Raw genomic sequence first — 57,671 nt, forward strand, 5'->3', positions numbered from 1 at the left:
AAACAATTAGCCAAAGGTCAAGTTTTGACAAAGGCAACAAAACCCTGATTTGGGTTGTTTTTACAACAGAATTGACTGGGTTTGAAACCCAAAGCGACACGACTTTAAGCCGCTGGCACAGCGGCTATCATAGCTTCCAGCTAAAAGTTCCTAAGTCGAGCTTCCGGCCACGGTGTAGCTAATCACCTGCGGTGCGCCTTTCGCACAGGCGATCCTGTGACTCGTTATAAACCCATCCATGGGCGCTCGACGAAAACGTCCCTGTTTTCGACGGTCACAGTTCCGCCTGTGCCTGGAAATGAGGTGTATGTCTGCAGACATTTCAGATGTTTCAAGCTACTCCATTTTTTACAGAATTACACCAACTCCCGCTCGAAGCGGCCGCAGGGCGTTGATGACAATCGCGTAGCGAGGCATGGATGCCGAAGCAGCGCCAGTCGAATCAGGGGCGAGTGTCGCTTAGCGACGAGCTAACGAGCGCGAAACAGGATGTTGAGCTGGATAAGAGTCACATGGATGTGACTCTGAGCGTCTGAAGCGGTAGTTATTTGCGCCATTAGGCCGAGGGGCTTTCGACACCGTGTGGGGCGGCAAGGGAGATCCAAGAGGGGGTTGCTGTTGATCCCCTCTTGGTCGGGTGTGGGGCGGCGAGTGTCGTCTAGCGACGAGCTTACGAGCGAGAGCCAGGGATGGCGAACTGGCCGTTGTGCATGGATGCATTTGCTCCACGACTTTAACCCGCTGGCACAGCGGCTAACATAGCTTCCAGCTAAAAGTCGCTAATTGGGCCTCCGGCGGCGGATGTTTCCCATTGCCTGCCAACACAGGTATAAAAAAGGATGACCTTGGGTCATCCTTTTTAGCAACTTACTGAGTTGATATTAGATCAGAGTCTATCCAGCACCGCTTGGGTGAAATCTGTGGTGCCATGGGTACCACCGAGATCGCGGGTAGTGCGGTCGCCTTCTTCGATAACCGCAGAAACTGCAGCGCGAATGGCGGCGGCTTTATCTGACATACCCAAGTATTCCAGCATTTGGATAGATGCCAGGATCACTGAAGTTGGGTTCGCCAGGTTTTTGCCGGCAATATCCGGGGCACTGCCGTGAACCGCTTCAAAGATAGCGGCGTTGCGGCCGATGTTGGCGCCCGGGGCCATGCCCAGACCACCCACCAGACCGGCGCAGAGATCAGACAGAATGTCACCGAACAGGTTGGTGGTGACTATCACGTCGAAGTTTTCCGGGTTCATCACCAGCTTCATACAGGTGGCGTCAACAATCATCTCTTCGGTAGTGATATCCGGATAACGCTGGCTGACTTCACGGGCCACTTTCAGGAACAGGCCTGAAGTTGACTTCATGATGTTGGCCTTGTGGACTATGGTCACCTTCTTGCGACCTTCCTTGCGAGCCAGTTCATAGGCGAAGGTAGCAATCTGCTCGGCACCCTGACGGGTAATGATACTGGTGGCTTCGGCAATGGCACCGTCTTCAGACAGCTTTTGTCCCAGGCCTGAGTACATACCTTCAGTGTTTTCACGCACTGTAATGATGTCTATGTTCTCATATCTGGCTTGGGTGCCCTTGAAGGAAAGCACAGGCCGCACGTTGGCGTACAGGCTGAACTTCTTACGCAGGGTCACGTTGATAGAGGTGAAGCCTTCGCCAACAGGGGTTGTCAGTGGGCCTTTGAGAGTGATACGGTTCTTCTCGATGAGATCCAGCGTGCGCTGAGGCAGGAGCTCACCGTGTTTTTCCAGAGCAGTCAGACCGGCATCGGCAAATTCATATTCAAAGTCGCACCCCGCCTTATCGAGAATTTTAAGGGCTGAGTCGATAATACTGGGGCCGATCCCATCACCAGGGATCACGGTAATAGTTCTTTTTGACATGGAGAGGTCCTTCCACGGTTGGTCGTTACTGCTATTTATCAGACCATGTCATCGACACGGTTTTCGACTGAGGATCTTGTACTTTAGAACGCCGCTATTCTATACACTTTCAACGCGTTTTCACAGGGAATAGTGAGCAATATCACGCTTTTTTGTGTGGGTTAGCTTGCTAAAAAGCGGGTGCCTGACCATGATGGAACGCCAATAAAATAATAAAGTCTACTTTAGTCTAACAACAATGAAAAAGAGGACGATCTTGAAGTTAACGCCCTTAGCCTCGCTGCTGTTGCTGTCAGCCGGTTTCGCGACCGCTGTCAGTGCCCAGAGCAGCCCCTCACTGACCCTCAAGGATATAATGCAGTTTGAGTCGATTACCGATCAGGTTCTCGACCCACAAGGCAAGGTGCTGGCCTACAGTGTCGCGCCGGATCGCGGCGACAGCCGGGGTGTGGTCAAGTCACTGGTCAATACCAAGGCTTATGATGTTGCCGGCGGCTCCAAGCCGCAGCTGTCAGCCGATGGCCGTTACACCGCCTTTACTCTGGCGCCTTCGCTGCTCGAATCGGAAAAGCTTGCTCCCAAGGCGCGCAAGAAGCTGAAAAATGGTTTGTTGCTGCAGGATAACACCACAGGTGAGCAGCGCCGCTTTGAGCGGGTCAAGTCTTATGCCTTCAGCGAAGATGGTACTTTACTGGCTATCTGGTATGAAGCCGATGAAAAAAGTAAAGAGAGCTCAGAGGCAAACGGCATTGATGCCAAAGAGGCCTCAGCCCAAGCAGCCACTCAAGCATCCGCCTCTGAGGCTCCAGTAGCCAAAACGCCGAAACTGGATGCCGGTAGCAGTTTCGAGCTGTTGTCGCTGGCAAGCGGTAAGTCACAGCGTTTCGAGCATGTGACCGCCTGGCAACTGGCTTATAACGGCAGCGTGCTGGCACTGGCGCAAAACGACAGTGCCAGTAATAGCCACAGCATCTCTGTGCTCGATACCCGCAGCTTTGAACTCAAATCGGTCAGCAGTCAAGCCGATAAGCAGTTTGGCGCCCTGGCTCTGAGCCGTGATGGCCGCTATCTTGCCTATACCCGAGGTGATGCGGCGCTGGATGCGAATGAGCGCCCCTATGCCTTGTCTCTCTACGACAGAGAGTCGGGTAAACTGAGCCAGATTCTGCCGAGCAAGGGCGACAGCAAGGGTTGGCTCATTAATCGTCATGCCAAGCTGAGCTTTTCGGCCGACGGTGAGCGGCTGTTCTTTGGCCGGGTGCCCGAGATAAGCAAGCAGCTGCAAATTCCCAAGGTGGAGCAGAGCAGCGACCTGTACGACACCGCGCTGGTCAGTGCCCAGCGGGATCTGAGCCTCTGGCACGGGGATGATCCGCTGATCAAGCCCAATGAAGTCAAACAGTATGAAAAAGAGCAGAGCCGCACTTATCTGGCTGTGCTGCATCTTGGCTCGCGTAACCTGGTGCAACTGGCCGACCGCAAGGTGCCGGACATTGAGCTGAGCGAACACAAGCGGGTGCTGCTGGGGAGTTCGGATATTCCCTATCGCAAGATGATCACCTGGGCTGGTTTCTACCGGGATTTTTACCTGGTGGATATCAATACCGGCCACAAGACCCGGGTATTGACCCAACAGCCAAGCGGCAGTGCGCCAACCTTGTCACCGGCCGGTAAATACCTGGCCTTTTATCAGCAGGGCGGCATCTATCTCTATGATGTGGCCAGCGGTCGCAAACATAACCTCAGCAGCAAGCTCAAGGTCAGCTTCGCCGACGAAGATCATGATTATCCCTCTGCGGCGCCCGGCTATGGCTTCGGCCCTTGGCTCGAGGATGACTCAGGCCTACTGGTGTACGACAAATACGATATCTGGCAATTTGATACCCGCTCCCACGACGGCTTTATGCTGACAGGTGGCGAGGGCCGTAAGCAGCAGTTAAGTCTGCGTATCGAAGCACTGGCCCAGCCAGACAAGGCTTATCCGGCCACTGTGGCGCGCAACCAGGCTGTGCTGCTGCAGGGCTATAGCCACAAGACCAAGGCTGACGGTTTTTACCGTGCGGTTATCGGCCGGGCTCAGCTGACGCCGCTGCTTGCCAACGACAACAAGCTGTCTGTGCTGGCTAGGGCCGACAAGGGTGATACCTTGCTGTTCAGTCAGGAGCGTTATGACAGCTATCCGGATCTCTACAGCTCGGCTTTGCTTGAACCGGCCAAGGCGGTCAAACAAACTGACTTTGATGCCCAGCGCCGCAAACTGCCCTGGGGCAAGTCAGAGCTGGTGCACTGGCGCGACGGTGATGGCCGTGAAATGGACGGCGTGCTAATCAAGCCTGCCAACTATCAAAGTGGCAAGCGGTATCCTGTGTTGGTGTATTTCTACCGCTTTATGAGCGATCGCCTGCACGCCTTCCCGGACATGAAAATCAATCACAGGCCCAATTTTGCCTGGTATGCCGCCGATGATTACGTCATCTTCCTGCCGGATATTCGCTTTGAAGTCGGCTATCCCGGTATCAGTTCTGTTAAGGCCTTGACCGCCGGAGTGCAGAAGCTTATCGACATGGGGATTGCCGATCCGGATGCCGTGGGTATTCAGGGCCACTCCTGGGGCGGTTACCAGACAGCCTTTGCCGTGACCCAGACCAATATCTTCAAGGCCGCAGTCAGCGGCGCGCCGGTAAGCAATATGACCAGTGCCTACAGCGGCATACGTCACGGCACCGGCCTTGCCCGTCAGTTCCAGTATGAAACCGGCCAGAGCCGTATCGGTGAAAGTCTGATGCGCGCGCCGCAGAAATACATAGAAAACTCCCCTGTGTTTTATGTCGACCGCATTCAAACGCCGATGATGATTATGTTCGGTGACAAAGACGATGCCGTGCCTTGGGAGCAAGGGGTTGAACTGTACCTGGCAATGCGCCGCGCCGGAAAAGATGTGGTCTTGCTGCAGTATCAGGACGAGCCGCACCATTTGAAGAAGTATCCCAACAAGCTGGATTACAGTGTGCGGATGAAAGACTGGTTCGATCATTACCTCAAGGGTGCCAAGGCCCCCGAGTGGCTTGAAAAGGGCGAAGCCTATCGCGAGCCCAAGGCGGAAGACTGAACTTTCTTGCTGGCAAAATAACTCACAGAGGCGGCCTAATTGGTCGCCTCTTTTTTGGGTTGAGAGGCTTAATTTCAGACACGATAGCGCCAAGACAAGGCTCGATAGGCACTGTGAAACGGGAGCATAGAGAGTTTAGGGCGTTATCTTGCTCGTCATTGGGTTCGATTGTCTTCGCCTGTAAAAGATGGCCTGTCTTTGGCGCAGCATTAACGCAGAACCCATGCCAACGACATGCAAGATTGCCGGATATTGAGTAGGGCTAGGTTGTGGTCAAACAGAGCAAAAGAAAGGCTGCCTAAGGCAGCCTTTGTTCCTTGGCAATCAAGCCGGACTCATTTGCTTGCGGTTTGGGTGGCCGCCTTGGTTTCAGCATGGGGATTGCGGGTGTCCATACCTTCCGGCAAGTTACGCAGCAAGATGGCTGAGTCCAGTTCCAAATCGGCCGGTACCGGCATGTAGACGGTATGGCCCGAACCTAAACCTGCCTCAATGGCTTCGCCCTTACGGTTTTGCAGGCTTTCCAATGTCAGGTTGATGTTGCCTTGTGGCGTCATCATCTCCAGGCTGTCACCCAGCAAAAACTTGTTCTTCACTTCGATTTCGGCCAGGCCTTCGGCGTTACGCTTACCGGTAAACTCACCGACAAACTGCTGGTTGTCACTGATAGAGTGGCCGTATTCATAGTTCTGGTACTCATCGTGAACATGACGGCGCAAGAAGCCTTCGGTGTAGCCTCTGTGAGCCAAGCCTTCCAGGCGGTTCATCAGGCTGCGGTCGAAGTCTTTTCCGGCAGCGGCATCGTCTATGGCCTGACGGTAAAGCTGCGCCGTGCGCGCCACGTAGTAGAAGGACTTGGTGCGGCCTTCAATCTTCAATGAATCCACGCCGATACGGCTCAGGCGCTCTACGTGCTGAATGGCGCGCAGATCTTTGGAGTTCATTATGTAGGTGCCGTGTTCGTCTTCGAAGGCCGGCATATATTCGCCGGGACGGTTGGCTTCCTGTAGCAGGAAAATCTGATCGCTGCTTGGGCCCTGGCCCAAAGTCGGCTGCTCTATATGCACCGGATTGACTGCGACTATGTCGCCGGTTTCATTTTCCTTGGCCTCGTGGGCATCATACTTCCAGCGGCAAGCATTGGTGCAGGTGCCTTGGTTGGGATCGCGCTTATTGATATAGCCGGACAACAGGCAACGGCCGGAATAGGCCATACACAGTGCGCCGTGAACAAACACTTCCAGCTCTATGTCCGGGCAACGTTGGCGGATCTCTTCGATTTCATCCAGTGACAGCTCGCGGGAGAGGATCACACGCTTGATCCCCTGGGACTGCCAGAATTTGACCGAGGCCCAGTTGATGGCGTTGGCCTGTACCGACAGGTGCACGACCTGCTCGGGAAAGGCTTCACGAACCATCATGATGAGACCGGGATCTGACATGATGAGGGCATCCGGCTGCATGGCGACCACAGGCTCCATGTCCTTGATATAGGTCTTGAGCTTGGCATTATGGGGAGCGATATTGCTGACCACATAGAGTTTCTTGCCCAGAGCATGGGCTTCCTGAATCCCCGTAGCCAGATTTTCCATCTTAAAGTCGTTGTTGCGAACCCTTAAGCTGTATCTGGGTTGGCCCGCATATACGGCGTCTGCACCATAGGCAAAGGCATAGCGCATATTTTTCAGGGTCCCGGCGGGAGACAGAAGCTCTGGTTTAAACATAATTTACTCTCAATTAACGGCAGTCCGGCGGTTGCACGACTTGGCAGCAGGGGCGGCATTTTACTCAATTAGGGCCAGGCTATCAAATATCCCCGCCCCAGGTTGCCAATCAACAAACTTTGGCCATTTAAAATGGCCTTAATGGTTCAACTTGGCGAGCCATTTAGAGGGCTTTAATTCCGACAAGCTGTTACTTGGTTGAATTTTAGTGGCAGTTAACATCGCTTGACGTTTTTTTACGCTTACGGCCGCCGGGGTTGCTGATATACTGAGTCACAGTATCTGAACAGTTTTTTTACATTGGAGAGTGCATGTCTACCGAACATCAACTCTTGGTTGGTTTGTTGCGGAAACTCAAGAACGATACCCTGGTGCTGCCCACTTTGCCGGAAGTCGCCATGCGGGTGCAGGAGGTGGTCAGTCGTCCCGACTCAAGCCTGAGGGAAGTTGCCGATATCATAGGTCAGGATGCGGCTATATCGGCGCGTATGATCAAGGTAGCCAACAGTGCTTTCTACAGCCGGGGGATCCCGGCGGAAAACATCAACAGCGCGGTGACCCGTATAGGCTTGGCGCAGATAAAATCTATTGCTACCTCCATCGCCATGGAGCAGTTGTTTATCTCTACCAACGAGATGGTGTGGGAAGTGATGGACGAAGTGTGGCGCACTTCCATCGATGTTACCGCTGCGGCTGGCGCCATGTTGCTTATCTATAACAAGACCCATCCGGGCAGCGGCCTGAATTATGATACTTTGACCCTGGCGGGCCTGGTACATAATATCGGTGCCTTGCCGGTACTGACCGAGGCCGAGGCTCATCCCGAGCTCTTTGGCAGCATAGATCAGCTAAGAGCCTTGGTGCGCAAGATGCAAGGGCCCATAGGGCGGGCGGTACTCAAGAGCTGGGACTTTGCCCCGGATGTGATGGAAGTGGTCGAACGCTGGGCCGATCTGCCCTATCTGCCGGATCATGTGACTTACCTGGACTTCATTCGTTCGGCGGCCTTCTATACCGGTGAGTTACGAGCCGGCGCCGAGCTTGAGCAGCGCCTGGAAGTCTTTGTCGACAGGGGCTTACCCGTCAGTGCCGAACTGCTTGGCAGTGATGAGTTTCTGGACAAGTATCACTCAATCAAGCAAAGCTATGAATGAGTATTGCATTAACCCTGCTTGATCTTTAACGGGAGAATATCGCTTTGATGATAGGCCCATGGTTGCTTTCTATCGCGTTAATCACAGTGTTTATTCTCCTTTTGTGGCGCCGCCAACGTCAAAAAGAGCGGCGTTTTATCAAACAGCTCGGCAAACAACTCGACAATCAGATAAAAGTGCGCGCACCACTTGAACTCCCTTGGGTGCCGGTCGCCTTCTATGAGCTGGTCAATAGTCTGGAGAAGTTGCTGCTGGCCCTTCCGCCACCTGTGGGGAAAGATAAACTCACCGGCCTTGCCAATAGGGTAGGGCTCAAGCGCAGCGTGACCGCCTTGATGCCGTTGCAACAGGGCACCATGGTGCTGCTGGATATCTACCGTTTCCGTTACGTTAATGACCTGTTCGGCTTTGCCTTTGGCGATCAGCTGCTTAAGTTGATTGCTGAGCGTTTGCAGGGGCTGCAACACGCGCCCAGATTGCTGGCGCGGATGAATGAAGATGAGTTTCTGCTGTACTATGAGCAGCATCAGACAGAGGAGGATCTGCATCGGCTGCGGGGACGGTTACAGGTGCCTTTTGATATTGATGGTACGCCGGTGAGTATCCGCATTCAGATGGGCTATCTGGATTTGCATGCCCATCATGCGGATCTCAGCCTGATGTTGCGCCGCCTGGATCTGGCGCTGAAAAAGGCCCGCAGTAGCCGAGACCTATTGGCCGGTTATCAAACGGGTGAAGACAGCATTCAAATGCGCGAGCTGGAGATCATCAACAGCTTGCCCAAGGCATTGAAGACCGGGCAGTTGTATCTGGTTTATCAGGCCAAAGAAGAGGTAAGCAGCGGCCTTTGTCGCCAAGTTGAAGCGCTTATTCGCTGGGAACATCCCAAATTCGGTGCTATTTCCCCGGCCGAGTTTATTCCGTTGGCTGAGTATTCCGGCATGATAGGCTTAGTGAGTCAGTGGGCACTGGAGCAGGTGATGCAACAGCAGTGCAAGTGGCGTAGTGGTGGCTTCAAGGTGCGGATTGCACTTAACCTTTCGGCGCAGGATCTCAATAACGGCTGCATGCTGCAGGAGATTGAACGCCAATTGCAGCATTATCAGTTACCGGGTGAGGTACTGGCGATAGAGATCACCGAGAGTAGCCTGATGGCCGATCTCGAGCAGGCGATAAAAATCCTGGAGCGGCTGCGGCAACTGGACATTCGCCTGGCGATAGATGACTTTGGTACCGGGCACTCGTCGCTGGCCTACTTGAAAAATCTGCCGGTAGATGAAGTTAAGATCGATAAGGCGTTCAATGAAGAGCTGCTTAGCAACAGTAATGCCAAACATATCATGCGCGCCAGTATTCAGATGGCCAAGTCGCTGGGGTTTGAGGTCACTGTTGAGGGGGTCGAGTCGATGGCACTGAAACAGATGCTGATCTCCCTGGGAGCCGATCAGCTGCAGGGGGATATTGTCGCCAAACCCAAGACGGCGCCCGAGCTTGAATATTGGTACGCCAAGCACAGCATGCAAACCAAGACGGTGAGCTGAACGATTGGCTACAGGCCTAAGCCTGCCGTCGCTATGCTGTTAACTGTGTCCCCAACTGTTCGAGTAGGGTTACCGGCATGGGGCAAAGCTGGCGCTGACTATTCATACACACCATTTCTACCCGGCCACTGACAGCCGCTCTGGCGGCATTTTCACGCCAGATCTCCTGCTCCCACACTGTGCGGTATTTGCTTTCGAAGGCAAAGCGGGTACGGACATCCAGGATATCGGCAAATTCGACCCCTTCCTGACAGGTGAGCTCGGAGCGGTAGACCGCAAAACCTATTCCATCCGAATGCCACAGGCGTTTGAGTTCATTGGCCCCTATGACCTGTTCACGGGCGCGCTCGAAGTACTTCAGAAAATTGGGGTGATACACCACGCCGGAAAAATCCGTGTCTTCGTAGTAGATCTGCAATTGAAAATGAAACCATGGGCTGAAGCTGAGCTGCATGCAAATACCTGTGATTGAGTCGCGCCAGGCAGTTTAGCACTCACGTCGGTAAAGGTCAGCTCAGAAGCGACCGCTGCTGATGATCTGCTGATATTGACCACTTTGTTTCATCTGTCTCAGTCCTTCATCCAGTGCCTTGGCTAACTTTGGAGAGGAGGCATTTTGCAGCGAAAATGCCAGGAATATTCGGCTCTGATGGTTGGAAAAGGCTGGCAGAATATCCTCTTCAACCCTCATACGTTGGATAAAGCCTTCGGCCACCTTATCAAACATGATGGCGGCATCGATACGATTGAGCAGCAAGAGATTGAGCAGTTGCTCCTGACTGGCAACCTGTACCAGTTGCAACTGTTTGCCCAGCTCAGAAAACTCATCACCGTATTCATAGCCCTTGATAATCCCAACCACGCTGCCCTTGGGTAATTGCCATTTGTTTTGGGCATTCAGTGGCCGGTTTTTGTTGTAGTAAAAAGAGGCGTTGGCGATAAACAAAGGCTCTTCGCCAAACAGAAAATCCGCTTCTGTGCTGCGCTCACGAGTCACATTGAACACTCCGTGTACCTTTCCCTTTCGGGCCATCATTAAGGCTCTGGAGTAGGGCACTACCAAGCTTTCTACTTGAATATGTTCAATGGAAAAAGCCGCGGCGATCAGTTGATGAGACAGGCCTCGCCCGGTTCTGTCGGCGAAGGGAGGCCAGCTGTCTTCGGCGGCGAGTAAGACTTTTTTCTGGGGGGTTGCCCTGGTTGACTCGGTAGGTAATATGCAAAGAAAACAAATTAATACAGCTATTATTCCAGATCTCATTCTCATCCTTTGATTGAGGCGCCCGGTTTGTAATGGTCAAAAATAGTACCTGAGTCTTAGTCTTTTCGATAGTCTCTGTGAGACAAGTTTTTGAGTTGTGAGCTTGGCGACATTTACGCCATACGGGTTTGCATTTTAACAAGCATTAGATTAATCTCATTAAAATTTTTCTAATGGATGAGGTAGTACCATGGCAGAAAAGATCATTGAACTCGAAACCAAAATGGGTAAAGGCTGGAAAGTAACAGCGCAGGTGCGTGAGCATACCTTGGTCATTGACCAACCGACGGCCGGTAACGAAGGGGCCAATCCGCTTGAGACTTTCCTGTTTTCTCTGGGCGGCTGTATTTCGGCTATCGCCAGAATGGTGGCCAGAGAGCAGAAAATCGATCTCAGGGGCATGAACATCAAGGTACGTGGCGAGATGAATTCCGATGGTTTGCTTGGGAAACCCAGCGAGGATCCGGTCGGGTTTCGCCGAATTACCCTGGATGCCGATATCGATGCCGACTTGACAGCAGAGCAGAAGCAGCAGTTTCTCGATACTGTCTGCAATCGCTGTCCCGTGCATGACAACCTGTTGAGCGCTTCCAGAGTAGAACATCAAAGTCTCTGAGTGCTGTCGGGCATTTTTTAACAGACAAGGGATGCCGCATGGCATCCCTTGTTTTATTGAGGCTTTCGATTGTTCCAGACAGGATTAATCTGAACCTGAGCCTATGTTTATCTGCGCCTGCTGCCGGGCGATAGCGGCATTGAGCCTGTCTTTGACATGGCCGGGCGACTTGGTGTTATAGGACAAGAGTCGATACATGGCCGGGATCACCAACAGGGTGACAAAGGTCGCAAACGCCATACCGAAGAACACCACAGTACCCACGGCAATACGGCTCTCAGAGCCGGCACCGGTGGAGAAGATCAGCGGGATCGCGCCGACAATCGCGGTGAAGGAGGTCATCAGGATCGGCCGCAAACGCCGCGCCGAGGCATCGATAACCGCCTGTTCGAAGGCCAGCCCCTTGTCTCGCAGTTGGTTGGCAAATTCGACTATCAGAATACCGTTCTTGGTTACCATGCCTATCAACATGATCATCCCTATCTGGCTATAGAGGTTGAGCCCTTGTTGTGTCAGCCACAGGCCAAGGAAGCCGCCGAATACCCCCATGGGGACGGTCAACATCACCACCAGTGGGTTGATAAAGCTTTCGAACTGAGCCGCCAGCACCAGATAAACCACCAAGAGGGCCAAACCGAATACCAGCAGCATGCTGCTCTGGTTTTCCTTGAAGTCTTTCGACTCACCTGTATAGCTGATACTGATATCACCGGGCAGGGATTCAATCGCCTTGGCGTCGAGGAAATCCAGTGCTTCCCCCAGAGTGGCGCCATCCATGAGGTTAGCCTTGATGGTGATGGATTTTTGCTTATTGGTATGGCTCAGTCGCTGCGGCGAGGCCACTTCTTCGATATGCGCCAGGCTGTCGAGGGTAACCAGCTCGCCCTTGCTGGTCCGCATATAGATCTGGCTGAGGTCGCTCATGCTGCTGAACTGTTTTTCATCCCCGCGCACGTAGACATCATACTCTTCACCCCTGTCCACATAGGTGGTTTGTTTGCGGCCGCCGAGCATCACCTCCAGGGTTTCCGAAACATCGGCAACACTGACACCAAGCTCTGCCGCCCTTTGTCTGTCAACCGTGACCAGAAGCTCAGGGGTGGTTTCGGCATAATCGAGATCGGCGCCGCGCATCAGGCCGCTGCTGTTGGCCTCCTGTTGCAGCAGCTGTGCCCATTTGAACAGCTCTTTATAGTCGGATCCGCCGATCACAAACTGCACTGGCTCACTGGAGCGGCCACGGAAGCCGGGTAACATGGGCCGCACCATCACATCGGGAATATCTTTCAATACCTGGGCTATCATCACCAGCGCCTGATCGGCGTTGATATTCCTGTCTTTCCAATCCTCGAGCTGCATGATCACAAAACCTGTCTGATCACCGGCGCGGCCACCAAAGGCCGGCGCCTGCACACTGAAGGACTTGAGCACGCCCTGGCCCAGCAGCGGCATCAGCCTATCCTGTACTATGTCCATGTTGGCTGTCATGCGGTTATAGCTGGTGCCTTCGGCGCCCTTGATAAAGGCGAAGATCACCCCGCGGTCTTCCTGCGGTGCCAGCTGTGCAGGGATATGGTTTACCAGCAAGGCACTGCCGCCGATACAGGCGAGGATCACCAAGGGCGCCGCAACCTTGTGACGTATGGCAATGGCCACCATGGCGCGATACTTAAGCTCGAGCGCGGCAAAGAAGCGATTCAAGGCGCGGTTGAAGGCGTTGGGTTTGACATTGGCCTTGAGCAACTGGCTGCTGAGCACAGGTGTCAGTGTCAGCGCGACCAGGGATGAGAACAGTACAGACACCGCCAGCAGCACGGAAAACTCGGTGAACAGCAAGCCGACCATGCCTTCCATAAAGGAGATGGGCAGAAATACCATCACCAATACCGCCGTGGTGGCAATAACGGCAAAGCCCACCTCGCGGGTGCCCTTGTAGGCGGCCAGCAGCGGATCTTCCCCGCGCTCTATGTGGTGAAAGATATTTTCTACCACCACAATGGCGTCATCCACCACCAGTCCTATGGCCAGGATCAGTGCCATCAGGGTCAGCAGGTTGATGGAAAAGCCCAAGAAGTAGGCGGCCATAAAGGCCGAGATTAGCGAGACCGGCACAGTCACAGCAGGAATAAGCGTTGCCCGCAGCTGGCCGATAAAAATATACAGCACCAGCAGTACCAGCGCCGCCGTGATATAGAGGGTGTAATACACCTCATCTATGGCCTGATCGATAAACACGGTCGAGTCGTAGTCCACATACAGCTGGGTACCGGCCGGCAGAAACTTTTGCAGTGCGTCCACCTGCTTGTAGACATCTTTGGCGACATCCAGCGGGTTGGCATCCGATTGCGGCACTATCCCCAGGCTGAGGTTGACTATGCCGTTGCTCTTGAAGGTGGAGTTCTCATTCTCGGCGCCGACAAACACTTCGGCCACATCCTTGAGATAAACCGGCGAGCCGTTTGCGCTGCTGACCTGCAGATAGTCGAACTGTTCAGGACTCAGATAGAGGCGGGCGGTGCGCACCGTCATCACTGTGGTGTCGTTACGCAGCTCGCCGCCGGGGGATTCCATATTCTCCGCCTTCAGGGCTGCAAGGATATCCTGCACAGTGACATTGCGACCGGCCATCTGCTCAGGCTTGAGGCGCACATACATCACCTTGTAGAGGCCACCTGATATATCCACCGAGCTGACCCCTGTGATCAGGTTGAACTTGTCTTCCAGCACCCGGCGGGAATAGTCAGTGAGCTGGGTACGATCCATCTCGCTGGAGCTCAAGTTGACATAGATGGAGGGCTCGCCCGAGCCGTTGTCTTTGGAGACTATCGGATCGTTGGCCTCTTCCGGCAGCCTGCGCTGCGCCCGGGCCACGGCATCACGGACATCGCTCACCCCTTCGGTGAGGTTCCAGCCCAATTTGAAGGTCACTGTGATCCGCGACATGCCGTTGCGGCTCACCGAGGTGATTTCATCGATACCGCTGATGCCTGTCAGCTCATCCTCAAGGTTTTTGGTGACCTGACTCTCCATGATAGAGGCGCTGGCCCCTTCATAGGTGGTCATCACTGTGACGACCGGGCTCTCCACATCCGGCATTTCCCGCACCGACAGCTTGCTGAAAGACACCAGACCAAAGACACACAAAAGCAGGCTCAGCACTATGGCACTGATCGGCCGTTTGACCGAGACATCGGATAACAACATCAGTGAAGCTCCCCGGTCTGCTGTACTGCTTCGGCGGTCAAGGGCTTGACGCTGGCGCCATCACGAATATTCACCAGCCCCTGCACCACAATGCGATCCCCCAGGCTGACGCCATCTGTGATCAGCACCAGATGTTCGACCCGGGCGCCCAGATGCACTTCGGTGCGGTGGGCTATGTTGTTTTCATCTATGCGATAGACATAGCGCTTGGTGCCGGAATACTCTAACGCCTGCACCGGCACTACCGCCTGGTGCAGTGGTGGGAAGGTCAGGGTGGCCGACAGCATCATGCCCGGTCTCAAGCGTTTGTTTGGGTTGTTGAATTCTACCCGCACCCTGACATTGAGGGTATCCGGGTTGACTCTGGGATCTATGGCAACCACCTTGCCCTGAAACAGTTGGCCGTTCCAGGCACTGCTGCTGCCTTGAACCTGCATGCCGACACTCAGTTGCGACAGATAAGACTCGGGTACCTGCAGATCGAGCCGCAGCAAGCTCAGATCATCGAGACTCAAGAGTTCGGTTCCCTGGCTCACCAGCTTGCCCTTGCTGAAATCCACCAAGCCCACTGTACCGGAAAAGGGAGCCCGCAGATGGTGGTAGGAAAGTTCGGCTCTGGCCGAGGCCAGCCTGGCTTCGGCGATACTGACGCTGGCGCGTTGGGCATCAATTTCTGTCTGGGTAATGGCGTTGCGGCCGATCAGTTTTTCATATTCGCCCAACTTACGCCGCTCATCGGCCAGATAAGATTCGGCTTCCATCACCGCCGCCTTGGCCTTGGACTCTTCCAAAACCAGCAAGAGATCACCCGCCTTCACCTCTTGATTGGAGCGCACCGCGATAGCGTCTATCTTGCCGGCGACTTGAGGCGCTATGGTGACCGAGCGCTCAGCTTCCAGCTTGCCAATCAGAGTCAGGGATTGCGCCAGGGACTGCTCAGTGACTGTGGCAGTAATCACGGGAACGGAAGCTTTTTTCATCCCCATGCCTGAGCCGGGTTTTTTGACGGTATTTTCTGCCGTTGGAGTCAATAGGAGATAGGTGGCCACACAAAGGCCAAGGACCAGGAGTCCTATGTAGCTTTTCTTCATGGTGTCTTATCTGATTCCGGTAGAGATCCATTGCGGATCTTGAGGGCACCTATTTTACGTTAGCCTTATGCATAAAGCTGGTAAATGAGTGTAAAAAAGCGCAAATTCCAGTACAAAAATGTGACTGGAAAATCGATTCACGTAACCGTCTCTGGCCTATGTTATTTGAATGAAGTGATGTTCAGGGAATAAAAAAAACGGAGGCCGCTACCTCCGTTTTTTATGTATGACTGTGGGTATAGCCCTTGAGGCCCTACTTGGTCATTCGCTTGTACTTGAGTCTGTGCGGCTCAATCACATCGGCACCGAATTGGTTTTTCAGCCAGGCCGAGTATTCTGTGTAGTTACCTTCGTAGAAGTTAACCTGACCTTCGTCACGGTAGTCGAGGATGTGAGTACAGATACGGTCGAGGAACCAACGGTCGTGCGAGATCACCATGGCGCAGCCGGGGAATTCCAACAGCGCTTCTTCCAGTGCCCGCAGAGTTTCCACGTCCAGATCGTTGGTCGGTTCGTCGAGCAGCAACACGTTGCCGCCGGCTTGCAGCAGCTTGGCCAGATGCACCCGGTTACGTTCACCGCCGGAAAGTGAGCCGATGATCTTCTGTTGATCGCCACCACGGAAGTTGAAACGACCGACATAGGCGCGGCTCGGGATCTCCAGATTATTGATCCGCATGATGTCCTGGCCGCCGGAGATCTCTTCCCAAACCGTGTTCTTGTCGTTCATCGAGTCACGGAACTGTTCCACAGAGGCGATTTGGACTGTATCACCTATCTCGATTTCACCGCTGTCCGGTTGCTCGGCGCCACTGATCATTCTGAACAGGGTCGACTTACCGGCACCGTTGGCACCGATAATACCGACGATGGCGCCCTTGGGAACGCTGAAGCTTAAGTTGTCTATCAGAACCCGGTCACCATAGCTCTTGGTGAGATTACGCACCTCAATCACCTTGTCACCCAGGCGAGGACCGGGCGGAATAAACAGCTCATTGGTCTCGTTGCGGCGCTGATAATCTGAGCTGTTCAGCTCTTCGAAGCGGGCCATACGGGCCTTGCCCTTGGACTGACGTCCCTTGGCACCCTGACGCACCCACTCCAATTCCTTGGCAATCGTCTTTTGGCGGGCGCTTTCGCTGGCGGCTTCCTGCTTCAGACGGGCATCTTTTTGCTCCAGCCAGGAGGAGTAGTTGCCCTGCCATGGGATACCTTCACCCCGGTCCAGTTCCAGGATCCAGCCGGCGGCATTGTCGAGGAAGTAACGGTCGTGGGTAATGGCGACCACAGTGCCTGAGTATTCCTGAAGGAAATGCTCCAGCCAAGCAACGGATTCGGCATCCAGGTGGTTGGTCGGTTCGTCCAGCAGCAGCATCTCCGGTTTTTCCAGCAGCAGACGACAGATAGCCACCCGGCGACGTTCACCCCCGGAGAGCACCTCTACCTTGGTGTCCCATTCCGGTAGACGCAGGGCGTTGGCGGCGCGCTCGAGAATGTTGTCCAGATTGTGGGCATCCTGGGCCTGAATGATGGCTTCCAGCTCGCCTTGCTCCTTGGCCAGGGCGTCGAAGTCGGCATCCGGCTCGGCATAGGCCGCATAGACTTCATCCAGACGCTTGAGGGCGTTTTTGGCTTCGCTGACGGCTTCTTCTATGGTTTCCCGTACTGTCTTGTTGGGATCAAGTTGGGGCTCCTGGGGCAGGTAACCTATCTTGAGTCCCGGCATGGGACGGGCTTCACCTTCAATTTCGGTGTCCAGACCTGCCATGATTTTCAACAGGGTGGATTTACCCGAGCCGTTGAGACCCAGGACACCAATTTTGGCGCCGGGGAAGAAACTCAATGAAATATCTTTGAGGATCTGCTTTTTGGGCGGCACTATTTTGCCGACCCTCAGCATGCTGTATACAAACTGAGCCATATTGTTTCTCTGTTGTCCTGAACTGAGTTTTCCTAAACTGGCGGCAGTTTACCAATTTGCCAGGGCTCCTGCCAGATGCGGCCGGATAGCGGCACCATTGTTCAGCAAATGAAACATAGTCATCTGCTGACACAAGGATTTTCATCATCCTGCGACTGGGATATTTGTCACACTCAGAGTAGAATACCGCGCAACCCTACCCATAAGATTTGCCAGCTGGAGTGACAGATGCTGAAGAAAAGTATGAACATTGCCGACTATGATCCTGAGCTGTTCAAGGCGATTGAGGATGAAACTCGTCGTCAGGAAGAGCACATTGAGCTGATCGCCTCCGAAAACTACACCAGCCCCAGAGTCATGGAAGCCCAGGGCTCACAACTGACCAACAAGTATGCCGAAGGTTATCCTGGCAAGCGTTATTACGGTGGTTGTGAGTATGTCGATGTGGTGGAGACTCTGGCAATTGAGCGTGCCAAGCAGCTGTTTGGCGCCACTTACGCCAACGTTCAGCCACACTCAGGTTCACAGGCCAACAGCGCGGTTTATATGGCGTTGCTGCAACCCGGCGATACCGTACTGGGGATGAACCTGGCTCACGGTGGTCACCTGACCCACGGCTCTCCGGTTAACTTTTCCGGCAAGCTGTACAACATCATCCCTTACGGTATCGATGAGTCTGGCAAGATTGATTACAGCGAACTCGAAACGTTGGCGCTGGAACACAAGCCCAAGATGATCATCGGCGGCTTCTCGGCCTACTCAGGCATAGTTGACTGGGCCAAGCTGCGCGAAATCGCTGACAAAATTGGCGCTTACCTGTTTGTCGATATGGCACACGTAGCTGGTCTTATCGCTGCCGGTGTTTATCCTAACCCTGTGCCGCATGCCCACGTGGTGACGTCGACCACTCACAAGACACTGGCCGGTCCCCGCGGCGGTGTGATTCTGTCGGCTGCCGACGATGAAGATCTGTACAAGAAGCTGAACTCCGCGGTATTCCCGGGCGGTCAGGGTGGTCCTCTGATGCACGTTATCGCCGGTAAAGCCGTGGCCTTCAAAGAAGCACTGGAGCCGGAATTCAAGACCTATCAGCAGCAGGTGGTCAACAACGCCAAGGCCATGGTTGAGGTGTTCCTTGAGCGCGGTTACAAGATAGTTTCCGGCGGTACAGATAACCATCTGATGCTGGTGGACCTGATTGGCCGTGAGCTGACCGGTAAAGAAGCCGACGCCGCTCTGGGCCGCGCCAATATCACAGTCAACAAGAACTCTGTGCCTAACGACCCCCGCTCACCCTTTGTGACCTCCGGGGTGCGTATTGGTACTCCGGCCATCACTCGCCGCGGCTTCAAGGAAGCCGAAGCCCGTGAACTGACCGGCTGGATCTGTGATGTGCTCGACAATGCTCACGATGACGCCGTTATCGAGCGTGTTAAGGGCCAGGTGCTGGAACTGTGCGCTCGCTTCCCTGTTTACGGTTAACCTTTTCAAGGGAATAGGATAAACTTCGATGGCCGCTGAATTCAGCGGCCATTTTTATTTCTGCCATTTCGCAGCAGCTGCTGCCGGCAACTGAGCACCAGGAGGCATAATGCATTGTCCATTTTGCAGCGCGACGGATACCAAGGTGATAGATTCCAGGCTGGTGGCAGACGGTCATCAGGTGCGCCGTCGCCGGGAATGTACTCTGTGTCATGAACGCTTTACTACCTTTGAAGGTGCCGAGCTTGTCATGCCCAGAGTGATCAAGCGCGATGGCAGCAGGCAGCCGTTCGATGAGGACAAGCTGCGCGGCGGTATGCTGCGCGCCGCCGAGAAACGTCCGGTTTCCATGGATAAGATTGAAGAGGCGATCAGCAAGATCAAGTCTACCCTCAGAGCCACAGGCGAGCGGGAAGTGACCTCGGAAATGATCGGCAACCTGATGATGGATCATCTTATCGAGCTGGATAAGGTGGCCTATATTCGCTTTGCCTCCGTGTATCGTGCCTTTGAAGATGTGTCAGAGTTTGGTGAAGCGATTGCCAAGCTGGAGAAAAAATAGGCTGCCAGTCACAGCCAACTGTTAAGTAACGGAAACCCCCATGTGGTCCAATACTGATATCGCCATGATGAGCCGCGCCATAATGCTGGCTCGCCGTGGCTGCTATACAACCCGTCCCAACCCCAATGTCGGCTGCGTCATCATAGATGCCGATGGCAAGATTGTCGGTGAAGGCTGGCATCAGCGTGCCGGCGAGCCCCATGCCGAAGTACATGCTCTGAAAATGGCCGCTGATAAGGCCCGCGGCGCTACCGCCTATGTCACCCTCGAACCCTGCAGTCATTATGGTCGCACGCCGCCCTGTGCCGAAGCCTTAATTAAACATGGCCTCAAGCGGGTGGTGGTGGCTATGACAGATCCCAACCCTCAGGTGGCCGGCCGAGGTATCGGCATGTTGCAGGAGGCCGGGGTTCAGGTGCAGAGTGGTCTCTTGGCTGAGCAGGCCAGAGCGTTGAATCCGGGCTTTTTATCGCGAATGGAGCGAAATCGCCCCTGGGTCACCCTCAAGCTGGCGGCGAGTCTCGATGGCAAGACGGCGTTGGCCAACGGCGAGTCCAAGTGGATAACCGGCCCCGAGGCGCGCCGCGACGTGCAAAGGCTCAGGGCCCGTAGCTGCGCTCTGCTCACCGGCATTGAAACCGTATTGGCCGATGACCCTTCCTTGAATGTCCGGCACGCTGAGCTTGGCAGCCTGGGTGAAACCCTGAGTGAGCAGGAGCTTATTCAACCGCTGCGGGTGATACTCGACAGCAACTGCCGTATGCCGCTCGATGCCAGGTTATTGAAGATTGTCAGCCCGGTACTCTTGGTCAGCTGCCGCCCCTATGAGGATGAGTTCCTAGCCGCTTTGCCGCCTTATGTCACCACTTTGGTGTTGGCCGGTGAAGACAACAGAGTCGATATCGCGGCGCTGCTGCAACACCTGAGCCAGAGCTGTAATGCGGTGTTGGTCGAGGCCGGGGCAACGCTTTGCGGCGCCTTTATTAGTGCCGGACTGGCCGATGAACTGCTGCTCTACCAAGCCCCGAAACTGCTTGGCGCCGCTGGCCGAAACCTGCTGGCCTTGCCAAACTATCAACAGATAGCCGATACCCCGGCGATACGGGTAACTGACCAACGTAAGCTGGGCAATGATACCCGGCTTACTCTCAAGATAGGTGATTGAATGTTTACCGGAATAATTGAAGCTGTCGGTACAATACGGGCCCTAGAGCGCCGTGGTGATGATATTCGTCTGACGGTGGCCAGCGGCAAGCTGGACCTTGGCGATGTCCAATTGGGTGACAGCATTGCCACCAACGGTGTGTGTCTGACCGTGGTTGAACGCCTGGCGGATGGTTATGTGGCCGATATTTCGGCTGAAACCGTTAGCCTCACCGGCTTTGACCGCTACAGTGTCGGCACCAAAGTCAACCTGGAAAAGGCGGTCACGCCAAGCACCCGTTTGGGTGGGCACTTGGTCAGTGGCCATGTGGATGGTATGGCGCGGGTCATCAGCGTGACCCCAAGGGGCAAGGCGCTGGAGTTTTGGCTCGAGGCACCTGCTGAGCTTGCCCGTTACATTGCCCATAAAGGGTCCATTACCATAGATGGCGTTAGCCTCACGGTCAACGAAGTCGATGGCCGCAATTTCCGTCTCACCATAGTGCCCCATACCGCCAGCGAAACCACTTTGCTTGATCTGCGTCCCGGAGTTCAGGTGAATCTGGAGGTGGATCAGATAGCCCGCTATCTTGAACGTCTGATGCAGCACAAAGAGGAAGGACAGCCGAGCGAAGGCGTGACCCTGGCCATGCTCGCCAAGGCTGGTTTCATGCGCTAGATGTGCGCCAGCCCACTGGTTATCGTGCGCTAACAGGTTAGAATTCATTGATTTCACAGAGTAATAAATAAAGGTCTTACAATGGCGCTACACAGTATCGAAGAGATCATCGAGGATATTCGTCAGGGTAAAATGGTTATCCTGATGGACGATGAGGACAGGGAAAATGAGGGCGACCTCATTATGGCGGCGGAGAAAGTCACCCCGGAAGCGATCAACTTCATGGCTCGCTATGGTCGCGGTCTCATTTGTCAGACGATGAGCAAGGCTCGTTGCCAGCAGTTGAATCTGCCCTTGATGGTCAGCAACAATAACGCCCAATTCTCAACCAACTTCACCGTCTCTATCGAGGCCGCTGAAGGGGTAACCACAGGCATTAGTGCCCATGACCGCGCGGTGACAGTGCAGGCGGCGGTGGCAAAAAATGCCAAGCCTTCCGACATAGTTCAGCCCGGACACATTTTTCCGCTGATGGCTCAGGATGGCGGAGTATTGGTGCGCGCCGGTCATACCGAAGCCGGTTGCGATCTGGCGCGTCTGGCCGGTTTGGAACCTTCGGCTGTGATCGTGGAGATCCTCAATGAGGATGGCACCATGGCGCGCCGTCCAGATCTGGAAGTGTTCGCCAAGGAGCACGGCGTTAAGATGGGCACCATTGCCGATCTGATCAACTACCGTAATAACACAGAAACCACAGTGGTACGTGAGGCCAAGTGCAAGCTGCCTACCCGTTTCGGCGAGTTTGAGCTGCACACCTTCCGCGACACCATAGACAATCAACTGCACTTTGCCATGGTTAAGGGCGAGATTGTCGACAATATCCTGGTGCGGGTGCACCTGCAAAACACCATTAATGACCTGCTGTTTTCTGAGCGCGATGAAGTGCGCAGCTGGCCGCTGGAGCAAGCCATGGCGCGAATCGCGACCGATGGTGGTGTGCTGTTACTGCTAGGTAATCAGGAGCCGAACGAGAGCATTATTGCCAAGCTCAAGGCTTTTGAGGCCGAAGACAAGGGTGAAGTGCCGGTAACTGCCAAATGGCAGGGAACCTCCCAACGGGTTGGCGTAGGCTCACAAATTCTGGCGACGCTTGGCGTCAACAGAATGCGCCTACTCAGCTCGCCCAAGCGTTATCACTCTTTGGGTGGTTTTGGCCTAGAAGTCACTGAGTACATTCCCGGCGAATGAGCCGACCAAATTAATTAACCATTTCCGAATAATTGCATAGGGCGGAGGGGTAAATTGCGTGCTATCATAGCGCCACTTTTTGCCCCCGGCCGGGTGCTTTAGCTAAGTTAGGTAAGATAATGAACATAGTTCAAGGTAATATCGAAGCAAAAAACGCCAAAGTCGCGATCGTTGTATCCCGTTTCAACAGCTTTGTGGTTGAAAGTCTGCTGGAGGGTGCCGTAGACACTCTTAAGCGCTTCGGTCAGCTAAGTGACGACAACATCACTGTGGTACGCGTACCTGGTGCTTTCGAGCTGCCTTTGGCCGCCCGTCGTGTTGCCGCCAGTGGCAAATTCGACGGTATCATCGCCCTGGGGGCAGTGATCCGTGGTGGTACACCACACTTTGATTTCGTTGCAGGTGAATGCAACAAGGGCCTGGCTCAAGTGGGTCTGGAATTCGATATCCCGGTATCTTTCGGGGTATTGACCACAGACACTATCGAGCAGGCCATTGAGCGTTCCGGCACCAAAGCTGGCAACAAAGGCGGTGAAGCTGCCCTGGGTCTGCTGGAAATGGTGAACGTGCTGCAACAACTTGAGCAACAGCTGTAATACAGGAAAAAGCATGAAGCCTTCAGAGCGCCGCAGAGCCCGCCGTTTAGCGGTTCAAGCCATCTATTCATGGCAACTGAGCGGGAACAATATTGCCGATGTGGAGCACGAGTTTCTGACCGAGCAAAACATAGACGGCGTGGATGTCGCCTACTTCCGTGAACTGTTCACCGGAGCGACAACCAAAAAGGCTCAACTGGACGAGTTAATTGCCCCCCATCTGGATCAACGTCCCATGGAAGAGGTTGATCCCGTAGAAAAGGCTATTTTGCGTTTGGCGGCTTACGAGCTGACTTTCCGCAAGGATACGCCTTACAAAGTGGTGATCAACGAGGCTATCGAGTTGGCCAAGGCGTTCGGCGCCGAGGACAGCCACAAGTTTGTCAATGGCATATTGGACAAACTGGTAGCTCGTCGCTAAACCAGAAAGAAATTAGATAAACGGTATCGTCAGATACCGTTTTTTTCATTGGAAAACCGGGAGGCTACCTAGCTGTGGCCAAGTCAACAGTGAAAGAATTTCAACTTATCGAACGCTATTTTCACGGCCGTGGCCAAGCGCGCAAAGATGTCCGCCTCGGCATAGGTGATGATTGTGCCCTGGTGCAACCCGCCGAACACAAATCCATTGCCATCTCCTGCGATACCCTGGTGGAAAATGTCCACTTCTTGCCGGACATGCCGGCTCAGGCACTCGGTTATAAGGCGTTGGCGGTCAATCTGTCCGATCTCGCCGCCATGGGGGCCGAGCCTGCATGGATGACCCTGGCGCTGACCATGCCCAGTGTCGATGAAACCTGGCTGGAGCAATTCAGTGCAGGTTTGTTTGAAGCGGCTGATTACTACGGTATTTCCCTGGTCGGAGGCGACACCACCCGCGGCCCAAAGGCCATCAATATCACGGTTCATGGCCAAGTGCCGGAAGGTAAGGCGCTCACCCGTAGCGGCGCCCGCGCCGGTGATTGGATTTATGTCACAGGTTCTCTGGGGGACTCAGCCTTGGGGCTGGATATCATCCGCGGTGAATTGAAGGCGAGGGCCGAGCACAAGGAATATCTGGTTAACCGCCACTATCATCCCAGCCCTAGAGTCTTGGCCGGTCAATCCCTGAGAGGCTTGGCATCGAGCGCCATAGATCTCTCAGATGGCTTGCTGTCGGATATCAAGCATATCCTCAAGGCATCGGCCGTCGGGGCGGTTATCGAAGTGGATAAGCTGCCGCTGTCCCAGGCGATGAAAGATACAGTCACAGCGGATGCGGCACTCGACTATGCCCTTTGTGGCGGCGAAGACTATGAGCTGCTGTTCACTGTGCCGGAAGCGCAGCGCGGCGCGCTGGAAACCGCCTTGGGCCATGCCGGAGTCAAGTTTTATCTGGTTGGTCAGATAATGGCCGGCAATCAACTCAGGCTGCAATATCATGGTGAGGTATTCGAGCCGCAACAGACAGGATTTGAGCATTTTTAAATGAAGTGGTTTGCTCATGACGAGGCGCTCGCAAGGGTCAGCCTCAAGAATCCGGTGCATTTTCTGGCACTCGGTTTTGGCTCTGGCCTCGCGGCTAAGGCGCCGGGGACTTTTGGAACCTTGGCGGCAGTGCCTGTGTTCCTGTTGTTGTCCCAGTTCAGTTTGGGGGGGTATCTTGCCGTGACACTGCTGGCCTGTATCGGCGGCATTTATCTGTGCGGCAAGACTTCCAAAGATATGGGGGTGCATGACCACGGCGCTATCGTATGGGACGAAGTGGCGGGGTTACTGATCACCATGATTGCCGCACCGGCCGGAGCACTCTGGTTGTTGCTGGGCTTTGTGCTGTTCCGCATTTTCGATATCTTCAAACCCTGGCCCATTCGGGTGCTGGATGCCAAGGTACATGGCGGTCTTGGCATCATGGCCGATGATATTCTGGCCGGCATCTTCTCAATGTTGTCACTGCAGGCGATTGTGTGGGCGGTAGGCTGAAACAGCCTTGAGCCGAAATGTATAAGCCTTGAGCAGAAACGTATAAGCCTTGTGGCGGGTTGCAATCACTTGATTCCAGTATTTGATTCCTGCCGTTGACTCAGCATAGTCCGCTAACCCTCATTGAATACCAGGCGCCGTCGATTCGGCGCCTTTTTCCTTGTTACCTCCCTCTACTCATATCTACCGGCTCGGTTTAAGCCCGTTATTTGAGTGCTTTATGCCTAATCCCCAAAGCCGACTATCCTTAAGCTAAGGGAACCCTCATGGGGGCAGTATGATAGGTTGGCTAGCCAACGCCTTGTTCCGGCGCTGCGGCTGTGTAGGACTCTTGGCTCTGTTGTGGATCTTGCCTGGCTTAGGTGCAGACCACGTCCGGCCAGAATCTTACTCCCCGGCCGCAGCGCCGACCATTACCCTGCTCAGCGTCAAAGGAGCCATAGGACCCGGTGTCAGCGACTATTTGATCCGGGGTATAGAGAGCGCATCGGATACGCCAAACAGCCAGTTGGTGTTGATCACTCTGGATACCCCCGGCGGTCTGGTGTCCAGTCTGCGGGATATCAACCAAGCGATTCTCGGTTCCAGGGTGCCGGTTGCCTGCCTGGTCTATCCATCCGGCGCTCGTGCAGCCAGCGCCGGGACTTACATCTTATATGCCTGTCATATCGCCGCCATGGCGAGTGCCACCAGCCTTGGTGCGGCCACCCCTGTGCAACTGGGCCCGATGGGAAATGAGCCGCAACAGCCTAAGCCGTCAGAGAATGAAGCCGAAAAACCTGTGGGTGATAGCAATAGTCAAAAACTTGAGCGCAAGCAGCTCAATGATGCCATCGCTTATATTCGGGCGCTGGCGGAATTGCGTCAGCGCAATGTCGAGTGGGCCGAGACGGCGGTACGTGACGCGGCAACCCTGACGGCCTCGGAAGCGCTGGAGGCCAATGTTATCGACTATATCGCCGATACGCCGCAGCAACTCCTGGCCATGCTTGATGGCAAGTCGGTAGCCATGCCTGGTGGTGTTCGGATACTCAATACCGAAAACGCCATAGTGCTGGATCGCAGTCCGGATTGGCGTGCCCGTTTCATCAATCTGCTCACCAACCCCAATATCGCTTACATCCTGATGTTATTGGGGATCTACGGTTTGCTGCTGGAGTTTTACAGTCCTGGCGCCATGTTGCCCGGCGTAGTAGGGGGGATCTGTCTGCTGTTGGCCTTGTATGCCTTCCAGCTGCTCCCTATCAGCTATGCCGGTGGCGGTTTATTGCTCTTGGGAATTATTTTGCTGCTCGCCGAGGCCATGCTACCAAGCTTTGGAATTTTAGGATTCGGTGGCCTGGCCGCCTTCGTGCTGGGGTCGGTATTTTTGGTGGACAGTGAAGTGGAGGCCTTTCGTATCGCCTGGCCTGTGATAGCCCTGGTCAGCGTCGTGAGCCTGCTGTTTTTCTTGCTACTGCTCAGCTTTGTGTTCAAGACTCGCAAATTGTCTGGGGTGGCTGGCGCAGAGGGGATGGTAGGGGAATATGCCATAGTGATAGACGGCTTTCCCGGGCGCGGCCGGGTGCACTTTATGGGAGAAGATTGGCAAGGTGACAGCGAACAGGCCTTGAGCCCAGGGCAACGGGTGCGGGTTTTGGGGCTTGAGGGGTTAGTACTTAAGCTGGCAGAGGTGAAAAGCGCTGATATCGAGCCGACTGAAAATCAACGCAGAGGAGACTGACATGGGTGAAGCTATCAGCGGTAGTTTGAATATTTCCTTTGGGGTGTTGTTGGTGCTGTTTGCAGCCTTGCTTATCAGCATGTTCCGCATCCTCAGGGAGTATGAACGTGGGGTGATTTTCTTTCTCGGGCGTTTTTATCGGGTCAAGGGACCAGGGCTTATCATACTGATCCCTGTGGTGCAGCAGATGGTGCGGGTGGATCTTCGAACCATAGTGATGGATGTTCCCTCTCAGGATGTGATCAGCCGTGATAATGTCTCGGTGCGGGTCAATGCCGTGCTCTATTTTCGGGTAGTCGACCCGCAAAAGGCGATTATTAATGTGGAGAACTTCCTCGCCGCCACCAGTCAACTGGCCCAGACTACCCTGAGGTCCGTACTCGGTCAGCATGAGCTGGACGAGATGTTGGCCAATAGGGAGATGCTCAATGCCGACATTCAAAGGATCCTCGATTCCCACACAGATGCCTGGGGCATCAAGGTGGCCAATGTGGAAATCAAGCATGTGGATCTCAATGAGAGTATGATCCGCGCTATCGCCCGTCAGGCCGAGGCGGAGCGGGAGCGGCGGGCCAAGGTGATCCATGCTCTGGGGGAGATGGAAGCTTCGGAAAAACTGGTGGAAGCGGCGCAGACGCTGGGGAAAGAACCCAATGCCATTATGCTGCGCTATCTGCATACCCTGACCGAAGTGGCGGCAGAAAACAATTCGACTATCCTGTTTCCGCTGCCGCTTGAGTTACTGAGTAAATTAAATGGTGCATTTAAAGATTTAACCGAAAAATCAAAAAACTAGCCCGAGAGCTGTTTAAAATACCAGCTATTTACAATAGGTTTATATATTGTTACTTTGAGCAGTTATTGGCGTTTGTGATTTGCTCGGCAGTAGGCCCGCCGAGTCAGTGACTTGAAGTCACCAAGCGCCGATTATCCATAAAAGTGCTAGATACTCAGTGTTAAGGAAGACGCGCCATGTTCAACTTCTCGCAATCTACTAAATCTATCCCTGTTTCAGTATCCAAACTGTCGCTATTGCTCCTGCCTCTTATGTTCGGTACTGCCCAAGCCGGGTTGGATGAAAGTTATCAGGCCTATCAACAAGCGTTGGAAAAGGGTGACAAGGCTCAGATAATTAGTGCTGCCGAGCAGGCCTATGCCGACGGTAAAGCCAAATTGGGTGCAACCGATAAGACGACCTTGGCGCTGGCGATGAATCTGGCCAAGGCGTTGCAGCAGCCGCGTAATCAGATGTTAGATGAGCAAGGAACTGCCAATCAGCAAAGGAGTGAAGCCCTATACTTGCAAGCGCTGCAAGGTTATCGAGCACTGTATGGCGAACAGGCCTTGGAAGTGCTCGACCCTATGCTGGGACTGGCGCACAGCAGCAATCCTAAAGAGGCGGCTAAGCTTTACCAGCAGGCTATCGCCTTGGCTGATGGTAAAAATGACCGGCTGCTAGCCGCCGCAGTGCGTCTCGAAGCGTTTAACGATCTCGTTGTGACTGAGGTTTATGACCGCGAGGTTCGAGCCTATGCCCTCGATGCCCAGAAGATTTACCATGAACTCGCCCCCAAAGATTCTTTGCAGCGGGTCAATGTCGATACAGCTGTGGCCACTATTTACTTGGCAGAGCAAAAGTATGCCGAGGCCGAACCGCTGCTGCTGGAAGTGATAGAGCAGCTCAAGGTATTACCCTTTGATGCGCCGGTTGCGCTGTCGGCTCATGCCTACCTGGTTGAACTCTATTCCCGCCAGGGAGAAGAAGACAAAGCGACTCAACACTGTCAGGCGATAGGCAATATGCGCCCTTGGAGTGTGGATCAGGAGCAGCGGCCCCTGTTTCGGTTGGTGCCTGGTTATCCGCTTCAGTACGCCAAGATGAGCCGCCAAGGTTGGGTTGATGTCGAGGTGACAGTCAACGAGCAGGGCGCTGTCAGCCATGTGGAGGTGCTGGATTCCAAAGGCGGTAAACAGTTTGAAATAGAAACCGTCAAAGCCGTGTCCAAATGGCGCTATGCCCCTAAGTTTGTCGATGGCAAACCCGTTAGCGCCAAGACGCGATCCAAGATCTCCTTTACGCTTTAGCGCTGCTGCGGATAGCAGAGCCAGACTAGGTTTACATTTGTTTCTATGATCCAATCAGCCGCTACAATTCCTGTAGTGGCTGATTTTTATGTTTATCTTCAAAGAGTGACGATAGTTTTGTGACAGTTGTGGCGGAGCACTCCTTTGAGGCTTTTGGGCAGTACTGACTGGTAAAGCTGATGATAACTGTCATGAGTGGTCTTATGAATCGTCTCACAAATCTTCTTGTAAACCGTCTTTTAAACAGAGACGAGCGGCTTTGGCGTAGTGACATAGCCGGAGGCATTAGTTACTCAGAGAACCGAAATACTCTCAGGTGAAGAGGAAAAGGTGGAGGAGGAGTTGGGGCTAGGGGGCAATCAAGCCTTGAACCGAAACGTTTCGCTATGGCTAAGATACGGCAAAAAACAGGTTAATTAGGCTTCTCTTCGAATTTGAGAGCGGAGGTCAATCCACCGGCAATGCCGGTGGATTGATACAGCAGAATGATTACTTCAGACCCGCGGTCTTCTTGATAAAGTCCACTATCTCCGCCATAGGCACTTCCTGCTTTTCTCCGGTGCGGCGGTTCTTATATTCATAAACACCGGCATCCAGGTTGCGGTCGCCAATCACTATGGTGTGAGGCAGACCCAGGAGTTCCATATCGGCAAACATCACGCCAGGGCGCTCTTTACGGTCATCAAACAGCACTTCGATACCCGCATCGGTCAGCTCTTTGTAAAGCTGTTCGGCAGTATCAGTTACTCTATGTGACTTGTGCATATTCATCGGCAGAATACCCACTGTGAATGGCGCAATAGCTTCCGGCCAGATGATACCGCGGTCATCGTGATTCTGCTCGATAGCGGCGGCAACGATGCGGCTGACGCCGACACCATAACAGCCCATCAGCAGGGTCTGAGACTTGCCATTCTCGTCCAGCACAGTGGCGTTCATGGCGGCAGAATAGTTGGTGCCCAGCTGGAAGATATGGCCAACTTCAATACCGCGGGCGAAGGCGTAAGTGCCTTTGCCGTCAGGGGTGGTTTCGCCTTCCACTACGTTACGGATATCGGCGGCGCTGGCCAGCGGCAGATCCCGCTCCCAGTTAATACCGAAATAGTGTTTGCCATCTAGGTTAGCACCGGCGGCAAAGTCGCTCATCACGGCAACACTGTGATCTATAACCACAGGAATAGACAGACCGACTGGACCAAGAGAACCTGGGCCGGCTCCCAGTGCGTCACGGATTTCTGCTTCAGAGGCAAATTCCAGCGGCGCTGCAACCAGTTCCAGTTTGTCGGCTTTGACTTCGTTCAGCTCATGGTCGCCACGGACAACCAGGGCCACCAGAGGGGCTTCTTCGGTGGCGCCTTTGACTATCAGAGTCTTAACCGTCTTGGTGATATCCAGGCCAAACTGCTCAACCAGTTCGTCTATGGTTTTGGCATTGGGTGTGTCGACCAGGGTCATTTCCTGAGTGGGCGCGGCGCGCTCTGTGGTTGGCAGCGGCGCTTCAGCCTTCTCGATATTGGCGGCATAGTCGCTGCCATTGGAGTAGGCAATCAGATCTTCGCCGCTGCTTGCCAGCACGTGGAACTCGTGTGACATGCTGCCACCGATAGAGCCGGTATCTGCCAGTACAGGACGGAAGGCCAGGCCCATGCGCGACAAGATGTTGCTGTAAGCCGTGTACATGGCCTGATAGGTATCATCCATGGTTTGCTGATCCAGATGGAAAGAGTAGGCATCTTTCATCAGGAACTCACGTGAGCGCATAACACCGAAGCGTGGGCGAACTTCATCACGGAATTTGGTCTGAATTTGATACAGGGTCAGCGGCAGTTGCTTGTAGGAGCTGACTTCTTTGCGCACCAGATCGGTAATTACTTCTTCATGGGTCGGGCCCAGGACGAAGTCACGATTGTGACGGTCTACAAAGCGCAGCAATTCCGGGCCAAATTTGTCCCAGCGACCTGTTTCCACCCAGAGATCCCCCGGCTGTACCATGGGCATCAGAATTTCGATGGCACCGGCCTTGTTCATCTCTTCACGCACAATGGCTTCGACCTTGCGTAGTACACGCAGGCCGGACGGCAGCCAGCTATAGAGGCCTGAGGCGTTGCGACGTATCATACCGGCGCGCAGCATAAGCTGATGACTGACTATCTCTGCATTGGCAGGGTTTTCTTTCTGTGTTGATAACAGGTATTGACTGACTCGCATTACCTTGGGTCCGAAATGAATTGAATGGCCGCCATTTTATCACTTGCTTTGATGATGTCACGCGGCGAGGGTGGATAAATTCCCCTTTCCTTGCTCGAATTTAGCCTATAGGTAACTGATTGACCCCTGCACTGCAGTTGCCGCCGCGATTTTGGGCGCTGAGCAGGGCTTCTTCGGCCTGAAATAGTAAGCTGTCCCAACCTTGTTGTTTGCTGGGTTGGATGTTGGCCACGCCGATAGAGACTGTCAGTCGCGGGCTTTGGGCCTTGGCTCGCAGATTGGCCGCCAACACAAATTGATTGAGGCTCTGGGCGATGCGGATACAGGCTTCCGGATCGCGGTCTGGCAGTAACAGCGCCAACTGAGATTGCTGTAATCGCGCCAGAAAGTGCTCTCCGTTAATTTCAAAGTCCAGCAGCCTTTGGGCCAAATGCAGCAGGGGTTCGCCGGTAATAATTTGATCGCTCTGAATGAGTAATAGGCCTATTCTGCGTTGCTTTGTAGCCCCCTTGTGCCAGGCCTGTTTCAGCAGTTGGTTGAAACTGCGGCGGTTATAGAGTCCTGTGAGTTCGTCTTGTTGTTGGTCGCTGGTCAAGGCGCTCATCTGGGCTTCGAGTGCCTGCAGCGCATGGTTTATCTTGAGTGTTTCCCGATTCACGGCACTTGGGGAGTGACCGCCGAAGTTTTGCTCGGCCAGCTCGCTGAGTTTATGGCTGGTTTGCAGTAGGGGTTTAAGCAGATGGCGACCGAGCACGGCCCAGGCCACGGCTTGGCTCAAAACTATCAGCGCCAATGACCCGAGCATCAGCCAAAGCAGAGTCTGTGCCAGTGACTCGCTGTTCTTTTGAGCCTGAGCATCCAGATGGGTCAGCCCTATGCCGGATAGGCGCAGGGAGAGATGATCTATGATACTTATCATGCCGCTCATGTGCGGGGCTCTCACCGGGTAACCGCTCATCACAGACAGTTGCTGCCCCAGCGCCAGAGCCTCATCATACTCTTGGGTCGCCAGGGTGAATTGACTTAGGGTGGTTATTATCTGTTGTTGTCTCTGCCTGGCTTCATCGAGAATAGCTTCCCGCTCATTGGGGGAATAGGTGGGCCAGTTGTTTTTGAGCTTCAATAGTGCCAGATGTTGGACTTGATTGGCCTTAATGGTTTGCAATAGCTTCTTTTGTTTATCGAATTCTGCTGCATGGACTTGGCCGGTACGCTCCATCACCCAGATGCTGGCACTGCCGGAAAAGACTATCAGCCCAGCCAACAGGAAAAAGCCAAGTAGTAACCGGCTACGGATCCCCGGTAAGCTTTGGAGTGCGGTTGTTGACGGTTTGGGGGTGGGTTGGCAATCCATGGCGCTCATCTTCCTCTTATTGATTTTTTTCACTGCCCGTCAGTGGCTTATCGCGTCTATCGCCCACTACTCTAGCAGGGTTTCCCGCCATTATGGCAAACGCGGGTACCGACTTGGTGACAATGGCGCCCATGGCAATCACGGCGCAGTCGCCTATGGTCACGCCATCGACGATACCGGCCTGGGCACCAATCCAGACATCTTCGCCAATCACAATCCCCTTGGATTGGCTGCTCTGACGATAGATGGGCATATCCGGCGCCATACCATGATTGAAGGCGTAGATGGTGACATTGTTGGCGATACGGGTCTTGTCACCTATCACTATGCCGCGACTGCCGCCATCCAGCGAGCAGCCGTGGTTGATGCTGACCTCCCGGCCTATCTGTATCGGTCCGTGCAGAAAGCAGTTGGCGGCTATCATGCACTCATCGCCCAGGGTTATCGGCCTGCCGGGTTCGGCAAACAGCTCTGCCTCGGGGGCGATAAAGCAGTTTTGCCCTATGCTGATGGTTTCAAGGGCCTGGAGTCTCGCCTGAATCGCCTGTTGCCAGGGGCGGGCCCACTCGAGATGCTTGGGTTTGAGGCGATACCAGAGCCAGGGCATCCAGGAGAGGCGCCTCTTGTGTTGCGCCTGATAGTCATCCGCTGAGGGGGTAAAATCAATCATACTCCGGCGCCGGACGCTTTGGCACAAAAGGGCTGTATGGTTTCGACTTCAATGCCTTGCTCTTGGGCATACCAGAAGATATCCAGATCATACAGCGCCACTTGATAGCGTTTAGGATCCGGTTTACCTTTCTTGTAAGCGGGTCTCGGATCCTGGGCCAGCACCGCCTGAATAAGCTTATCCAGCCCGGGATAGCGTTTCTCGAGTCGGCTCAGTTGTTCTACTGCCTGATTGCTAAAGTTGACCTCAACCTGCTCTGGGGCTTGCTGCGCTATGCCGCCTATCGCGTCGGGTATCGCATCCGAGAAGGGGATATAGGGCTTGATGTCGATTATTGGGGTGCCATCGAGTAGATCCATGCCGGAGATCTCCAGGACCACCTTGCCTTTGCCTTGGTGGATCTGATGCAGCTTCACCACGGATTGGCCAATGCCATTGGGCCTGAAGGTGGAGCGGGTGGCAAACACCCCGAGTTTTTCATTGCCGCCGAGCCGGGGAGGGCGCACCGTGGTTTTCCAGCCCTGAGCCAGATTTTCATGAAAGCAGAACAGTAACCAGAGGTGGGAATACTGCTCCAGCCCACGTACCGCATCGATATGATTGTAAGGTGCTGTCAGTTCGACAAAACCGCGAACAAAGTCCACCAACCCCGGCTGACGAGGAATACCAAACTTCTGTTTATATGGTGTCCGGCAATAGGCTACCGCTTCTATCTGAGTCGAAAACCCCATAACGCTCTGCTTACTCCTTTGGGATTGCCAGGCGAATAGCCTGACCGACACACATGGCGCTGGTGTAGCAACCGGCGGCGGCTTCCTGGGTTTCGACACAATTTTTAATGATAAGACCATTGGCCTTCATATCGGCGGCCGCCCGGCGCGCCTCAGTGCGGGCATCAGCCATAGTGGCCGGTACACCATCGGGAGCGGACTGACAGGCATTGCCTTCCACCAATCCCAGCACTTCATATTGGCCTGTTGGTCGGCTGCCATCGAACAACTGTACTTCCGAGGGTTTGAAGTACTCCTGGATAGCCTGGCTGTCGAGGTTGGAATTGAAGCTGTATTCCCCGGCGCAGCCGCCAAGCAGCAGTACCAGAGTGGAGAGAAAAATCGGTTTCATGGCCCGGCCTTATGGTTATTGGTCCATGCTCCCGGCCATCCCGGGAGCTGTATGGGAAATTCTATCGCTTCAAATACTTTTGATAAAGCTGCCGATGACGATTGTTGAGATCCACCTGTCTGCCGTCGATAAACATCAGCTCTATCCGGCTGCTCATGGGGTCGAGAATATCGCCGCTGCTGACGACAAGGTTAGCCTGAAACCCGGGCGCTATCGCCCCCAGGTTGTCTACGCCCAGTATCTTGGCGGCATCTTGCGTAATCGCCTTGAGCGCCTGCTCTTTGCTGAGCCCCCAAGCCACGGTTTGGCCTGCGGCCAGCGGCAGGTTACGGCTGTCCCAATCGGAGCTGAAGCCGAGAGCGAAGGGAATACCTGCGCGCTTGAGCAAGGCCGGTACTCTAAATGCCTGACCTATGGGCTCATCTTCTCGTAGTGGCAAGTCAAGCGTATGGGTATAGATGACGCTTGCCTCTATTTCATTGAGCGCTGCATCCAGGCGCCAGGCATCATAGCCACCGACCAGGGTTAACTTGAATCCATACTGACGGGCCAGAGCAATGGCAGCCTCTATCTGCCGTTGCCTGTCGGCATGGACAAACAGCCGCGCCTCCTGGCGATACAGAGGCAAGAGCGCTTGCCAGCGGCTATCTTCAAGGGCACCTTCGCTGCTTTGTTGACTCAAGGCATAGCGTTTACCTGCTTCAAAGTGTTTGTGTATCTGTGACAGGGCGTCCAGATAGGCCATTTGCGCCTGCTTATCTGCCTCGCTGGTACCTTGTTTTTGCGGCGCAGTTGGCCAATAGAGGTGGAACTGTGGTCTAGCTGGAACCTGGGCATCTTCTATGGTCCAGGCATCCAGTGAGACCAGTGCCGATTGCCCGGCAATGCCCGAGCCTCTCGGCACTATCTGGGCATGGGTGATACCGTTGGCCCGCACACTGGGCAACAATTCCGAATCCGGGTTGAAGGCGCTGGCGGCTTCAAGCTGCGGATTGGCACTGCCCACATCACGGCTATCGACTGTTGGCCTGGCCATGGCTATTTCCACCAATCCCAGGGTGGTATCCAGTGCGATGAGGCCGGGATAAAGGTGTTTGCCGCTGAGATCAAATTCCCGGGCATTTTCAGCCGTTAATCCTAGGCCTACGGCGCTGATAATGCCTTGCTCGAGCAGCACATCGGTATTTTCGAGTGTGCCTTGGCTGACGGTGTGAACCGTGGCGTTTTTCAATAATATGGCTTGCTGCTGGCGCTCGGCCGGGATCAGGTTATGGGCCTTTGCCGGGGCGAACATCAATAGCGAACCACCCAGCAGCAGATATACCAGCATAGATGCCATGCGTGGCAATAGAGGAAACTTAGTCACAGGCGGCTCTCCTTATTCTGGCCCCAGGCGTTGAATTGGGTATCGCATTGCCACAAGGGCTCTATGATTTCTGAAGTCGTTTCGCCTTGAAGCCGCGCCGGGTCACTGCCAAGAATTTTCTGGATCAGCGCCTGGCGCTCGCCGGCAATAGCCTGGGTCATTTGCTTATCCTCAATGCGGTCGAAGTAGCGTTTGCCGCCAATCCACACTGCCTGGCTCTTGGCATAAACCGATAGAGGGTTGGCATCCCAGAGCACCAAATCTGCCTGTTTCCCCTCTTCAACCGAACCTGTTATGGCGTCTATTCCGAGCTGTTTTGCGGGGTTGATGGTTACCATCTTCCAGGCATCTTCCTGGGACATGTCGCAGTATTTCACCGACTTGGCGGCTTCCTGATTCAGGCGCCGCTGCATTTCAAAGTCATCTGAGTTAATTGAGGTGAGCACGCCGGCATTCATCATCAAACAGGCGTTTTGCGGAATGGCATCATAGACCTCAAATTTATAGGCCCACCAGTCGGCAAAGGTGGAAGCACCGGCGCCATGAGCCGCCAACTCGGGGGCCAGCTTGTAACCTTCCAGTACATGGGTGAAGGCGGTGACCTTGAAATCGTAAGCCTCGGCGAGGCGCAAGAACATCAGGATTTCAGACTGGACATAGGAGTGAATATGCACATCGCGCTCGCCGTTCAGCACTTGGGCAATCGCCTGTAAACGATAATCGGGGCGAGGGGAGAGTTGCTTACGTTTCTCCCGTGAGCTTAGCTCGGCATATTGGGCCTGGGCATCTTTATAGTCTCTGGCGGCATTGAAAGCATCGCTCATCAAGGCCTTCACCCCCATGCGGCTTTGCGGGAATCTGCGGGTATAGCGCTCACCCCAATTGCTCTGTTTGACGTTTTCCCCTAAAGCAAACTTAATCCCCTGATGGGCTTGGGTGAACTTGAGTCCCTCGGCCGACTCTCCCCAGCGCAGTTGAATGACCTGCGACTGGCCACCTATGGGGTTGGCGCTGCCATGCAGTAGATTGGCGGTGGTGACGCCACCGGCCAAGGAGCGATAGATAGCAATATCATCCGGGTTAAGCACATCGGCTATTTGCACTTCTGAGGTGATGGCATCGGACATCTCATTGAGGCCGCCGTTGACGGCAATGTGGGAATGCTCATCTATGATCCCGGCAGTCAGGTGCATGCCTGCTCCCTCTATGACCTGATAACCACTCGGGGTGCTGAGATTGGTACCAACCTTTTCAATCTTACCATTGGCCATAAGCAGGTCGCTGTTGCCAATAATGCCGGCCTCGCTTGAGGTCCAAAGGGTGACATTGCGGATATGCAGTTTTTCCTTACCTGGCAGCTCACTGCGGCCATAGGCTTGCAGTGGACTCGTCAAACGGCTGAGATACTCGGGTTCAGTCTTGGAAGAGGTTGGTGGGGAATTGGCATTGCCTCCCGTCTCTGTATTCGCCGATAAGGGCGCTGGCGGCAATCTTGAGCCGGCCAGTTGAGTGATGGCGCCATCGGCACGCAAGAGTCTGCCCTGCAGCCCTTCATCATCTTGCCAAAGAGTTACTCGACTAATGCCATCGATGCCCGCACTTTGCAAATTGACGCTGAAACTCAGACGGTTGCTGTTGGCACTCAAGTGAGCAAGCGCTATCTGTTGATCGCCACTATTGAAGCTGCCCTTGAGTTTTCGGGGTGTTTGCTGGCTCAATTGCAGCTCAAGATCTAATTCCAGCTCAGCCAAATGCAGGCGATAACTGCCTTGCCACTGGTATCCAGGAGCCGTTTGTATTTGTTCTTCACCTTGTAGCCAAACGCTGACTATTTTGCCGTCCTGAAACAGATTACCCTTGGCTATCACCAGATCGGCCATATAGCCGGGCGCCAGTTTACCGACCACATTATCTATGCCAGCGGCCGCAGCAGCCTGGGTTGTCAGTGCCGCCAATGCAGTTTCTTCATCGAGACCGGCTTGCAACGCCATTTTCAGCCTAGGCCAAAAGGCTTTGCCGTCTATGCCGTATTGGGTGAAGGAGAAGGGGATATTGTTGGCTGCCATCACAGCAGGATTACTCGGTGCCCGCTCCCAGTGTCTCAAGGTTCTGAGTGGCACTTCCCTGGCATTGTCTTCATCACTCATTTCTGGGGCCGCTGGAAAGTTCAACGGCAATATCAATGCTGGTCGATATTGCTGAAGTTCTTTCACTCTTGCATATTCCTGGCCATTGCCCAGTAAGGTGGGAGGGATATCGGCTTGACTCAATAGCTTGGCTGCACGCAACTGGTTATTGAGGTTGCGGGTATCAAATATTGCCCCGCTCGCTTTTATATCGTGCAATCGTTCCAGGGCGATATTAAATTCGGGAAGTAATAAGTCATCGCGACCGACTGCTTTCTTTTTATTCTGGTTATACCAGTGGGCATCGCTGAGCGTCTGCCTTATTAAGGCTATGCTCCCCATCAGGGAGTTGGGGTAATCCTGCGGAGAACTCCCTTTGTCAAAAGCCATAAAGTGATGACTCCTGGGGCGATATATCAGTTGATTACTATTCTTATCAGCCAAAGATAAGGAAACGCCTATACCCCTGAATATTCCGTCAAGATGAGCACTTTGAACGCTGGTAAAGCCATTGCTTATCCAATTTGACGCAGTTTCTTTATCTGCCGAGACATAGGCGAACCATTCTTTATCGGCGTGAATTGCCCCATTCTTTGCTGCAGCCCCCTTTGACTTAATTTGATAAACAGGGCCCTCAATAGTAGTAGGTGTTTGTGAATACTCCAGCCCGTAATCAGTAAAGGGATCGATAAATCCCGGATAAATAGTGTGCCCCTTGAGATCTATCCTATAGGCATTTTGTGGAATTTCATTATTGGAAATTACTTGTTTGATATGATTATTTTCAATGAGTAATGTGGCGTTATCCAATTGCTTACCCGGGGAGAGCATGAGTCGTGCATGAGTTAAGGCGGTCAATCTCGGGGTATTGTCTGTCAACTGCGTTTCATCTGCATAGGCACTGTTGACGATAAGAACGGCTAAAAGCGGCAGTGCTGCGGGGAATATGCTTCTCATTTTTATGTAACTACCCTGTCATTATACTTTTAGTAAAGTAATACTAATCAGTACCTTGATGTAAAATTGTGCTAGTGGTTAATGAAGGTTAAAAGTCATTTTGACTGCCGTTAAAAGTAACCCGTAGATGTTGCGAAATGTGATTGAGGCAGCGTTTTATACTGATTTAACATGGAAGTTAACTCAAGGGGGGTGTAAATGCCAAGAGGTAATTGTAAGGCTTTTTAACAGTCGAGTGATGTTTTATAGACATAAAAAAGCCCCGACACTGTCGAGGCTTAAGTAAATAGACAACTGGTTAGATCAGGAAATCATCCATTGAACGACCTTTGTCTACTTCATTCTTGAATACGGTTGGCATACGGCCTTGGCCGGTCCAAGTAATGGTTTCACCGTCTACAACGATTTTGTATTTCGGTGGGCGAGGGGCGCGTTTCTTTTTAGGAGCAGATTTGGCAGCAACAACATCACCAAGATCTTCAACTGATAGGCCAACGGCTTCCATCTGTTTACGGATATCTTCAATTTTAGATAGACGTTCAGCTTGAGCCTTTTCTTCTTCCTTGGCTTCTTCTTCACGTTCAATAATGATTTTATCCAATTTTGCCGCCAGATCACGCAGATCTGCAACGCTTAACTCTTTTACTGCGGCCTTAAAACGACGACCGTGAGTCAATATATCAAGAAAATCGCTCATAGGTATTTAGGTCCCACGCTAATTTATAAATTGGGTTAGGGTTAATATCGTTATAAATAATAGAAACTATAAGAGTCAGGATCAAATATTTTTACGTCCATTGACATTAATTTCTTTATTTAACTCGATTCTATGACCATGAAAGTTGCCAAGTGTTCAAAAAACTGGCCTTAAAGTGTGACAAAATTGACAAACGGTCGTTTAAGTTGATGTTGACGTTAACGTTAACAGCACGTAAAGTTGACTCATTCTGTACTGATGTCCTGGAAAAGGGCGAGTAAGCCAGCGCTGGCTACGCCTTATCTTGTTATCATCGGTACGCAACCCACATTAGATACAAGGTGTAGGAAGGAAACCCTATGAAAGTATTGGTGCCAGTAAAACGTGTGGTCGATGCCAATGTGAAGGTCAGGGTCAAGGCCGACAACACAGGCGTTGAAACAGCCAACCTGAAAATGGCGTTGAACCCATTTTGTGAGATTGCGGTAGAAGAAGCCGTGCGTCTGAAAGAAGCGGGCAGTGCTACTGAAGTCGTCGTTGTCAGCATAGGTCCCAAGGCGGCACAGGAGCAACTGCGTACCGCATTGGCTCTGGGCGCCGACCGTGCCATTCACATCGAAACCGATGAAGAGCTGGTGCCCCTTTCTATTGCCAAACTGCTTAAGGCGGTGCAGGACAAAGAACAGGCGCAACTTATTCTGCTCGGTAAGCAGTCTATCGACGGCGATAACAATCAAACCGGACAGATGCTGGCGGCGCTTGCCGGTATGCCCCAGGCAACCTTTGCATCTGAAGTGAAGTTGGAAGGCGATAGTCTGCTGGTCACCCGGGAAGTGGATGGCGGCTTGCAGACTCTGTCTATGCCTCTGCCTGCCGTGGTCACCGCGGATCTGCGTCTCAACGAGCCCCGCTATGCTTCTCTACCCAATATCATGAAGGCCAAGCGCAAGCCGTTGGAAACCCTGAGTGTTGAAGATTTGGAGGTGACTCTCAAGCAGCATGTACAAGTGCTTGAGGTGGCAACGCCGGCCAGCCGTCAGGCAGGTGTGATGGTGGCTTCCGTTGAGGAGCTGGTGGACAAGTTGAAAAACGAAGCGAAGGTGATCTAAATGGCCGTATTAGTAATTGCAGAACACGATAATGCCAGCCTGAAACAGGATACGGCTAAAGTTGTCGCCGCGGCTAAGGCCATAGGCGGTGATATTCACCTGCTGGTTGCCGGTCAAGATTGTAAGGCCGCCGCCGATGCCGCCGCCAAGCTCGAAGGCGTCAGTAAGGTACTGCTGGCCGATAACCCTGTGTATGGTGCTCATTTGGCCGACAATATTGGTGAGCTTATCTTGTCGCTGAGTGGCGACTACAGCCATATCCTGGCTGCAGCCTCAAGCCTGGGTAAGGACATTCTGCCTAGAGTGGCGGCTTTGCTGGATGTGGCTCAACTTTCTGAGATCACCAAGGTGATTGATGCCGACACCTATGTTCGTCCCATCTATGCCGGTAATGCCATGGCGACCATTAAGAGTCTGGATGACAAGATAGTGGCCACTGTGCGCGCCAGCGCCTTCGATGCCGTTGCCGAGACGGGGACTGCCGACATTCACCAGCTCGACAGCGTATTTGAAGCCAAGAGCAGCTTTGTGTCCCAGAGTCTAACCGAGTCGGTTCGTCCGGAGCTTGGCAGCGCCAGAGTGATTGTTTCCGGTGGTCGCGGTATGGGCAGTGGCGAAAACTTTGCCATGCTGGAGACGTTGGCCGATAAGCTGGGCGCCGCCGTTGGTGCATCACGGGCCGCCGTAGATGCCGGCTTTGTTCCTAACGATTTGCAGGTCGGTCAGACGGGTAAAATTGTGGCGCCCGAGCTTTATATCGCTGTGGGTATCTCCGGGGCGATTCAACATCTGGCCGGGATGAAGGACTCAAAAGTCATAGTGGCCATCAACAAAGATCCTGAAGCGCCTATCTTCCAAGTGGCCGATTATGGTTTGGAAGCGGACCTGTTTGATGTGGTGCCCAAGTTGAACGAGTTGATTTAATCTGTGATCTAGGTCACGATAGGCGGCTTTGGGGTAGCATCCTCAAAGCCGCCTATGTTTTTATGTGCCTCACGCCTGACATCAGGCGTCCTGAGAAGTAGAGGCGCACTAAATATCAGTAGCGGTAAGCAGGGTGATTCCGTTTATGTATCGCGAAAGGATTTGGTGCCGAAGTGGTTGCGACTCATCAAGGTCCACCGCTGGGGCTGTTACCAAATAGGGGCAGCACTGCCATAGTATATTCTGTCGGGATGACAGATTGACGTTACTATGGAGCGCTACTGAAAGGACAGGTGCTACTCGGTATGTTATTGCCTTTTCCCACCAGTTCAGTTGCCCTCCATTCGTATTTAACGAAGAACAAGACTCAATGACAGTACTAAGTTATGCCGACTCGGCACTCTCTTTGTTGCCGCCGGTTGTGGCAATTTTATTGGCGATCTTCACCCGGCGGGTGTTGTTATCGCTGGGGTTAGGAATACTGATTGGAGCCTTGTTGCTCAATCAATGGTCGGTGTTGGATACCGGGGTTTATCTGGGGCAAAGGGTGCTTTCCCTGGTTTGGGATGATGACGCTTTTAATGCCTGGAACCTGTATATTCTGGGGTTCCTGGTGCTGCTGGGGATGATCACTGCACTGATCACCGTCAGTGGCTCAGCCAGAGCCTTTGCCAACTGGGCCAGACAGCATATCCGCAATCGCCGTGATGCCAAGCTGCTAACCATGTTTCTCGGTTGTGTGGTGTTTATCGATGACTACTTCAACAGCCTGGTGGTGGGCAGTATCGCTAGACCGCTGACCGACAGATATTATATCTCCCGCTCCAAACTGGCGTATCTTTTGGATTCTACCGCGGCGCCCGTGTGCGTTATCTCGCCGGTGTCCAGCTGGGGCGCCTATATTATTGCCCTTATCGGCGGTATTCTCACGGCTCATGGTTTTACTGAAATAGGGCATCTGAGTGCTTTCGTGCAGATGATCCCGATGAACTTCTATGCCTTATTTGCCCTGGCGCTATTGCTGTGTGTGGCCTATATGGAGCTGGATATTGGCGCCATGCGCAAACACGAGCTCAACGCCCGTAAAGGCAATCTCTATGATGAGTCCAAGGGACTGCCGCCCGGCGCCAATGCCGATCTGCCCGAGGCGGAAACCGGTCAGGTGCACGGCTTGTTCCTGCCCATAGGTGTCTTAGTGGTGGCGACCTTCTACTTTATGGTTTCCAGCGGCGCCGATGCCCTGGCGGCAGAAAGCCTGCCTTTCAGCATTATAGGCGCCTTTGAGAAAACCGATGTGGGCTCGTCCCTGTTTTTTGGCGCTTCCATCGGACTGGTGGTAACGCTGCTGCTGGCCTTTATCCAGAAGATTGAAGCCAAGATGATCCTCAAGGCGCTCACCTCGGGTGCCCGCTCTATGTTGCCGGCCATCTATATTCTGATGTTTGCCTGGACCATAGCCGGGATCATTGGCTCACTGGAAACCGGCAAGTTTATGGCCAGTCTCGCCAGTGGCAATATTCCCTTTGCCTTGCTGCCGGCCGTGTTATTTATTTTGGCTGGGCTTACCGCCTTTTCTACCGGCACCAGCTGGGGCACTTTCGGGATCATGTTGCCGATTGCTGCGGATATGGCCATGGGCAGCCACAGCAGTATGATGTTGCCTATGCTGGCCGCCGTGCTTTCCGGTGCTGTGTTTGGCGATCACTGCTCGCCGATATCGGACACCACGATTCTGTCATCCACAGGTGCCAGTTGCCATCATATCGACCATGTGCTGACTCAGTTGCCCTATGCGGTCTTGGTAGCAGTTATTTCCCTCGGCGGCTATATAGTACTCGGCTTTACCGAGTCGGTATGGCTAGGGCTTGCCTGTAGCTGCATACTGTTCCTGTTGGCTCTGGTGTGGCTCAAGTGGCAGCAGCCCAAGAATAGTGCGGCCTAATCCGCCAACTGAAAAACGCTGCCGAGGCAGCGTTTTTTATTGCCTATAATTCAGGAAATCGCTTGAGTTGGAGGTGTATGTCAGCCTTGGATATCCCCGTGAAATATCAGTTGGAGGCCAGGCAGGCATTCCTCCATGACTTAAGCTGGCGTATGGCTGCCGGCGCCTTTGTCTATCTGTTTTGTTGGCTGTTGCTCTTGATGCCCTTTAATGCGTTGTTGCCGCAACCCATAGTCTGGGGTGAGATGGTTAAAGGTGCACTCTTATTGCTATCGGCGGCGGTGATCCGAGCCATGGGAGTTTGGCTCTATGTGCGCCGCGCTTCATCCAGCGTGAATTGCGATGAGACGAGTGGGGCCAACTATCCCTTTGAAAGCCGCGATTGGGGACTGAGTATTGGCTTGGTGCTCAATGCCCTCAGTTGGTCGGTGCTTATGGCGCTTATCCTCAATGGGGAGCAATTTACCGCACTTAGAGAGCCTAGCTTGATGATCTGTGGCGTACTCTACGCCTTTATCAGTATTTCTCTCTCCATTGATTTACGTCAGCTCAGGCTATTCCTGCTCTGTTTTCCCCTGCCTTTAGGGCTCGCCATGATGTTGCAGGGCCAGGCGCATGATATTCTGGCCGGTGGCTTGTTGATGGTATCTGTGTATCCAACCTTTCGTTTTTGTCGACTGCATCATAGGGAGTACTGGCGGCAACTGACAGCCAGGTTGCAACTCAAAGATTACTCCGAGCAGCTTGAGCATCTCAGTCGAACGGATTCTCTTACCGGACTCTACAATCAGCGCAGCTTCATTGAACAGCTGGATAGACTTGACAGTCGGCAACCTCGGGCCTTGTTATTGTTGGATCTGGATCATTTTAAACAAATCAATGACAGCTTTGGCCACCGGGCCGGGGATCTGTGCCTATCGGAAGTGGGGCGGATCATTCGCGCCGAGACTCAGGGAGGAATAGCCGCTCGCTATGGTGGTGAGGAATTTGCGATTCTACTTACTTCAATGGATGCCGAGCAGGCTAAGGGGCTCGCCAAGCGCCTGCGGCGAAAAATAGAGGCCCTAACCTTGGTCTATCAGGGGCAGACATTCAAGGTGACCGTCAGCATAGGCTTGGCCTGCGCCCCTGTGGGGAGTGAGCCGGGAGCATTATTTCACGCTGCCGACACAGCGCTTTATGCTGCCAAGGATGCGGGTCGCAACTGTATTCGTGAGGCCGAAAGCAGTACAGTGACTTGAGCATGGCGCAATAAAAAACACCTGAGCGAAAGACCCAGGTGTTTTTATTTAAGCCTTGGGGCTGCAATTTTGCATCTCCAGGCTATTGGCTGTTAACGGTTTTTAGCGCTCACTTATCAGAGCAGACCGCGACGCTTGAGCAGGGCATCGGTTGTCGGCTCCTGGCCGCGGAAGTTCTTGTAGGCTTCCATAGGGGGCACGCTGTTACCCACTTCGCGGATAGTCTTGCGATACTTCATGCCGATATCCCGCTTGAGGCCGCCTTGGCTCTGCACATAGGCAAAGGCATCGGCCGCGAGGATTTCGCTCCACATATAGGCGTAGTAGCTGGCGCTGTAGCCACCCGGGAAGGCATGGGCAAAGTAGGTCGACTTGTAACGTGGTGGCACGGCTTCAATGTTCAGGCCGTGTTTTTCAAGCGCCTTGGCTTCAAATTCGGCCACATTCTGCAGCGGTGCATCCTTGTCCAGCGAATGCCATTCCATGTCTACCAGGGCGGCGGCCATATACTCCAGGGTGTCGAAGCCCTGGTTGAAGCTGCGGGACTTCAGCAACTTGTCCAGCATCGCCTTGGGTAAAGGTTCACCGGTTTGGTAATGCTTGGCGTAGTTGGCCAACACTTGTGGATGACCGGCCCAGTCCTCTTCGAAGGTGGATGGGAATTCGACAAAGTCACGGGATACTGCAGTACCGGACAGGCTAGGGTAAGTCACCTTGGAGAACATACCATGAGTGCCATGGCCCAGCTCGTGGAACATGGTGGTTACTTCATCATAGCTGACGAAGGTGGCTTCGCCTTCCGGCGCCTTCTTGATGTTCATTACATTGACCACCACAGGCTTTTCACCCTTGAGCAGGTTCTGACTGACGAAAGAGCTCATCCAGGCACCGCCACGCTTGCCTTCGCGGGCGAAATAGTCGCCGTAGAAGATGGCCATGCTGCTGCCATCGGCATCAAACATTTCCCAGGCTTTGACATCTGGGTGATAAACCGGCAGATCCGGCCGTGGCTTGAAGGTCACTCCATAGAGTTGGTTGAGGGTAAAGAAGACACCGTCTTCCAACACTCGATTGAATTCAAAGTAAGGCTTGAGGCTGGCCTCATCCAGATCATACTTCTCCTGGCGCACCAGCTCGGCGTAGAAGGCCCAGTCCCAAGGCTTGAGCTGGAAATTGCCACCTGTCTTGTCGATCATAGCCTGGATATCGGCGGCTTCTTTCTGGGTGTTGGCGACAACGGCAGGCACCATGGAGCCGAACATCTCATAGACGGCCTCGGGCGTCTTGGCCATTTGTGGGCTCAGACGGTAACTGGCCCAGTTATCAAAGCCCAGCAGGGCGGCACGCTCGGCGCGCAGCTGCGCCAGACGAGCCACCAGAGAGGCGGTTTCATTTTCACCTTCAAGACCGCGGTAGGCCGAGGCTTCCCAGATCTGCTTTCTCAGCTCTCGGTTTTTCAGCTGCGTCAGCACAGGCTGGCGAGTGGTGTTGGTGATGCTGATAAGGTATTGGCCATCGAGACCGGCTGCCTTGGCATCGGCCGCGGCATTGCGAATGGCCGAGTCGGACAGACCCTCCAATTGAGCAACGTCAGCCACAGTTACGGCAATCTCTTTGTTCATCCGCATCAGTCGTTGCTGGAATTCGTTCACCAGCTTGGACTGCTCTTCGTTCAAGGCGCGGATCTGGGCTTTTTCGTTCTCGGTCAGCTTGGCGCCGGCGAGCACAAAGCGTTGGTGGTACACCTCAATAAGGCGCACTTCCTCGCTGCTCAGGCCCAGTTGGTGGCGCTGAGAGTAGAGGCTGTCGATGCGGGCAAACAGCTCTGGGTTGAGATTGACGTTGTCTGAATGGGCCGCCATCTTGGGCGCCATTTCACCCTGAATTTTACGCAGTTCAGGGTTGGAGTTGGAGCTGGTCAGGTTATAGAAGACGCTTGAGGCGCGGTTTAGCAATTCACCGGACTTTTCCAACGCCACGATAGTGTTGGCAAAAGTGGGTTTCTCTGGGTTGTTGGCAATGGCCAACACTTCCTGGTAGTGCTCGGCAATACCGGCTTCCAGTGCAGGCTTAAAGTGCTCATCTTTGATCAGGCGAAAATCAGGAGCCTGATATTGCAAGGTGCTCTTGGCAAAGAGCGGGTTGTTTTGGGTGGCTTCAGCATTTGCCAGATTGGTGTCTTGAGGTGTGTGGGTGCTGCAGCCCGAAATAGCCAGAGTGGCGCCAACGGCCAGCGCCAGAAGAGATTTTCGCATTGATATGACTTCCATCTTTAGTTATGAGTTTTTTAGCGCAACTTAGCACTTGTTGCTTAAAAGTGGCTGAATTTGATGGTTATAGCCTACATAATCCTGATGTTTATATGCCAGAGGCTTATTGAGATAGAAGTGTAACAAATTGATTTTAATGAGCAGATTCAGTAAATACTGAATCATTGCCCAAGTTTGGCCGCATGGGGCATGCATTCTGTATTTATGTGGTAAAAAGTGTAAAATTGCGGCCGGAATTTTTCTCAGGGGAGAGCCGTTTTGGCGCAACTTTATTTCTACTATTCGGCGATGAATGCCGGAAAATCCACTTCTTTACTGCAATCATCCTATAACTATCGCGAGCGCGGCATGCACACCCTGGTGATGACCCCGGCGATAGATGACCGTTTTGGAGTGGGAAAGGTCGCTTCCAGGATCGGTATCGAATCTGATGCACGCATTTTTGCCCATGATGACAATCTGCTGGAGATGATCCGCGCCGAACATGAGCGTCAGCCTCTGCACTGTGTGCTGTTTGATGAGTCCCAGTTCCTCAGTAAAGAGCAGGTCAAGCAATTGGCCTATGTGGTCGACATCCTGGATATTCCCGTACTCTGTTACGGTTTGCGTACCGATTTCCAGGGCGAGCTGTTTGTTGGCAGTCAGTACCTGTTGGCCTGGGCCGACAAGCTGGTAGAGTTGAAAACCATCTGTCACTGTGGTCGCAAGGCCAATATGGTGATCCGTCGTGATGGTGCGGGTAACCCGGTGCGCGAAGGTGAGCAGGTGGCGATAGGCGGCAATGAGAGTTATGAATCTGTTTGTCGTAAGCACTACCGCGAACTGATTTGGGACTGATGTGAGGCGTCGCGTTTGCAAGCCCAAAGAGGCAAGTTCAATAGTAAAAGTCCAGGCGAACAGCCAAAGATATAGATAAAGCGATACAGATAAAGAAAGGAAGCTTATGTCGTCTATTTCCCCAGCTGGAAACCGTATATCCAGAAAGCGGTTTCCGGGTTTGTTGTTGTTGCTGGGCTCAGTTTTGCCATTGCAGGTCATCGCAGATAAAGCCGTTCCCGCCTCAGAAATTAAAGTGATTCAAAAACTTATTTTTGAAAGGAAGATGGCAGAGGCGGCGCCCAGGTTGGATGCGGCCATGGCAAATTACCCAAATTCCGGGCGGCTGGCATTTTTGCTTGGGCAGCTTTATTACTTCAGCAATCTCCCCAATTATCCCAAGGCGGTGGCGGCCTATGACAAGGCCGAGTCCGCGCTGTCCAAGGACCCTGAGCTGTATTTTTTCCGCGCGGCGGCCAAGGCTCAGGAGCTGTCTGCTTATTCCCAGCGCCTGCGTCCGGACTATAGCGGCGCACTGGCCGATTACCGCAAAGCCGAGGCTTTGGGATCGGAGCGGGATCTCAGGTTGGATATTGCCAGGACACTCTATGAGACCCGGGACTATCCGGCAGCGCTGGAGCAGATAAACCGCTATCTCAATAACAAGCCTCAGCTTTGGGCCGATGGCCAGATGCTCAAAGGCAATATCCTGGCACAAATGGGCCAGCATGAGGCGGCGCTCAAGAGTTATCAACGCGCCGCGAGACAGTATGACTATCTGGATAAGTTGCAGTTTTATCAGGCTGTCAGCTTGCGGGCGTTGGGGCGGTACGATGAGGCTCTGGCGCAGCTCGACAAGGGAGCAAAGCGTCAGGGCCGAGCTTACTTGCAGCTTGTCTATCTCAAAGCCATGCTGAGCTATGAGCAGAAACAATACCAAGAGGCGGCCCTGTTGTACCAGCAGCTGATAGAAAGGCGCCGCGACTGGGCCATACCCTTACTCGGTTATTACAACAGCTTAAGTCAGATGGGCGAGGCGCCCATCAGCATCAGCCATATACTGGATCTGGCACTCAAGCTCGACCCCGAGGTGGTGCTCCATTTTCATCAGCAGGATCTGTTGCGACTGTAACGCCCGGCAATTGACGGGTTAATCCGGAATATCCAGCTGACGCTGGGAAGATGCTTTGCGCTTATAGGCCAGATCCAGGCTGGCCAACTCGCCATGAATGGCCAGCAGAGCCTGGGCCAGTTGATAGATAAGCCAGCTGTAACCACTGAGCGCAAAGTCTTGATGGGCCGCTTCCGGCGAGTCGTCGCTCGGCTCAGATGGCAATTGTTTAAGCAGCTGTTGCTGCAATTGATAACCGAGCCCCAGGGGGAGTTTGGGGCAGTCGTGGGTGTTACCGGCCACATAGTCCGCCAGATAGGCGAACTCTCGCTGCAGCCCGCTGGCCACCTGTTTGACTCTGGCATAGGCCTCATCTTCTTCGGCCTTCCAGCGGGTAAGCAGTAGTAGCTCCAATAGGGTGATCACTCTTATCTGTTTGTTGGCCAATTCGGTTAGAGTCTGGGCCTCTTTTTTCAAAGTCTGGCTCTCCCATTCCAGTGAAAACAGCAGTTTTTTCTGTGCCAGCACCGCCTTCATTGCCGTCTCCAGTGACTTACGGGCATTTTGCGGTTCTTCCTGGCCAGCATTGAGATGTTGTTCCAGCACTTGGGTCATGATTTGCAATGAATTAGCCAGTTGGGCCCGCCAGTCCTGTTTGGCCTTGATTGGCAATACAAACAGGGATACCAGCACGGCAATCACGCAACCGATAAGAATATTGGCGGTGCGCCACAGGGCTTCCGAGGTGTCGTGGTTGGCGTCACCTATCACTATGATCATGGTGAATCCCGCCACCAGATAGGCATAGCTGTAACGGCCGGCGTTGAGATAACAGACTATGCTGACTCCGAGGATCAGCAACCCCATCAGATCCCAATAGCCGTTCATCAAGATCACCAAAGAGACTCCGTAAGCCGAGCCCAGGCAGGTGCCTACAGCCCGCTGCAACGATTTTTCGATAGCGCCGCCCACCTGTGGCAGGCCCATCATGATGATCACTATGGTGACCATGCTCCAGACAAAGTGAGGCAAAGACCAGATGGCGTTGATGGCGGCGGCAATAAATAGCGCCAAGGCCAACTTGGCAGTGTGCACGATACGGGAGTGGCGATAGATAAAATCGGCGAAGCCTGAGGCTTTGGCAAACAGGGGCATGGCTGTGTCTCAAAAAGCATATGGTTGACAGTCAGCGGCAATTATGACAGAGATGCGCGGCGATAGTGTCTCGGGGACGAGCTAAAGATGCAAACTGGGAGCCTGAATTAACGGTGGATAATATGCCTGTGAAGCAGGTCACAACTTGTGGTGACCTGGTGTCTTGTTACCCCAGTTGCACGCTGCCCGTTCCCGCAGTCTGATGAGAGGTTAAATCCAGCGCCTGACTCTCTGACAATACGAGTGGTAGCTGTCACCAAAGAGTTGCTGCATTGCCCGCTCCTCTGGACGGATCTGAAAGCGTTGCAAGTAGGCCGCGAACAGGGCGATTAAAATCAGTAACCAGAGGCAGTTGAGAAAGACGGCTTGTGCCAGCAGCAAGAGCACAAACCCCAGGTACATGGGGTTGCGTGACCAGCGGTAAATACCTGAGGTGACCAAGGCCGAACTCTGTTCGGGCACTCTGGGATCCGGCGTGGTGCCATGGCGTTTAAAGCTAAGCACTCCGGCCAAAGGAATAACCAGCCCAGCAGTCAACAGAGAAACAGCGAGCCCCAAACTAAAGGTCGGATGCAGGTTTGAAGAGGGCAAGTAATAGGATGTTAGCTGCAGCAGTAGCGCAAACAGCAACAAGAGCGCCAGGGGCGGCAGTTTCTTTTCCAATCCGGACATGAATTACGCGGTTTTGAGTATTAGGTATCGGTTAAGATGACATGGGCAAGGTACTGAATACAAGGGGCATACCATTGGCTATTCCGCTTTTGGCGCTGCCGCGTTTTGTGCTTTGTGCCGAAACCTGTCAGTTTGCCAGTCGATTTGATTGTGGCGATAAAAGACCCGGCCAGGTGGCCGGGTCTTAATCTAATCAAGTATGCTTCAAGCGCGATCAGAAGGGGGCGTTAATATCCACCACGTTGATCAGCTTGTGGTTAACGAACTCTTTCAATCCGAGGTCTATCAACTCACGACCATAGCCGGAGCGGCGGATGCCGCCAAAGGGCAGATCGGCCTTAACCATGGTGGGGTGGTTAACAAACATCATCCCGGTAGAGACTTGCTTGGCTACCGCCAGACCGCGTTGCTCATCGGCGGTGAACACAGAGCCACCGAGGCCGAAGGGCGAGTCGTTGGCAATGGCAATCGCTTCCTGTTCATCCTTGGCCTTGAGGATCATTGAGACAGGGCCGAAGAACTCCCAATAGTAAGCCGGGTTGTCCGGGGTCACATTGGTGAGTATGGTTGGCTGTACAAAAGCGCCTTGCTCCGGTACTTTGGGGCCGACTTCGGTAGCCGTGGCACCATGCTCAACCGCTTCACGAATTTTCTGTTTCACTTCATCGGCAGCACCCTGGGAAGACAGGGGCGCCAGAGTCGTGTTCGGATCCATAGGATCGCCGGCCTTAAGGGCGGCGACGCCTTGGGTATAACCTTCCATAAACTTGTCATAGATGGCTTCCACCAGGATCATCCTTTTGGATGAAACACATACCTGACCGGCATTCCAGTGACGGCCGAATACCGCCCAATCTATGGTTTTCTCTAGTTCGGCATCTTCTAGCACGATAAAGGCGTCAGAGCCGCCCAGCTCCAGAGTGGATTTTTTCAGTGCCTTGCCGGCCTGGGAGGCAATAATGGCGCCAGCACCTTCAGAGCCGGTCAGGGCCACGCCATGTACCTTGGGAGAGTTGATGATCTGCTCGACTTGATCCCGAGTGGCATACAGGTTCTGGAAGGCACCCTGCGGCAGTCCGGCATCCCGCATCAGGCTCTCGAAAGCGGCGGCGCACTGAGGCACATTGGAGGCGTGTTTCAGCAGCAGGGTATTACCGGCTGAAAGCTGTGGTGCCAGGATCCTGGCTATCTGGTAATAGGGGAAGTTCCAGGGTTCGATGGCCAGCAAGACCCCAAGAGGTTCGTTGACCAGCAGTGCTTCCCCTTCGGCGGGATCGGCCACAGGCAGTTTCTGCGGTGCCAGCAGTCTCTCGGCATGCTGGGCATAGTATTCGAGGATCTGCGCCGACAGCTCAACTTCAGCCTCGGCTTCACCTATGATCTTACCCATCTCCAGAGTCAGCAGCTCGGCGTAACGGCGTTTGCTGTCTCTGAGCAGGGCCGCAGCGCGATTGAGTATTTCAGCCTTGTCGGCAAAAGAGGTATTGCGCCAACTCAAAAAGGCCTGATGGGCCGATTCAATCGCCTCGGTGACTTGGGCATCGGTGGCGTTGGGAAATTGTTTGATGAGTTCTCCCGTGAAGGGATTAATTGTTGCATATGCCATGTGTTTCTCCCGGCGTTGCAGATTATAGGGTATTGATGCCAAGTACTGACATCGGGTATTGGGGTTCTTTCTCTCTGATGCGGCACCAAACTCATGTTTCATAGCGTGACTGTCGCATCCGGATGAAGGTTGTTGTCGCCGTAGTTGGATAGCAGCTTGAGTGTTTAAACTGATCAAAACGGCTCGAAAACCACCTCTTTTGAGATGGTTTTCATTTAGTTACTGTGACTATTTATTAGGTTAACGATAGCGCTCTGCCATGGCGTTGGCGGCGATCATCGCCTGATAGACGTCATCGGCATTGACAGCCATCGGCATATTGCCCATGGTATCGCCTTCGGCGCAGGCTATTTCGGCAACCTTGCGCCATTCCTCCTCACGGAAGTGCTTCAGTCCCATATCCGCCAGAGTCAGCGGCAAGCCTGCGGTTTTAATGATGCGGATGACATTGTCGATTTCGTTCTGTGGGGCGTTTTCCAGCACCAGTTGGGTCAAGAGGCCAAAGACCACCTTCTCGCCATGTTGGGCACCATGCAACTCGGCAACGGCCGACATACCGTTGTTGACCGCGTGCGCTGCCGCCAGGCCACCGGCTTCGGCGCCGACACCGCTTAAATAGATGGTTGCCTCTATGGTCTGCTCCAGCGCCGGAGTGACTATTTGGTTGTTGACCGCATCCATGGCGGCGGCAACGTTTTCACTGAGCAATTGATAACACAGCTCTGCCAGACCAAGGCCGGTGCGTGAGGGCTTTTTCAGCACCAGGTTGACACCATCGGCCTGATAACAGGCCCTGGCTTCAAAGTAGGTGGCCAGAGCATCGCCGATACCGGCGGCAAAGAAACGTGCCGGCGCGGCGGCGATAATGCTGGTGTCGGCAATTACGGCATCCGGATTCTGTGGCAGGAATAGATAGCGCTCAAATTCACCCGTTTCGGTGTATATCACAGATAATGCCGTACAAGGGGCATCAGTTGAGGCTAGGGTGGGATACAGGATGACCGGCAGCTTGCGGTAGAAGGCGACAGCTTTGGCAGTATCCAGGGTCTTACCGCCGCCGACACCCACAATGACCTTGGTATTGGCTTGCTCTGCCAGGGAGGCAAGGCGCAGGATCTCGGCTTCGCAGCATTCATAGTTGAAGCGCTCGACTCGACTGGTTATCCCCTGCAGTTTCAGCTCTGTTTGGGCTTCATCCTCAATCCTGCCGAGAATAAACTCATCGGCGATAATAAAAGCGTTATCGCCAAAGTCAGACACATATTCGTGCATCTGCGCCAGCAGGCCTTTACCTATGATGAACTTTTTGGGGGAAGTGACTGTACGTGGAACTACTGTGCTCATATGGCCTCCATTACACTCAGACTTGAATCCTTGCTCTGTATGACTCTATCACAGCCAATATTTAAAGCTATGGTTTAATTGTCTGGTTTTTGGGTGATTATTGGTGAATATGGCAGGTGTTTTCGAGTTTGAGCCACCAGGATGTTTGGTCGGTAGCCGTGCTTGCAGAGCTTATTTGAAGCTTATTTAAACAACGTCAGCACCAAGCTCCCGGCGCGAGGGGAATGAAGAGAGCCGAGATAAGCGGTTTATCCATGAAGGAATCGCAGTGATGGATAACTCCGTCTTATCTGGGAGCTTGTCGGAACGCTATCAGTTGCTTTTGAGATTGGATTGGCGGCATTCATTCAACAGGGATTGCAGATGACCACCGAGCTGCTGATTATTACTGTCAGTACCGTTTTTCAGCTGCTGTTCGACATCTGCCAAAGCCTTGTCTATTCCCTGGGATTCGATAAGTGTGCTGACATAGACGGCGAGATCTGCGCCCTTATTCAGCAGTGCGGCTGCGTTTTCAAAGCTGAAGCCCTGCTCTAATAGCTGCTGAATTTGGCCGAGTAGGTCACTGACCCTGGCGGACTCAGCCAATACGCCATCGACCTGGATCAGCTCACCAAGCGGATCCTGGCTGAGCTTTTCGGCGACGCAAGCAGTTACCGAGCTGACCTCGGCGCTGCGATTGATGGCCTCCAGACCTTGAGAGCGGATCTGCTCAATGGCTTGTTGCAACTCTTGATCTTTGGCGAGCCACTGTTGCTCCAGTTGCGCCTTTTCATCTGCGGCAAACCAGCCGCAGCCGGAGAGAGTGCCAAGGGCCAGGGCCGAAAACATCCAGAGTGTGGTTTTTCTGGCGGAGAAATGTGTTTTGCCTAAGGTGTTGGACTGCTTCATTCACTGGACTCCTGCAAAGGTGCTTAGAGGACACAGTATCGGCTATCAGCCTTAAGCCGGGCTGAACAGCTTGAGTCCTTTATTCTGTATAGCAGGTTGGACAAGGCAGACGGGAGCCTAGGCTCCCAGCCTGTTTAGAGACTAAAGCCCGGCAAACGTAAAGGGCTTGGCCGTGACAAAGTCTTGCAGCGCATTGCCTGAGTAGAGGCTGCTGTTGTCAATGGTCAGCTTTTTCACCTCCTGCAGTTTGCCAAAGTCGATGCCCTTCATATCAACCCAGAAGGTGTTGGGGGTCAAGGCGGTTTCAAAGTAATACACCCGATTTTTATGATCCGAGACCGAGCGCCAACGGGTCGAAGAGATATTCGGCTCAGTCTCGGAAGCTATGCCGAAAGGCACAGAAGCGTTACGAATGACGCTGAAGGCGCCGGCAACAGCCACCCGGGTATTGGCAGTCTTGGGAATGGCATCCATATAGAAAGAGGCTCTGACAAACCTGTCGGCGGCGCGGTTGGTTCCCGGCAACATGGTAAAGCCGCCAATCTGCTGCCAATACTGGTTCAGTGCCAGTTGCTGCTCGAAGATGGGAGAGTTGGTCATGACTCGGTACTTCGGGTCGTGATGGATCACCAACTTGCCGTCTATGTACTCGAATATGGCGCTGTCACCTGCCGCATCGGAAATCGACAGATGCAGGGTGGCAAAGCGTTGGGTACCGGGAATATTGGCGGAAACCACCACAAAAGGCTCGGCTCTCAGAGCCTCAACCGTTTCGGCGACTGTGGCAAAGTTATCCAGCACATATTGCACCCAGGCGGCGACCGACAAGCCTTTTCGTTTACCCTGGTATTCGGGATAGCTCGACTCTGCCAGCCAGAGTAGATTGGCCACCAGGCCCTTTTCGTTCATGCCGTCGGTGCTGGAGATATCAAAGGCGCTGGTGATCAGGCTGCCGTAGCGTGAGGTCCAGGTGACAGAGTTGTCGCCGACCGCTCCATGACGCTGCATGCCGCGAGGAAACAGCCACAGGCTTGCCGGGATCTCGTCGCGCCAGTCCATGGAGCGGGCGGTGATCACCAACTGCTGTTCGCCGTGATAGACGGCGCGGGTGCAGGCCTGCGCCGTAGTGCCGATAACCAGCATTAAGGCGCTGCTGAGTAAAGTGATGAGTTTACGATTCATAGTGACTTCCCTGTTTGATGGCTAAAGAGAGTTAGAACGCGTGATGGCAAGCCAGGTTGCTAATCCTGGCTGTTAGTCCTGTCTCAAGTGAAACAGTGCTTCCAATCCTGGGTTTTCGGTGTCTTGCCCCGGATGATACAGGTAGCAGCTGATGCGGGCATAGTTATCCAGATCGCCGCGCCACAGGCAGCTGGCTTCAATATCCCGCTCTTGTTGCTGAAAGCGGATCCTAAGCACCTTGGCATCGCCGTTCAGCACTGGCTCTATGGCTGCTGTTCCTTGAATGCTTAAGCCTTCTATCTCCCGGCGCACTTTAAGTTCGCCGCCCTGCTCATAAATGCTCATCTTACCGGTGTAGCTGGCATCTGAGTCAATGGCTTTGCCAACCAGCTGATAATGGCCCTGCAGATACTGCTTAAAAAGCTCATCTACTTCGGCCAATGCCGCAGGCGCCAGGCAGAGGGAAAATAAGGGCAAACATAATAGTGCCAAACGGCGAATAAACGCTTTATTCATTGACCTTCCTTAGTATGTGTTTTCCATCAAAATCCATTTTCTAACCTTATCAAGAACTGCCAAATTTTTCCTAGCAGACTCGGGAAAAGTCGCGGCAGTAACAGCGCCGTCAGGGCAAATACTGCCAGTGTCAGCCACCAACCCTGGCTGCCGATAAAGGCTTGGCCGTTGCTCCACAGGGCCAGATGCTTATTGGTTGCCAACCAAAGCAGCGCCGCGGTCGGCACGGCAAACACCAGAGCGGCCAGTTGCCCCATGAGCAGGCCAACAAGCCAACCGGAGTGGGTCTTGCTGCGCGCAGTTGATGACCCTTTGCCGCTGTTTCTATTTCGTGAGTTATGTTTCATGGGCGATGCTTTATTGACCGTGTGTTATGGACTGAGTTTTATGGGCCGTTCATGCTCTCTATCTTTGCTCTTTATCTGAGAGCAAGTGCTGTGGTGATTGCCCCTTTGATGTATTTGGGGCGGCAAAATACTGCTGTGGTTGGATTAGTTTAACCCCTAACATATTGGCCAAATACTGCTCCAGAAACACCTTGTGACTGGCACCGACTATCACCAGTATCCGGCCTCCAGGGTTAGCTGCTACCACGCGCATGATGTGGGAGCTCATGTTGAGATTGCGTATCTCCCAAAGGGCAACCCGGGAGAGCGCCGCATCCTGGGTTAAATCTTTATCGATAAACAGGCTCCACTCTTGGTCAATGACAGCCCTCTGGTACTCCTGGCTGTTTAGCCAGGAAAAGAGCGGCAACCAGTTGCCTGTCTCAAGCGCCTCTGTCTTTAACCTCTGTGGCTTGTTGATATAGTCGCTTTTGGCCAGAGCGGCGGCATGAGGCGACTGATTGTAAGACTCCAGCAGCCGCGCTTCGATGGGGCGGTAGAGATCTTTATCCAGATGATCATCTATCGGATAAATGCGCTTGAGCTTCAGTGCCATGGCCAGGTTATTGCCAAGGGTGTTTTTCTCGTTATTGCTCGCGGCAAGTTGCTCCAGATAGTGCTGCAACTCGGTGGAAATCGTTGGGCTCGCCGCGGTTTTGTCCAAATAATGCCAGTGCAGCAGGGCTATCTCTTTGTGATAGGCGGCAACGGCCAACTTGATGAGCCTTGCTCGCTGCACAGGTTCAAGGCTGGTCTCGTCCAATAAGGGCTCCAGACTCTCAAGCGCCTTTTGCGCCGAGAGTCGCAACTCCTGCTGCTCCTTTATCGCCAGCGCCAGAAATCTTTGTCCCACAAAATGATCCAATACAGTCTGATACTCGCCTGAGCCGTTGATCATGGTGGCGATATCCTGTGGCCGCAGTGATTCCACCGCTATGGCCGTAGGCTGGTAACGGGAGAGTGGCTCAAGGATCGAGGATAGAGAGCGGCTGTCCAATTGCTGTTTGATATTGCTCAGGTGCAGGCTGCCAAGCACCATCACCTGGGTTTGCAGCTTACTCTTGGCACTGA

Annotated in this window: 48 protein-coding genes and 1 riboswitch (1 of these 49 running past the window's edge); of the genes, 23 read left to right on the plus strand and 25 right to left on the minus strand. The window is 53.6% G+C overall.

The window, feature by feature from the left end; all coding sequences use genetic code 11:
* Positions 1-182 (plus strand): hypothetical protein (locus CBE72_RS20300; protein WP_206191789.1); only part of this gene is annotated, 182 nt, incomplete at its 5' end.
* Positions 183-886: 704 nt separating this feature from the next.
* Here the strand turns inward: CBE72_RS20300 and CBE72_RS06405 are convergent.
* Positions 887-1,894 carry an isocitrate dehydrogenase gene (locus CBE72_RS06405; protein WP_100142823.1) on the minus strand — a complete coding sequence of 336 codons (1,008 nt, stop codon included), beginning with the start codon at positions 1,892-1,894 and terminating at the stop codon, positions 887-889.
* 256 nt (positions 1,895-2,150) lie between these two features.
* On the opposite strand from CBE72_RS06405, the gene CBE72_RS06410 reads away from it, so the two are divergent.
* Entirely contained in the window at positions 2,151-5,003 is a 2,853-nt protein-coding gene (locus CBE72_RS06410) for a prolyl oligopeptidase family serine peptidase (RefSeq protein WP_100142824.1), read from the plus strand.
* 335 nt (positions 5,004-5,338) lie between these two features.
* Here the strand turns inward: CBE72_RS06410 and trhP are convergent, their stop codons facing one another.
* Complete coding sequence (gene trhP, locus CBE72_RS06415) at positions 5,339-6,727, minus strand: prephenate-dependent tRNA uridine(34) hydroxylase TrhP (RefSeq protein ID WP_100142825.1); 1,389 nt, start codon at positions 6,725-6,727, stop codon at positions 5,339-5,341.
* 311 nt (positions 6,728-7,038) lie between these two features.
* Here trhP and CBE72_RS06420 point away from each other — a divergent pair, with 311 nt between their 5' ends.
* Together CBE72_RS06420 and CBE72_RS06425 are read left to right on the plus strand one after the other, a co-directional pair.
* Positions 7,039-7,881, plus strand: coding sequence for an HDOD domain-containing protein (locus tag CBE72_RS06420; RefSeq protein ID WP_100142826.1), 843 nt, complete (start codon positions 7,039-7,041; stop codon positions 7,879-7,881).
* A gap of 47 nt (positions 7,882-7,928) precedes the next feature.
* Positions 7,929-9,422, plus strand: coding sequence for a putative bifunctional diguanylate cyclase/phosphodiesterase (locus CBE72_RS06425; RefSeq protein WP_100142827.1), 1,494 nt, complete (start codon positions 7,929-7,931; stop codon positions 9,420-9,422).
* A gap of 31 nt (positions 9,423-9,453) precedes the next feature.
* Here CBE72_RS06425 and CBE72_RS06430 read toward each other — a convergent pair whose 3' ends face one another.
* Both CBE72_RS06430 and CBE72_RS06435 read right to left on the minus strand, forming a co-directional pair.
* Positions 9,454-9,876, minus strand: a complete 423-nt coding sequence (locus tag CBE72_RS06430) for a thioesterase family protein (protein ID WP_100142828.1) — start codon at positions 9,874-9,876, stop codon at positions 9,454-9,456.
* A gap of 60 nt (positions 9,877-9,936) precedes the next feature.
* The gene (locus CBE72_RS06435; protein ID WP_229671899.1) at positions 9,937-10,683 is read right to left on the minus strand and encodes a substrate-binding periplasmic protein; all 747 of its coding nucleotides are present in this window, start codon (positions 10,681-10,683) and stop codon (positions 9,937-9,939) included.
* A 190-nt stretch (positions 10,684-10,873) separates the two neighbouring features.
* Between CBE72_RS06435 and CBE72_RS06440 the strand changes: the two genes are divergently transcribed.
* Entirely contained in the window at positions 10,874-11,299 is a 426-nt protein-coding gene (locus tag CBE72_RS06440; RefSeq protein ID WP_100142830.1) for an OsmC family protein, read from the plus strand.
* 84 nt (positions 11,300-11,383) lie between these two features.
* On the opposite strand, the gene CBE72_RS06445 is transcribed toward CBE72_RS06440, so the two are convergent.
* The 3 genes from CBE72_RS06445 to ettA all read right to left on the minus strand — a co-directional run bounded on the left by CBE72_RS06445 (position 11,384) and on the right by ettA (position 17,515).
* Entirely contained in the window at positions 11,384-14,503 is a 3,120-nt protein-coding gene (locus CBE72_RS06445) for a multidrug efflux RND transporter permease subunit (protein ID WP_100142831.1), read from the minus strand.
* Positions 14,503-15,594, minus strand: a complete 1,092-nt coding sequence (locus CBE72_RS06450) for an efflux RND transporter periplasmic adaptor subunit (RefSeq protein WP_100142832.1) — start codon at positions 15,592-15,594, stop codon at positions 14,503-14,505. Before CBE72_RS06450 ends, CBE72_RS06445 begins: the two co-directional genes overlap by 1 nt.
* Positions 15,595-15,847: 253 nt before the next feature.
* Complete coding sequence (gene ettA / locus CBE72_RS06455) at positions 15,848-17,515, minus strand: energy-dependent translational throttle protein EttA (RefSeq protein ID WP_100142833.1); 1,668 nt, start codon at positions 17,513-17,515, stop codon at positions 15,848-15,850.
* Between the two features lie 228 nt (positions 17,516-17,743).
* Between ettA and glyA the strand changes: the two genes are divergently transcribed.
* From glyA to CBE72_RS06515, 12 genes are all read left to right on the plus strand, one after another.
* A complete protein-coding gene (gene glyA / locus CBE72_RS06460) occupies positions 17,744-18,997 on the plus strand; it encodes a serine hydroxymethyltransferase (protein ID WP_100142834.1) in 1,254 nt (417 codons plus the stop codon).
* Between the two features lie 109 nt (positions 18,998-19,106).
* On the plus strand, positions 19,107-19,559 hold the full coding sequence (gene nrdR, locus CBE72_RS06465; protein ID WP_025009434.1) for a transcriptional regulator NrdR: 453 nt from the start codon (positions 19,107-19,109) through the stop codon (positions 19,557-19,559).
* Positions 19,560-19,599: 40 nt separating this feature from the next.
* Positions 19,600-20,724, plus strand: coding sequence for a bifunctional diaminohydroxyphosphoribosylaminopyrimidine deaminase/5-amino-6-(5-phosphoribosylamino)uracil reductase RibD (ribD, locus tag CBE72_RS06470; protein WP_100142835.1), 1,125 nt, complete (start codon positions 19,600-19,602; stop codon positions 20,722-20,724).
* On the plus strand, positions 20,725-21,381 hold the full coding sequence (locus CBE72_RS06475; protein ID WP_100142836.1) for a riboflavin synthase: 657 nt from the start codon (positions 20,725-20,727) through the stop codon (positions 21,379-21,381). It abuts the gene before it with no gap.
* 81 nt (positions 21,382-21,462) lie between these two features.
* Positions 21,463-22,569 (plus strand): bifunctional 3,4-dihydroxy-2-butanone-4-phosphate synthase/GTP cyclohydrolase II, encoded by a 1,107-nt coding sequence (gene ribBA / locus CBE72_RS06480; RefSeq protein WP_100142837.1) that lies wholly within the window; start codon positions 21,463-21,465, stop codon positions 22,567-22,569.
* 119 nt (positions 22,570-22,688) lie between these two features.
* Positions 22,689-23,165, plus strand: a complete 477-nt coding sequence (gene ribH, locus CBE72_RS06485) for a 6,7-dimethyl-8-ribityllumazine synthase (protein ID WP_093983597.1) — start codon at positions 22,689-22,691, stop codon at positions 23,163-23,165.
* A 13-nt stretch (positions 23,166-23,178) separates the two neighbouring features.
* On the plus strand, positions 23,179-23,586 hold the full coding sequence (nusB, locus tag CBE72_RS06490; protein WP_039034259.1) for a transcription antitermination factor NusB: 408 nt from the start codon (positions 23,179-23,181) through the stop codon (positions 23,584-23,586).
* A gap of 89 nt (positions 23,587-23,675) precedes the next feature.
* Positions 23,676-24,632, plus strand: a complete 957-nt coding sequence (thiL, locus tag CBE72_RS06495; protein WP_100142922.1) for a thiamine-phosphate kinase — start codon at positions 23,676-23,678, stop codon at positions 24,630-24,632.
* Positions 24,633-25,127: a phosphatidylglycerophosphatase A family protein gene (locus tag CBE72_RS06500; RefSeq protein WP_100142838.1), complete on the plus strand. Its 495-nt coding sequence runs from the start codon at positions 24,633-24,635 to the stop codon at positions 25,125-25,127. It abuts the gene before it with no gap.
* A 277-nt stretch (positions 25,128-25,404) separates the two neighbouring features.
* Complete coding sequence (locus CBE72_RS06505) at positions 25,405-26,850, plus strand: NfeD family protein (RefSeq protein WP_188726027.1); 1,446 nt, start codon at positions 25,405-25,407, stop codon at positions 26,848-26,850.
* Between the two features lies 1 nt (position 26,851).
* Positions 26,852-27,646, plus strand: coding sequence for a slipin family protein (locus tag CBE72_RS06510; RefSeq protein ID WP_025009427.1), 795 nt, complete (start codon positions 26,852-26,854; stop codon positions 27,644-27,646).
* A gap of 176 nt (positions 27,647-27,822) precedes the next feature.
* Positions 27,823-28,935, plus strand: a complete 1,113-nt coding sequence (locus CBE72_RS06515) for an energy transducer TonB (RefSeq protein ID WP_100142839.1) — start codon at positions 27,823-27,825, stop codon at positions 28,933-28,935.
* A gap of 489 nt (positions 28,936-29,424) precedes the next feature.
* Here CBE72_RS06515 and CBE72_RS06520 read toward each other — a convergent pair whose 3' ends face one another.
* The 8 genes from CBE72_RS06520 to CBE72_RS06555 form a co-directional block, all read right to left on the minus strand.
* Positions 29,425-31,143, minus strand: a complete 1,719-nt coding sequence (locus CBE72_RS06520) for a proline--tRNA ligase (RefSeq protein WP_100142840.1) — start codon at positions 31,141-31,143, stop codon at positions 29,425-29,427.
* A gap of 100 nt (positions 31,144-31,243) precedes the next feature.
* Positions 31,244-32,497, minus strand: a complete 1,254-nt coding sequence (locus CBE72_RS06525; protein ID WP_157929044.1) for a GGDEF domain-containing protein — start codon at positions 32,495-32,497, stop codon at positions 31,244-31,246.
* A gap of 16 nt (positions 32,498-32,513) precedes the next feature.
* Positions 32,514-33,167: an acyltransferase gene (locus CBE72_RS06530; protein WP_100142842.1), complete on the minus strand. Its 654-nt coding sequence runs from the start codon at positions 33,165-33,167 to the stop codon at positions 32,514-32,516.
* Positions 33,164-33,898, minus strand: coding sequence for a tRNA (N6-threonylcarbamoyladenosine(37)-N6)-methyltransferase TrmO (gene tsaA / locus CBE72_RS06535; RefSeq protein WP_100142843.1), 735 nt, complete (start codon positions 33,896-33,898; stop codon positions 33,164-33,166). Before tsaA ends, CBE72_RS06530 begins: the two co-directional genes overlap by 4 nt.
* Before the next feature lie 10 nt (positions 33,899-33,908).
* Positions 33,909-34,289, minus strand: coding sequence for an Rcs stress response system protein RcsF (gene rcsF, locus CBE72_RS06540; RefSeq protein ID WP_100142844.1), 381 nt, complete (start codon positions 34,287-34,289; stop codon positions 33,909-33,911).
* Between the two features lie 61 nt (positions 34,290-34,350).
* Positions 34,351-35,619, minus strand: a complete 1,269-nt coding sequence (locus CBE72_RS06545; RefSeq protein WP_100142924.1) for an amidohydrolase family protein — start codon at positions 35,617-35,619, stop codon at positions 34,351-34,353.
* Between the two features lie 32 nt (positions 35,620-35,651).
* On the minus strand, positions 35,652-38,738 hold the full coding sequence (locus tag CBE72_RS06550; protein ID WP_100142845.1) for an amidohydrolase family protein: 3,087 nt from the start codon (positions 38,736-38,738) through the stop codon (positions 35,652-35,654).
* A 298-nt stretch (positions 38,739-39,036) separates the two neighbouring features.
* On the minus strand, positions 39,037-39,435 hold the full coding sequence (locus tag CBE72_RS06555; RefSeq protein WP_100142846.1) for an H-NS histone family protein: 399 nt from the start codon (positions 39,433-39,435) through the stop codon (positions 39,037-39,039).
* A 359-nt stretch (positions 39,436-39,794) separates the two neighbouring features.
* Here CBE72_RS06555 and CBE72_RS06560 point away from each other — a divergent pair, with 359 nt between their 5' ends.
* From CBE72_RS06560 to CBE72_RS06575, 4 genes are all read left to right on the plus strand, one after another.
* Entirely contained in the window at positions 39,795-40,544 is a 750-nt protein-coding gene (locus CBE72_RS06560; protein ID WP_100142847.1) for an electron transfer flavoprotein subunit beta/FixA family protein, read from the plus strand.
* Positions 40,545-41,468, plus strand: a complete 924-nt coding sequence (locus CBE72_RS06565) for an FAD-binding protein (RefSeq protein ID WP_100142848.1) — start codon at positions 40,545-40,547, stop codon at positions 41,466-41,468.
* Positions 41,469-41,558: 90 nt separating this feature from the next.
* Positions 41,559-41,757: riboswitch (Lysine riboswitch) on the plus strand.
* Positions 41,758-41,838: 81 nt separating this feature from the next.
* A complete protein-coding gene (locus CBE72_RS06570; RefSeq protein ID WP_100142849.1) occupies positions 41,839-43,410 on the plus strand; it encodes a Na+/H+ antiporter NhaC family protein in 1,572 nt (523 codons plus the stop codon).
* Positions 43,411-43,487: 77 nt separating this feature from the next.
* Positions 43,488-44,651, plus strand: a complete 1,164-nt coding sequence (locus CBE72_RS06575) for a GGDEF domain-containing protein (RefSeq protein WP_100142850.1) — start codon at positions 43,488-43,490, stop codon at positions 44,649-44,651.
* 116 nt (positions 44,652-44,767) lie between these two features.
* Here CBE72_RS06575 and CBE72_RS06580 read toward each other — a convergent pair whose 3' ends face one another.
* Complete coding sequence (locus CBE72_RS06580) at positions 44,768-46,906, minus strand: M3 family metallopeptidase (protein ID WP_100142851.1); 2,139 nt, start codon at positions 46,904-46,906, stop codon at positions 44,768-44,770.
* 273 nt (positions 46,907-47,179) lie between these two features.
* Here CBE72_RS06580 and CBE72_RS06585 point away from each other — a divergent pair, with 273 nt between their 5' ends.
* Entirely contained in the window at positions 47,180-47,758 is a 579-nt protein-coding gene (locus tag CBE72_RS06585) for a thymidine kinase (RefSeq protein ID WP_100142852.1), read from the plus strand.
* A 265-nt stretch (positions 47,759-48,023) separates the two neighbouring features.
* Entirely contained in the window at positions 48,024-48,869 is an 846-nt protein-coding gene (locus CBE72_RS06590) for a tetratricopeptide repeat protein (RefSeq protein ID WP_268239845.1), read from the plus strand.
* A gap of 18 nt (positions 48,870-48,887) precedes the next feature.
* Here the strand turns inward: CBE72_RS06590 and CBE72_RS06595 are convergent, their stop codons facing one another.
* The 9 genes from CBE72_RS06595 to CBE72_RS06635 form a co-directional block, all read right to left on the minus strand.
* A complete protein-coding gene (locus CBE72_RS06595) occupies positions 48,888-50,003 on the minus strand; it encodes an FUSC family protein (protein WP_100142854.1) in 1,116 nt (371 codons plus the stop codon).
* A 210-nt stretch (positions 50,004-50,213) separates the two neighbouring features.
* Positions 50,214-50,675: a methyltransferase family protein gene (locus tag CBE72_RS06600; protein WP_100142855.1), complete on the minus strand. Its 462-nt coding sequence runs from the start codon at positions 50,673-50,675 to the stop codon at positions 50,214-50,216.
* Between the two features lie 214 nt (positions 50,676-50,889).
* Positions 50,890-52,281, minus strand: coding sequence for an NAD-dependent succinate-semialdehyde dehydrogenase (locus CBE72_RS06605; RefSeq protein WP_100142856.1), 1,392 nt, complete (start codon positions 52,279-52,281; stop codon positions 50,890-50,892).
* 240 nt (positions 52,282-52,521) lie between these two features.
* On the minus strand, positions 52,522-53,625 hold the full coding sequence (locus tag CBE72_RS06610; RefSeq protein WP_100142857.1) for a glycerol dehydrogenase: 1,104 nt from the start codon (positions 53,623-53,625) through the stop codon (positions 52,522-52,524).
* Positions 53,626-53,937: 312 nt separating this feature from the next.
* Complete coding sequence (locus CBE72_RS06615) at positions 53,938-54,516, minus strand: hypothetical protein (protein ID WP_308419682.1); 579 nt, start codon at positions 54,514-54,516, stop codon at positions 53,938-53,940.
* Between the two features lie 141 nt (positions 54,517-54,657).
* Entirely contained in the window at positions 54,658-55,698 is a 1,041-nt protein-coding gene (locus tag CBE72_RS06620; protein ID WP_100142858.1) for a linear amide C-N hydrolase, read from the minus strand.
* 72 nt (positions 55,699-55,770) lie between these two features.
* Positions 55,771-56,214, minus strand: coding sequence for a hypothetical protein (locus CBE72_RS06625; protein ID WP_100142859.1), 444 nt, complete (start codon positions 56,212-56,214; stop codon positions 55,771-55,773).
* Between the two features lie 26 nt (positions 56,215-56,240).
* Positions 56,241-56,561: a hypothetical protein gene (locus CBE72_RS06630; RefSeq protein ID WP_229671900.1), complete on the minus strand. Its 321-nt coding sequence runs from the start codon at positions 56,559-56,561 to the stop codon at positions 56,241-56,243.
* A 58-nt stretch (positions 56,562-56,619) separates the two neighbouring features.
* Positions 56,620-57,671: the 3' portion of a DUF5694 domain-containing protein gene (locus CBE72_RS06635; protein ID WP_100142860.1), read on the minus strand. Its footprint extends 124 nt past the window's final position; only the last 1,052 of its 1,176 coding nucleotides appear in the window; its start codon lies off the right edge, out of view; it ends in the stop codon at positions 56,620-56,622.

Origin of the sequence: Shewanella carassii (assembly GCF_002777975.1) — a bacterium.
In the GTDB taxonomy this organism is placed as follows: domain Bacteria; phylum Pseudomonadota; class Gammaproteobacteria; order Enterobacterales; family Shewanellaceae; genus Shewanella; species Shewanella carassii.

What these genes read in the sequence shown, in the direction of transcription:
- CBE72_RS06555 (WP_100142846.1), bottom strand. Translation starts at nt 39,435, where the DNA reads ATGAGCGATTTTCTTGATATATTGACTCACGGTCGTCGTTTTAAGGCC.
- ribBA (WP_100142837.1), top strand. Translation starts at nt 21,463, where the DNA reads ATGGCGCTACACAGTATCGAAGAGATCATCGAGGATATTCGTCAGGGT.
- CBE72_RS06625 (WP_100142859.1), bottom strand. Translation starts at nt 56,214, where the DNA reads ATGAATAAAGCGTTTATTCGCCGTTTGGCACTATTATGTTTGCCCTTA.
- CBE72_RS06445 (WP_100142831.1), bottom strand. Translation starts at nt 14,503, where the DNA reads ATGTTGTTATCCGATGTCTCGGTCAAACGGCCGATCAGTGCCATAGTG.
- CBE72_RS06425 (WP_100142827.1), top strand. Translation starts at nt 7,929, where the DNA reads ATGATAGGCCCATGGTTGCTTTCTATCGCGTTAATCACAGTGTTTATT.
- CBE72_RS06430 (WP_100142828.1), bottom strand. Translation starts at nt 9,876, where the DNA reads ATGCAGCTCAGCTTCAGCCCATGGTTTCATTTTCAATTGCAGATCTAC.
- ribD (WP_100142835.1), top strand. Translation starts at nt 19,600, where the DNA reads ATGTGGTCCAATACTGATATCGCCATGATGAGCCGCGCCATAATGCTG.
- CBE72_RS06530 (WP_100142842.1), bottom strand. Translation starts at nt 33,167, where the DNA reads ATGATTGATTTTACCCCCTCAGCGGATGACTATCAGGCGCAACACAAG.
- CBE72_RS06500 (WP_100142838.1), top strand. Translation starts at nt 24,633, where the DNA reads ATGAAGTGGTTTGCTCATGACGAGGCGCTCGCAAGGGTCAGCCTCAAG.
- CBE72_RS06405 (WP_100142823.1), bottom strand. Translation starts at nt 1,894, where the DNA reads ATGTCAAAAAGAACTATTACCGTGATCCCTGGTGATGGGATCGGCCCC.
- CBE72_RS06515 (WP_100142839.1), top strand. Translation starts at nt 27,823, where the DNA reads ATGTTCAACTTCTCGCAATCTACTAAATCTATCCCTGTTTCAGTATCC.
- CBE72_RS06510 (WP_025009427.1), top strand. Translation starts at nt 26,852, where the DNA reads ATGGGTGAAGCTATCAGCGGTAGTTTGAATATTTCCTTTGGGGTGTTG.
- CBE72_RS06615 (WP_308419682.1), bottom strand. Translation starts at nt 54,516, where the DNA reads ATGAAGCAGTCCAACACCTTAGGCAAAACACATTTCTCCGCCAGAAAA.
- CBE72_RS06605 (WP_100142856.1), bottom strand. Translation starts at nt 52,281, where the DNA reads ATGGCATATGCAACAATTAATCCCTTCACGGGAGAACTCATCAAACAA.
- glyA (WP_100142834.1), top strand. Translation starts at nt 17,744, where the DNA reads ATGCTGAAGAAAAGTATGAACATTGCCGACTATGATCCTGAGCTGTTC.
- rcsF (WP_100142844.1), bottom strand. Translation starts at nt 34,289, where the DNA reads ATGAAACCGATTTTTCTCTCCACTCTGGTACTGCTGCTTGGCGGCTGC.
- ettA (WP_100142833.1), bottom strand. Translation starts at nt 17,515, where the DNA reads ATGGCTCAGTTTGTATACAGCATGCTGAGGGTCGGCAAAATAGTGCCG.
- CBE72_RS06525 (WP_157929044.1), bottom strand. Translation starts at nt 32,497, where the DNA reads ATGGATTGCCAACCCACCCCCAAACCGTCAACAACCGCACTCCAAAGC.
- CBE72_RS06575 (WP_100142850.1), top strand. Translation starts at nt 43,488, where the DNA reads ATGTCAGCCTTGGATATCCCCGTGAAATATCAGTTGGAGGCCAGGCAG.
- CBE72_RS06520 (WP_100142840.1), bottom strand. Translation starts at nt 31,143, where the DNA reads ATGCGAGTCAGTCAATACCTGTTATCAACACAGAAAGAAAACCCTGCC.
- CBE72_RS06565 (WP_100142848.1), top strand. Translation starts at nt 40,545, where the DNA reads ATGGCCGTATTAGTAATTGCAGAACACGATAATGCCAGCCTGAAACAG.
- CBE72_RS06435 (WP_229671899.1), bottom strand. Translation starts at nt 10,683, where the DNA reads ATGAGATCTGGAATAATAGCTGTATTAATTTGTTTTCTTTGCATATTA.
- CBE72_RS06505 (WP_188726027.1), top strand. Translation starts at nt 25,405, where the DNA reads ATGATAGGTTGGCTAGCCAACGCCTTGTTCCGGCGCTGCGGCTGTGTA.
- nusB (WP_039034259.1), top strand. Translation starts at nt 23,179, where the DNA reads ATGAAGCCTTCAGAGCGCCGCAGAGCCCGCCGTTTAGCGGTTCAAGCC.
- nrdR (WP_025009434.1), top strand. Translation starts at nt 19,107, where the DNA reads ATGCATTGTCCATTTTGCAGCGCGACGGATACCAAGGTGATAGATTCC.
- CBE72_RS06600 (WP_100142855.1), bottom strand. Translation starts at nt 50,675, where the DNA reads ATGTCCGGATTGGAAAAGAAACTGCCGCCCCTGGCGCTCTTGTTGCTG.
- CBE72_RS06450 (WP_100142832.1), bottom strand. Translation starts at nt 15,594, where the DNA reads ATGAAGAAAAGCTACATAGGACTCCTGGTCCTTGGCCTTTGTGTGGCC.
- CBE72_RS06595 (WP_100142854.1), bottom strand. Translation starts at nt 50,003, where the DNA reads ATGCCCCTGTTTGCCAAAGCCTCAGGCTTCGCCGATTTTATCTATCGC.
- CBE72_RS06620 (WP_100142858.1), bottom strand. Translation starts at nt 55,698, where the DNA reads ATGAATCGTAAACTCATCACTTTACTCAGCAGCGCCTTAATGCTGGTT.
- CBE72_RS06570 (WP_100142849.1), top strand. Translation starts at nt 41,839, where the DNA reads ATGACAGTACTAAGTTATGCCGACTCGGCACTCTCTTTGTTGCCGCCG.
- CBE72_RS06560 (WP_100142847.1), top strand. Translation starts at nt 39,795, where the DNA reads ATGAAAGTATTGGTGCCAGTAAAACGTGTGGTCGATGCCAATGTGAAG.
- CBE72_RS06580 (WP_100142851.1), bottom strand. Translation starts at nt 46,906, where the DNA reads ATGCGAAAATCTCTTCTGGCGCTGGCCGTTGGCGCCACTCTGGCTATT.
- CBE72_RS06545 (WP_100142924.1), bottom strand. Translation starts at nt 35,619, where the DNA reads ATGCTGGTATATCTGCTGCTGGGTGGTTCGCTATTGATGTTCGCCCCG.
- trhP (WP_100142825.1), bottom strand. Translation starts at nt 6,727, where the DNA reads ATGTTTAAACCAGAGCTTCTGTCTCCCGCCGGGACCCTGAAAAATATG.
- CBE72_RS06610 (WP_100142857.1), bottom strand. Translation starts at nt 53,625, where the DNA reads ATGAGCACAGTAGTTCCACGTACAGTCACTTCCCCCAAAAAGTTCATC.
- CBE72_RS06420 (WP_100142826.1), top strand. Translation starts at nt 7,039, where the DNA reads ATGTCTACCGAACATCAACTCTTGGTTGGTTTGTTGCGGAAACTCAAG.
- CBE72_RS06590 (WP_268239845.1), top strand. Translation starts at nt 48,024, where the DNA reads ATGGCAGAGGCGGCGCCCAGGTTGGATGCGGCCATGGCAAATTACCCA.
- tsaA (WP_100142843.1), bottom strand. Translation starts at nt 33,898, where the DNA reads ATGGGGTTTTCGACTCAGATAGAAGCGGTAGCCTATTGCCGGACACCA.
- CBE72_RS06630 (WP_229671900.1), bottom strand. Translation starts at nt 56,561, where the DNA reads ATGAAACATAACTCACGAAATAGAAACAGCGGCAAAGGGTCATCAACT.
- ribH (WP_093983597.1), top strand. Translation starts at nt 22,689, where the DNA reads ATGAACATAGTTCAAGGTAATATCGAAGCAAAAAACGCCAAAGTCGCG.
- CBE72_RS06550 (WP_100142845.1), bottom strand. Translation starts at nt 38,738, where the DNA reads ATGAGAAGCATATTCCCCGCAGCACTGCCGCTTTTAGCCGTTCTTATC.
- CBE72_RS06440 (WP_100142830.1), top strand. Translation starts at nt 10,874, where the DNA reads ATGGCAGAAAAGATCATTGAACTCGAAACCAAAATGGGTAAAGGCTGG.
- CBE72_RS06475 (WP_100142836.1), top strand. Translation starts at nt 20,725, where the DNA reads ATGTTTACCGGAATAATTGAAGCTGTCGGTACAATACGGGCCCTAGAG.